44 protein-coding genes and 1 pseudogene (1 of these 45 running past the window's edge) are annotated in these 45,657 nt (G+C 70.3%); 19 read left to right on the forward strand and 26 right to left on the reverse strand.

All coding sequences use genetic code 11. From position 1 onward, the window contains the following. Positions 1–92, reverse strand: partial view of a cytochrome c oxidase subunit II gene (coxB, locus tag VF584_11050; protein HEX8210704.1) — the beginning only. It extends 970 nt beyond the left edge of the window; 92 of the gene's 1,062 nt are visible here — the first part of the coding sequence; its start codon is at positions 90–92; the stop codon falls past the left edge of the window. Positions 93–642: 550 nt separating this feature from the next. On the opposite strand from coxB, the gene VF584_11055 reads away from it, so the two are divergent. The 3 genes from VF584_11055 (at position 643) to VF584_11065 (ending at position 4,926) form a co-directional block, all read left to right on the forward strand. Further along, positions 643–2,469: an ABC transporter ATP-binding protein gene (locus tag VF584_11055; GenBank protein HEX8210705.1), complete on the forward strand. Its 1,827-nt coding sequence runs from the start codon at positions 643–645 to the stop codon at positions 2,467–2,469. Between the two features lie 329 nt (positions 2,470–2,798). Next, positions 2,799–3,515: an AAA family ATPase gene (locus VF584_11060; protein ID HEX8210706.1), complete on the forward strand. Its 717-nt coding sequence runs from the start codon at positions 2,799–2,801 to the stop codon at positions 3,513–3,515. A gap of 106 nt (positions 3,516–3,621) precedes the next feature. Beyond that, a complete protein-coding gene (locus tag VF584_11065) occupies positions 3,622–4,926 on the forward strand; it encodes a hypothetical protein (GenBank protein ID HEX8210707.1) in 1,305 nt (434 codons plus the stop codon). A 15-nt stretch (positions 4,927–4,941) separates the two neighbouring features. Here the strand turns inward: VF584_11065 and VF584_11070 are convergent, their stop codons facing one another. After that, complete coding sequence (locus VF584_11070) at positions 4,942–5,094, reverse strand: hypothetical protein (protein HEX8210708.1); 153 nt, start codon at positions 5,092–5,094, stop codon at positions 4,942–4,944. 120 nt (positions 5,095–5,214) lie between these two features. On the opposite strand from VF584_11070, the gene VF584_11075 reads away from it, so the two are divergent. Beyond that, positions 5,215–6,030 carry a helix-turn-helix domain-containing protein gene (locus VF584_11075; GenBank protein HEX8210709.1) on the forward strand — a complete coding sequence of 272 codons (816 nt, stop codon included), beginning with the start codon at positions 5,215–5,217 and terminating at the stop codon, positions 6,028–6,030. Positions 6,031–6,118: 88 nt separating this feature from the next. On the opposite strand, the gene VF584_11080 is transcribed toward VF584_11075, so the two are convergent. Next, positions 6,119–6,706, reverse strand: coding sequence for a DinB family protein (locus tag VF584_11080; GenBank protein HEX8210710.1), 588 nt, complete (start codon positions 6,704–6,706; stop codon positions 6,119–6,121). A 381-nt stretch (positions 6,707–7,087) separates the two neighbouring features. On the opposite strand from VF584_11080, the gene VF584_11085 reads away from it, so the two are divergent. The 6 genes from VF584_11085 (at position 7,088) to VF584_11110 (ending at position 11,927) form a co-directional block, all read left to right on the forward strand. Beyond that, on the forward strand, positions 7,088–7,561 hold the full coding sequence (locus VF584_11085) for a hypothetical protein (protein ID HEX8210711.1): 474 nt from the start codon (positions 7,088–7,090) through the stop codon (positions 7,559–7,561). Beyond that, positions 7,558–8,982, forward strand: coding sequence for a D-alanyl-D-alanine carboxypeptidase/D-alanyl-D-alanine-endopeptidase (dacB, locus tag VF584_11090; protein ID HEX8210712.1), 1,425 nt, complete (start codon positions 7,558–7,560; stop codon positions 8,980–8,982). Before VF584_11085 ends, dacB begins: the two co-directional genes overlap by 4 nt. A 132-nt stretch (positions 8,983–9,114) precedes the next feature. Then, positions 9,115–9,642 carry a putative metal-dependent hydrolase gene (locus VF584_11095; protein ID HEX8210713.1) on the forward strand — a complete coding sequence of 176 codons (528 nt, stop codon included), beginning with the start codon at positions 9,115–9,117 and terminating at the stop codon, positions 9,640–9,642. Positions 9,643–9,649: 7 nt separating this feature from the next. Continuing rightward, complete coding sequence (locus tag VF584_11100; GenBank protein ID HEX8210714.1) at positions 9,650–10,483, forward strand: 1,4-dihydroxy-6-naphthoate synthase; 834 nt, start codon at positions 9,650–9,652, stop codon at positions 10,481–10,483. Between the two features lie 73 nt (positions 10,484–10,556). Continuing rightward, positions 10,557–10,991, forward strand: a complete 435-nt coding sequence (locus tag VF584_11105) for an Rrf2 family transcriptional regulator (protein ID HEX8210715.1) — start codon at positions 10,557–10,559, stop codon at positions 10,989–10,991. Between the two features lie 78 nt (positions 10,992–11,069). Beyond that, positions 11,070–11,927 carry an SDR family oxidoreductase gene (locus VF584_11110; GenBank protein ID HEX8210716.1) on the forward strand — a complete coding sequence of 286 codons (858 nt, stop codon included), beginning with the start codon at positions 11,070–11,072 and terminating at the stop codon, positions 11,925–11,927. Positions 11,928–12,253: 326 nt separating this feature from the next. Here the strand turns inward: VF584_11110 and VF584_11115 are convergent, their stop codons facing one another. Together VF584_11115 and VF584_11120 are read right to left on the reverse strand one after the other, a co-directional pair. Beyond that, entirely contained in the window at positions 12,254–13,954 is a 1,701-nt protein-coding gene (locus tag VF584_11115; GenBank protein HEX8210717.1) for a DEAD/DEAH box helicase, read from the reverse strand. 408 nt (positions 13,955–14,362) lie between these two features. Then, complete coding sequence (locus VF584_11120) at positions 14,363–14,902, reverse strand: hypothetical protein (protein HEX8210718.1); 540 nt, start codon at positions 14,900–14,902, stop codon at positions 14,363–14,365. Positions 14,903–15,115: 213 nt separating this feature from the next. Between VF584_11120 and VF584_11125 the strand changes: the two genes are divergently transcribed. From VF584_11125 to VF584_11140, 4 genes are all read left to right on the forward strand, one after another. Continuing rightward, a complete protein-coding gene (locus VF584_11125; protein HEX8210719.1) occupies positions 15,116–15,286 on the forward strand; it encodes a hypothetical protein in 171 nt (56 codons plus the stop codon). Positions 15,287–15,432: 146 nt separating this feature from the next. After that, complete coding sequence (locus VF584_11130; protein HEX8210720.1) at positions 15,433–18,579, forward strand: hypothetical protein; 3,147 nt, start codon at positions 15,433–15,435, stop codon at positions 18,577–18,579. Positions 18,580–19,046: 467 nt separating this feature from the next. Further along, positions 19,047–19,652, forward strand: a complete 606-nt coding sequence (locus tag VF584_11135) for a TetR/AcrR family transcriptional regulator (protein ID HEX8210721.1) — start codon at positions 19,047–19,049, stop codon at positions 19,650–19,652. Between the two features lie 105 nt (positions 19,653–19,757). Then, positions 19,758–19,910: a hypothetical protein gene (locus VF584_11140; protein HEX8210722.1), complete on the forward strand. Its 153-nt coding sequence runs from the start codon at positions 19,758–19,760 to the stop codon at positions 19,908–19,910. An 80-nt stretch (positions 19,911–19,990) separates the two neighbouring features. Here the strand turns inward: VF584_11140 and VF584_11145 are convergent, their stop codons facing one another. From VF584_11145 to VF584_11185, 9 genes are all read right to left on the reverse strand, one after another. Beyond that, a complete protein-coding gene (locus VF584_11145; GenBank protein HEX8210723.1) occupies positions 19,991–21,796 on the reverse strand; it encodes a hypothetical protein in 1,806 nt (601 codons plus the stop codon). Then, positions 21,793–22,605 carry a hypothetical protein gene (locus tag VF584_11150; protein ID HEX8210724.1) on the reverse strand — a complete coding sequence of 271 codons (813 nt, stop codon included), beginning with the start codon at positions 22,603–22,605 and terminating at the stop codon, positions 21,793–21,795. Before VF584_11150 ends, VF584_11145 begins: the two co-directional genes overlap by 4 nt. Positions 22,606–22,732: 127 nt before the next feature. After that, positions 22,733–23,362, reverse strand: coding sequence for a penicillin-binding protein activator LpoB (locus tag VF584_11155; protein HEX8210725.1), 630 nt, complete (start codon positions 23,360–23,362; stop codon positions 22,733–22,735). A gap of 305 nt (positions 23,363–23,667) precedes the next feature. Beyond that, positions 23,668–24,150, reverse strand: coding sequence for a DUF2243 domain-containing protein (locus VF584_11160; protein HEX8210726.1), 483 nt, complete (start codon positions 24,148–24,150; stop codon positions 23,668–23,670). A gap of 2 nt (positions 24,151–24,152) precedes the next feature. Continuing rightward, a complete protein-coding gene (locus tag VF584_11165) occupies positions 24,153–25,565 on the reverse strand; it encodes an amidase (GenBank protein ID HEX8210727.1) in 1,413 nt (470 codons plus the stop codon). After that, positions 25,562–25,969 carry a hypothetical protein gene (locus tag VF584_11170; protein ID HEX8210728.1) on the reverse strand — a complete coding sequence of 136 codons (408 nt, stop codon included), beginning with the start codon at positions 25,967–25,969 and terminating at the stop codon, positions 25,562–25,564. Before VF584_11170 ends, VF584_11165 begins: the two co-directional genes overlap by 4 nt. A gap of 405 nt (positions 25,970–26,374) precedes the next feature. Then, complete coding sequence (locus tag VF584_11175; protein HEX8210729.1) at positions 26,375–28,096, reverse strand: O-antigen ligase family protein; 1,722 nt, start codon at positions 28,094–28,096, stop codon at positions 26,375–26,377. 72 nt (positions 28,097–28,168) lie between these two features. Further along, entirely contained in the window at positions 28,169–28,666 is a 498-nt protein-coding gene (locus VF584_11180) for a hypothetical protein (protein ID HEX8210730.1), read from the reverse strand. 65 nt (positions 28,667–28,731) lie between these two features. Continuing rightward, entirely contained in the window at positions 28,732–28,992 is a 261-nt protein-coding gene (locus VF584_11185; GenBank protein ID HEX8210731.1) for a hypothetical protein, read from the reverse strand. Between the two features lie 194 nt (positions 28,993–29,186). Here VF584_11185 and VF584_11190 point away from each other — a divergent pair. Together VF584_11190 and VF584_11195 are read left to right on the forward strand one after the other, a co-directional pair. Beyond that, positions 29,187–29,411, forward strand: a pseudogene (locus VF584_11190) (DUF433 domain-containing protein). Between the two features lie 85 nt (positions 29,412–29,496). After that, complete coding sequence (locus VF584_11195; protein ID HEX8210732.1) at positions 29,497–30,681, forward strand: heparan-alpha-glucosaminide N-acetyltransferase domain-containing protein; 1,185 nt, start codon at positions 29,497–29,499, stop codon at positions 30,679–30,681. Positions 30,682–30,761: 80 nt separating this feature from the next. On the opposite strand, the gene VF584_11200 is transcribed toward VF584_11195, so the two are convergent. The 6 genes from VF584_11200 to VF584_11225 all read right to left on the reverse strand — a co-directional run bounded on the left by VF584_11200 (position 30,762) and on the right by VF584_11225 (position 35,275). Then, complete coding sequence (locus tag VF584_11200) at positions 30,762–31,133, reverse strand: hypothetical protein (protein ID HEX8210733.1); 372 nt, start codon at positions 31,131–31,133, stop codon at positions 30,762–30,764. A gap of 31 nt (positions 31,134–31,164) precedes the next feature. Beyond that, complete coding sequence (locus VF584_11205) at positions 31,165–31,368, reverse strand: hypothetical protein (protein ID HEX8210734.1); 204 nt, start codon at positions 31,366–31,368, stop codon at positions 31,165–31,167. Positions 31,369–31,390: 22 nt separating this feature from the next. Continuing rightward, positions 31,391–32,068 (reverse strand): NAD(P)H-binding protein, encoded by a 678-nt coding sequence (locus VF584_11210; protein HEX8210735.1) that lies wholly within the window; start codon positions 32,066–32,068, stop codon positions 31,391–31,393. After that, positions 32,065–32,502 (reverse strand): type II toxin-antitoxin system VapC family toxin, encoded by a 438-nt coding sequence (locus VF584_11215; protein ID HEX8210736.1) that lies wholly within the window; start codon positions 32,500–32,502, stop codon positions 32,065–32,067. The genes VF584_11210 and VF584_11215 overlap by 4 nt, the downstream gene beginning before the upstream one ends. After that, the gene (locus VF584_11220; protein ID HEX8210737.1) at positions 32,495–32,791 is read right to left on the reverse strand and encodes a type II toxin-antitoxin system Phd/YefM family antitoxin; all 297 of its coding nucleotides are present in this window, start codon (positions 32,789–32,791) and stop codon (positions 32,495–32,497) included. Before VF584_11220 ends, VF584_11215 begins: the two co-directional genes overlap by 8 nt. Positions 32,792–32,857: 66 nt before the next feature. Next, positions 32,858–35,275, reverse strand: a complete 2,418-nt coding sequence (locus tag VF584_11225; GenBank protein HEX8210738.1) for a transglycosylase SLT domain-containing protein — start codon at positions 35,273–35,275, stop codon at positions 32,858–32,860. A 110-nt stretch (positions 35,276–35,385) separates the two neighbouring features. Between VF584_11225 and VF584_11230 the strand changes: the two genes are divergently transcribed. The 3 genes from VF584_11230 to VF584_11240 all read left to right on the forward strand — a co-directional run bounded on the left by VF584_11230 (position 35,386) and on the right by VF584_11240 (position 38,291). Then, entirely contained in the window at positions 35,386–35,793 is a 408-nt protein-coding gene (locus VF584_11230; protein HEX8210739.1) for a DUF1622 domain-containing protein, read from the forward strand. Positions 35,794–35,927: 134 nt separating this feature from the next. Further along, positions 35,928–36,413 carry a hypothetical protein gene (locus tag VF584_11235; GenBank protein HEX8210740.1) on the forward strand — a complete coding sequence of 162 codons (486 nt, stop codon included), beginning with the start codon at positions 35,928–35,930 and terminating at the stop codon, positions 36,411–36,413. A gap of 888 nt (positions 36,414–37,301) precedes the next feature. Continuing rightward, positions 37,302–38,291: a DUF5677 domain-containing protein gene (locus VF584_11240; GenBank protein ID HEX8210741.1), complete on the forward strand. Its 990-nt coding sequence runs from the start codon at positions 37,302–37,304 to the stop codon at positions 38,289–38,291. A 161-nt stretch (positions 38,292–38,452) separates the two neighbouring features. Here VF584_11240 and VF584_11245 read toward each other — a convergent pair whose 3' ends face one another. The 6 genes from VF584_11245 to VF584_11270 all read right to left on the reverse strand — a co-directional run bounded on the left by VF584_11245 (position 38,453) and on the right by VF584_11270 (position 45,441). Beyond that, positions 38,453–39,727, reverse strand: coding sequence for a dipeptide ABC transporter ATP-binding protein (locus VF584_11245; GenBank protein ID HEX8210742.1), 1,275 nt, complete (start codon positions 39,725–39,727; stop codon positions 38,453–38,455). Further along, positions 39,727–40,875: an ABC transporter ATP-binding protein gene (locus VF584_11250; protein ID HEX8210743.1), complete on the reverse strand. Its 1,149-nt coding sequence runs from the start codon at positions 40,873–40,875 to the stop codon at positions 39,727–39,729. Before VF584_11250 ends, VF584_11245 begins: the two co-directional genes overlap by 1 nt. Then, positions 40,860–41,471 carry a Uma2 family endonuclease gene (locus VF584_11255; GenBank protein ID HEX8210744.1) on the reverse strand — a complete coding sequence of 204 codons (612 nt, stop codon included), beginning with the start codon at positions 41,469–41,471 and terminating at the stop codon, positions 40,860–40,862. The genes VF584_11250 and VF584_11255 overlap by 16 nt, the downstream gene beginning before the upstream one ends. Before the next feature lies 1 nt (position 41,472). Further along, positions 41,473–42,633, reverse strand: coding sequence for an oligopeptide ABC transporter permease (gene opp4C, locus VF584_11260; protein HEX8210745.1), 1,161 nt, complete (start codon positions 42,631–42,633; stop codon positions 41,473–41,475). Positions 42,634–42,640: 7 nt separating this feature from the next. After that, the gene (locus tag VF584_11265) at positions 42,641–43,624 is read right to left on the reverse strand and encodes an ABC transporter permease (protein HEX8210746.1); all 984 of its coding nucleotides are present in this window, start codon (positions 43,622–43,624) and stop codon (positions 42,641–42,643) included. Between the two features lie 83 nt (positions 43,625–43,707). After that, complete coding sequence (locus tag VF584_11270; protein HEX8210747.1) at positions 43,708–45,441, reverse strand: ABC transporter substrate-binding protein; 1,734 nt, start codon at positions 45,439–45,441, stop codon at positions 43,708–43,710. Positions 45,442–45,657: the final 216 nt, after the last annotated feature.

Here is a 45,657-nt window from a genome sequence, read left to right on the forward strand (position 1 = left end):
TCTTCCCCGCACCCGGCCAGCAGGGTGAGGAGCGCGAGCCCGAAGGCCGGCTTCCACGGGGAGTACCCGGAGCTTTTCGCTCGTGACTTCATGGACGGTGGAGTCTCGGTGGTCGGATACGGCGTTCGCCCCCGGGGCGCGGGCACCTTCCCCGGCGGGCGTAATTGCGGCGCGCCCGCGCCGGAAAACGGCATTATAGCCGGGGGGCATGCGAGCCGCTAGGCCCGCCTTTTCCCCCCGCGCACACGGCCGCGCGGAACCGAAATCCTGTTTCGGCAGCGTGAATGTAGCGCGCCCTTGCGCCCTCGTCTGTAGGGAAGCGCCCGACAGGGTGTGGGGAACGGGGCCCCACGCGGGCCCCTCCCCCCGACCCCCTCCCCCGCCCGCGGGGGCGCAGGGCGGGGCGCGATTCATCGCGCCCGCCGCCTGCGCGTCACGATCCACGCCCCACGCACCAACCCGGTAGGGGCCGCCCCACGTGGCCGCCCGTGCCCTGCCCCGCGCCGCCCGCCGCCGCCCACCCCGTTCCCCGCCCTTGCCACGGTCGTTACACTTCCCTCCATGGCACCACCACTCACAATGAACGGCTCGCGGCGCGCACGCGGCGGGGCCCCTCCAAGCTGGGCAGACCGGCGGCGCGCCATGCGCAACCTGCCGCCCTTTCTGCGCATGGTGTGGGAGACGCACCGCGGCTACACGGCGGCGATCGTGGTGCTGCGGCTGCTGCGCGCGTTCGTGCCGCTCGCCAGCCTCTGGATCGGCAAGCTGATCATCGACACCGTGGTGCGCTCGGCGGAGTCGGGGAGGCCGGAGTGGCGCGCGGTGGCCACGCTGGTGGCGATCGAGCTGGGGGTGGTGACGCTCGGCGAGCTGCTGGCGCGCGCCGGGGCGCTCCTGGAATCGCTCCTGGGAGACCTCTTCTCCAACCGCATGAGCGTGCGGCTCATGGAGCACGCCGCCCTGCTGGACCTGCAGCACTTCGAGGACCCCACCTTCTACGACCGCCTGGAGCGCGCGCGCCGCCACACCGTGGGCCGCATCGCCCTCCTGAGCCAGCTCCTGGGGCTGGCGCAGAATACGCTGACGCTGGTCACCCTGATCGGAACGCTGCTGGCGTTCTCGCCACTGCTCTTCGTGCTGCTGGTGGCCGCGGTGCTCCCGTCGTTCCTGGGGGAGACGCACTTCGCGGCGCTGGGCTACTCGCTCCTCTTTTCCTGGACCCCTGAGCGGCGCAAGCTGGACTACTACCGGCTCATCGCCGCGTCGGACAAAACGGCCAAGGAGGTGAAGCTCTTCGGCCTGTCGCGCTACCTGATCGACCAGTACCGCGCGCTGGCGGACGACTTCTACCTCGCCAACCGCTCGCTGGCGATCCGGCGCGGGGTGGTGGGGATGGCGCTGTCGCTGGTCTCCACACTGGGCTACTATGCGGCGTACGCCACCATCATCTACCGCGTGGTGCTGGGCCGCCTCACCATCGGCGACCTGACGCTGCTGGGCGGGACCTTTTCGCACTCCCGCACGCTGATCCAGGGGATGCTCCTTTCGACCTCGGAGCTGTACGAGCAGGCGCTCTTTCTGGAGGACCTCTTCGTCTTCCTGGGGATGCGCCCGAGCATCGCGGCCCCCGTGCAGCCGGCGCCCTTTCCGCGTCCGATCCGTGACGGGTTCGAGTTCCGCGACGTCTGGTTCAGGTACCCGCAAGCATCGGAGAACGGCGAACGCGCGGGCGAGAATGGAGACGACGAGGCCGGCTGGGTGCTGCGCGGGATCTCGTTCCGGGTGGCGCCGGGGGAAAAGCTCGCGCTGGTGGGGGAGAACGGCGCGGGAAAGACGACGCTCACCAAGCTGATCACCCGCCTGTACGATCCCACGCGCGGCGAGATCCTGCTGGACGGCCTTCCGCTGCGCGACTACGATCCGGCGGAGCTGCACGCCAACGTGGGTGTCATCTTTCAGGACTTCGTGCGTTACGACATGGCCGCCGAGGAGAACATCGCCGTCGGGCGCATCGCGCTGCTGGAGGCGGACCCGGAGGGATCGCGCGGCGCCATCGAGGACGCGGCGCATCGCTCGCTGGCCGCGGAGGTGATCGAGGCGCTCCCCGAGCGCTACCGCACGATGCTGGGCCGCCGCTTCGAGGGCGGGGTGGACCTGAGCGGCGGCCAGTGGCAAAAGGTGGCGCTCGGCCGCGCCTACATGCGCGACGCCCAACTCCTGATCCTGGACGAGCCCACCGCCGCACTCGACGCGCGCGCCGAGTTCATCGTCTTCGAACGGTTCGCGGAGTTGACGGAGGGCAAGATGGCCATCCTCATCTCCCACCGCTTTTCCACCGTCCGCATGGCCGACCGCATTCTGGTTCTGGAGCACGGCCGCGTCCTGGAGGAGGGCACGCACGACTCTCTGGTCGCGGGCGGGGGGCGGTATGCGGAGCTGTTTGCGCTGCAGGCAGCGGGCTACCGGTGAGAAAAAGTGCGTGAGTGCGTTAGAAATTTGTCATCCTGAAGGAGCCGCTTCGCCGTCGTCGGAAGCCGGCGCCAAAGATGGGCGGCGACTAAAGGGATCCAGCCGGCGAGGCAAGGGGACGGCGCAATGGAACAATGCCGCGGCCGCATAGTAGATCCTTAGCTCGGCGCAAGGACGCGGACTGGGCAGAGGCTACGCGCCGTCAGATTCCGGTTTGACATAAATGGCGGGGATCGTTCGTCACTAGCGAACTAACGCACTACCCCCCGACCTCCGCCCCCACTCCGTCGCCCATGCCCCTGCCCTACCTACGACTGGAACGCGAATGGGTGCCGTCCTTCGACGTGTATCCGTTCAGCCTTCCCGCCGTGCGCGGGCTGAATACGATGCCCCTTCACCCGGCGGTCACCTTTCTCGCCGGGGAGAACGGATCGGGAAAGAGCACGCTGCTGGAGGCGGCGGCGATCGCGCTGGGGCTGAACGCGGAGGGCGGAGGGCGCAACATCCGCTTCGTAACGCGCCCTTCGCACTCGGTGCTCCACGGGTACCTGGACCTGGGGCTGGCGGGGCGCAGGCCGCCCGACGGATTCTTTTTGAGAGCGGAGAGCTTCTTCAACCTCGCCACCGAGGTGGAGCGGCTCGACCGGGCCAAAGCGTTCGGCGGCGCGCTCGCAAAGGCGTACGGAGGCCGACCACTCCACGAGATGTCGCATGGCGAGGCGTTCCTCGCGCTCTTTGAGAACCGGATGAGCCGTCCCGGCGTATACTTCCTCGACGAGCCCGAGGCCGCCCTCTCGCCCGCCCGGCAGCTCTCCCTGCTGGGGCTCGTCCACCGCATGGTGGCGCGCGGATCGCAGCTCATCATCGCCACCCACTCGCCCCTCCTCCTCGCCTATCCGAACGCCTGGATCTACGCGCTGGGAGCGGAAGGAATCGTGCGCACGCCGTACGAGCGGACGGAGGCGTACCGGGTGACGAGCGAGTTCCTGGCCCACCGCGGCCGTGTGCTCGATGCGCTTCTTGCCGCGCCGGACCCGCAATCTTAATCATCGCTCGGTTCGGAACCCTGTTCCGCGGAGCGATTCCTTCTTACTTTCTGGCCGGAAACACCGCAGCACGCGGGCCGTTTTCGATTTCCTACCCCCGGAGCCCATGATGAAGCTCTCGCCTCCACGCTCCACGCGCGCGCGCACCGCCCGCTGCTACGTCCCGACCGTTCCGCTCACGCGGCGCGGAAACGGGGCGGAAGGGGCCGAGATCCTCCAGGAGATTTCCGGCGAGCTGGGGGTGCTGCTGTGGGCCACGCTGCGCGACGTGATGCTCTACCTGGGCGCGCCGGCGGCGGAGCGGGGCTCCCTCTACCCGGCGGACGCGGGCGAGTGCCGCCGGGCGGAGATCAGGGGGTGCGGGGCGGACCCGGCGCTGTGGGCGCCCCTGCTGGTGGTGGCGGAGATGATGGAGGCGCCGGAGGAGGCGAGCCGGGCGCGGGTGGCGCACGCCTGCCGCGCCCTCGCGCGCTGGGCGGAGGGGGAGGCGCCCGCCACCCGGCTGGCGTTCTCGCAGGCGGCGGCGCTGGCCCGCCCAGGCGATCCGCGGCTCGCCCTCGCCACCGCGCGCCTGGCCCGCGACGCCGCGGACCACGCCCGCGCGGAGACGTGGTTCCGCCGCGCCGTGAAGCTGGCGCGCGGCAAGGATTGGGAGTCCTACATCCGCGCCTTCCTGGGGCTGGGCGTCATGTACTACCGGGGCGGCAACTACCCGGCGGCCAGTGTGGTCGCCGGGCGCGCGTTGCGGGCCGCGCGCCGGCGCCGCCTGCGTGAAATGGAGGGCGAGGCCCACCACGACCTGATGCTGATCGCCGGCGAGGGCAACCGGCCGGCGCTCGTGTACACGCACGCCCGGGCGGCGCTGGAGGCGTTCGGACCCCAGCACCGCCGCCTTCCCTTCCTGGCGCACGACGTGGCCTGCGCCTGGTGCGACGAAGGAAGGTTCGACCTGGCGCTCCCCGTCTTCGAGCGCCTCCTGGCCAGCTTCCCCAATCCGGCGGAGCGCGTGCGGGTGCTGGCCAACGCGACGCGCGCCGCGGGCGGGGCGCGCGCGCGGGAGAGGTACGAGGAGTACCGGGAGTCCGTCGTCACCCTGCTCCGCCAGACGCCGGGCGCCGCGCCGTCCGAAGCCGAGCTGATGCTCCTGGTGGCGCGCGCCGACAACTCGATGGGGGAGTGGCGCAGGGCGGAGGAAGCCGCCCTGCAGTCCATCGAGCTCGCCACGCGGCGCGGGGAGAACCAGAACCGGCTCCTGGCGGAGGCGCAGCACCAGATCGCCATCATGCGCCAGGCGGGCGCCGCCTCGGCCGCACGCCGGCACACCGTTTCCGAACACGCGGACCGCCTCGCGGGGGAGCTGACCCGTACGCTCGAGCTGCGCGTGACCGCGACCGCCGGGGTAGGCGCGTAACGCGGACCCGCGCCGTCAGTTGCCGCTGCCGAACATCCCTCCCCCGGAGGTCTGGTAGCGGGGGGGCTCCGGACGCGGCGTGGCGTCGGGCCCGGTGATGCTGTCGGAGCCGCAGGCGGACAGCAGGCAGATGATGCAGGCGAGTGAAAGGATGCGCACGATCTTCATCGTTCGGCTCCGGTGTGGAATGGGGTATGGACGGGAAGTTCGCGGAAAGGTGCGCCCGTATGTGGCGGCAGGTCAAGACGCGTCGTAAAACCTACCCTACCGGGACAGCAGATGCAGACGGTGATCCGACCGGTGTTCCTGCTCCACGAGGACCCGGATCTGAAGTCGCGATTGTGCGGCGTGCTGAGCGACGCCGAAGAGCTGGTGCGGGTGCCGGATTGGGATTCGCTGCGCGCCTCGCTGCGCCGCGCGCCCGCCACCGCCATCAGCGTGGTGGACCCGCAACACGCCCCCCCCGGGGAGCTGCGCGTGTTGCTGCAGGAGTTCCCCTCGGCCACCGTGCTCGCGGTGGTGAGCCCCGCCCTGGGCCGCGGCGACACGCTGCGCGAGCTCTTTGCGTGGGGGGTGGCGGACGTGATCGTGCGGGGGCGCGAGGACACCATCCCCGCTCTGGCCCGCCGCGTGGACGGGGTGCGGGCGCGCACGGTGCACCGCCTGCTGGAGCGCGCCCTTCCCCGCACCGTCCCCAGCCGCTCGCGCGCGCTGCTGGCCGCGGCGGCGGAGACGGTTGCGGCGGGGGGACTGGCGGCGGAGCTGGCGGCGGCGCTGGGGGTCAACGAGCGCACCGTCCTCCGCTGGTGCGAGCGCGCCGACCTCCCGCCGCCGCGCCGGCTGCTCGCGTGGCTGCGCCTGCTGCTGGCCGCCGAGATGCTGGACGACCCGGGGCGCACCGTGGGCGCCATCGCCGATGTGAGCGGGTACGCCAGCGCGGTGAGCCTCAAAGCGGCGTTCCGGCAGTTCGTGGGGATGACGCCCCGCGACGCGCGCGACCGGGGCGCGTTCGACACGGTGGCCGCCGGCTTCGCGGGCGAGCTCTTCCGGCTGCGCGAGGCGGCGCGGGAGCAGGGGCGGCCGGAGAAGACCTGGCTGAACTGACAGGGGGTGCTGGGCCCGGCGCGCGGTGGGATGGTGCGCACGGGGGTGATGCAGGGCCGCACCGGGGAAGGTGCGGCCCGTTGCCTTTTCAGGCGCGGGGAAAGGCGGGGTCGTCGCGCAGGGCGCGGATCTGGGTGAGGTGGCGGCGCTCGTGGGCCAGGATCAGCGCGAAGGCGTCGCCCAGGGTCAGGCGCAGCAGGCGGCTGGCGGGGGAGGCGACCCGCGCGCGCGCCAGACTGATGCCGCCGGCGCGGTGCAGGCGCTCCTCCAGGCCCCCGTGCGTGGCGAGGTAGCCGTCCACTTCCGCGCGCCAATCGTGCGCGTGTTCCGTGGGGCGGAAGACGGCGGGGGTCTTGAGGCGCCGCTTCACCGGCGGCTCCATCATCTTCACCATGAAGCCGCCCAGCAGGCCGGGCTTGTACCCGCCGAACCCGGTGTGGCCCCGCGTGCGCGCTTCGGTAATCGACTGGTCGATTGCTTCGAGGTAGCGGGCGTTGAGGGTGCGCAGGTGGCAGGCGACTTCGCCCAGGGACCAGCCGCCCGCCTCCGGGCGCCAGGCGAGCTGCGCGTCCGAGAGGCCGTCCAGGAGCTCCGCGGCGTCGCGGTGCACCGCCTCCAGCTCCCGCCCGAATCGGGCCAGATCGGACGAAGGATACGCAACGGTCGCGGTCTGCATGGGTCCTCTCCCGAAAGGGGTGTGCGGTGGGCTTGCGGGGATGGTTGCATGATAGTCGGGCGGAGGGGATGTGACAATATTGACGGGGTTGGAAGCGGGGGCGAGGGCGGGCAGACACGCAGGTCTGCCCCTACGTATCCGTGCGTGGGGCGCAGGGGCGGTGAGGGGGCGGGCACGGGCAGCCACGTGGGGCGGCCCCTACGGGTGTCGGGTTAACCGAGGGGGGCGTTGAACCGCGGGCATACCGGGAGGCGACAGAGTTCGTCGTGGCGCCGGCGGGCGGCGGGGAGGGGGATCGGGTGGTGGCACGCGCGTTGCTCCCCTGCACGGGTTCCGCGGCGCGCCGCCGCACGTCACGTTCGAGCGAACCCAGACCCTTCGATGGCCTTGCACCTCTTCTCCACCCCCGTGCAGTGCACCAACTGCAACACGGTGGTGGATGACCCCACGCTGGAGCGCTGCCCCAACTGCGGCAACCTCCTCAAGGAGCGCCGCGCGCCCCGCCGCCTCGCAGGGCTGGAGGAGCGCTACGGCAGCATCCGGATCCTGCTGGGGGTGCTCCGCTTCCTCGCGGTGATCATCCTGGTGGTCGGCGGCGTGGCCTTCTTCGGCGCGCTGGGCGGCAACCGGGCAGACGGAATGGAGGGGGTCGGCATCCTCCTCTCCAGCGTGCTGGGCGCGGTGGCGATGTTCTCCATCGCCGCCTTCTTCGAGCTCACCATGGACATCGAGGAGAACACGCGGGCCTCGTTCAGGCTCCAGCAGCAGATGCTGGAGGAGCTCCAGCAGGCGGGGCGCGGCGCCGCACCCACGGTGGAACCCGCGGGCCCGGAAGGGCAGACGGCCGCACGATGACGCGGGTGAGGATGTGGGCCGCGGCCATCGCCGCGGCCATCGGCGGCGCGGCGGCCAGCGTGGGCGCGGCGGGAACGCAGGGCGCGGCGGGGCCCCTCCAGGCCCAGGCCGATGCCGCCGTCCCCAACAAGAGCGAGTGGACCATCATGGCCTACTCGCTGGACCGCAACCAGACGCTGTTCGCCATCAACGCGGAGCAGCCCAAGGTGCCCGCGTCCAACAACAAGGTCTTCTCCGCCATCTGGGCGCTGGGGGTGCTGGGGCCGGACTACCGCTTTCCCACCGACCTGCTGATCAACGGCAACATCCAGAACGGCGTGCTGCAGGGCGACGTCATCATCCGCGGCTCGGGCGATCCCGGCTTCGGCTATCCGTCGTACGAAAAGGACAACATCGACCCGCTGCGCACCATGGCGCGGCGCCTCAAGTCGCTGGGGATCAACCAGGTGACGGGGAGCGTCATCGGCGACGCGACGATCCACGACCGGCAGAACTACGGTCCCGCGTGGCCCGTGGATACGGGGATGGGCGCCGCCCACTACGCGCCCACGGTGAGCGGTCTCCCCTACCAGCGCAACATGCTGTGGGTGGAGCCGAACGGGCAGGGGCCGAACGGCTTCGTGCTGCACCCGGACGTCCCGGAGATTCCCGTGGTGTGGCAGAGCCGCGGCGGGCGCGGCTACGCGGTGCGCAGGCCGGAGCAGGACACGGTGCGGCTGCGCGGCGGCATCGGGCGGCCGGGGACGCGCTTCCCGGTGGGCGCGTTCGAGCCGGCGCTGCTCGCCCCCGCCGCGCTGCGCCAGGCGATGCGCGAGGCGGGCATCCAGGTGAACGGCGCGGTCAAGCTCCAGCGCACGCCGCGCGGGGCGAAGCTGGCGCACCGCCACCTCTCGCTGACGGTGGCCGACATGGTGCCGCAGCTCAACCAGCACTCGGACAACTTCTTCGCCGAGCACTTCTGGAAGGCCGCGGTGGCGAAGGCGACGGGCCAGGGGAGCTACACGCGGGGCGGCGCGGCGTCGGCCAACTTCTTCCACCGCAGCGCCGGGGTGCCGTACGGGCAGCTCTGGCAGGCGGATGGGTCGGGGCTCTCGGCCAACAACCGCACCAGCGCCAACGCGATGGTGATGACGCTGAAGTTCGCGGACAGGGCGCCGTACTCGCGGGTGTTCCACGAGTCGCTGGCCGTCGCCGGCGACCCGCGCGGCACCATGAAGCGGATGTTCGTGGGGACGCCGGCCGCGGGGAACCTGCACGCCAAGACGGGCTACATCCGCCAGGTGCGCTCGCTCTCGGGGTACGTGAAGACGGCGAGCGGCGAGCGCGTGGCATTCGCCTTCATCTACAACGGCCGCAACACGTCCGGGGCCCGGGGCGTGCAGACCAACCTGGGGAACCTGCTGGCGTCGTATCGAAGGTAGCTGGTCTCAATCGCACGTGGGGAACCGGGGTCCGGCGCGGGTTGGCCGGGCCCCAATCGTTTGCGCCACGCACCGGCCGCGGGGTAGCTTGTGCGCCGTTTCCAGCGACACCCCCGGCCATGAGGAGGCGGCATGGAGCAGACCGACCCGCGGTTCCCCATCGGCAAGTTCCTGCTGGAGGGCGAGGTCACGCTCGAGCGGCGGCGCGAGTGGATCGCGCGCATCGCGGCGGCGCCGGCACGGTTCCGCGCGGCGGTGGCGGCGCTGGGCCCCGAGCACCTGGACACCCCCTACCGCGACGGCGGGTGGACGGTGCGGCAGCTCGTGCACCACCTTCCGGACAGCCACATGAACGCGTACGTGCGCTTCAAGCTGGCCCTTACGGAAGACAACCCGGCCATCAAGACGTACGACGAGGCGCTCTGGGCGAACCTTCCCGACACGCGCGACACGCCCCCCGAGGTGTCGCTGGCGCTGCTGGACGCGCTGCACCTGCGCTGGGTGACCCTCCTCGGCGCGATAGAGGGCGCGGAGTGGCGCCGCACCCTCAAGCACCCGGAGTGGGGGGACATGCCGCTGGAATCGGTGCTGGCGCTGTACGCCTGGCACGGGGATCATCACACCGCGCACCTGGCGGCGCTGCGCGGGCGGCTGGGGTAACCGCGGGATGAACGACGTGCTGACGCTGGGATATTCGCCGTGCCCGAACGACACCTTCATCTTCGACGCGCTCGTGCATGGGCGGATCGAGGTGGATGGGTTGACGTTCGAGGAGCGGCTGGAAGACGTGGAGACGCTGAACCGGCTGGCGGCGGAGGCGGCGCTCGACGTCACCAAGATCTCGTACGGCGCGATCCCGGGGCTGCTGCGCGACTACGTGCTGCTGCGCAGCGGCGGGGCGCTGGGGCGCGGGTGCGGGCCGCTCGTCGTCGCGCGCCGCGGGATGGATGCGGCGGAGCTGGCGGGGGCGCGCATCGCCATCCCCGGCCGCAACACGACGGCCAACCTCCTCCTCCGCCTCTTTGCGCCCGACGCGGCGCCGGGGGTGGAGCGCGTGTACAGCGACATCATGCCCGCCGTCGCGCGCGGCGAGTTTGATGCGGGGCTCATCATCCACGAGTCGCGCTTCACCTATCCGCGGCACGGGCTGGTGCGCGTGGTGGACCTGGGCGAGTGGTGGGAATCGATGACCGGCCTTCCGATTCCCCTCGGCGGCATCCTCGCGCGCCGCTCGCTGGGCGAGGACGCGATCCGCGCGGTGGAGGACGGCATCCGCCGCTCGGTGGAGTTCGCGTTCGCCGATCCCGAGGCGTCGCGCCCGTACGTGCGTGCCCACGCGCAGGAGATGGACGCCGCGGTGACGCAGCAGCACATCGACCTGTACGTGAACCGCTTCTCGGTTGACGTGGAGGAGGAGGGCGCGCGCGCCATCGAGGCCCTCTTTGCGCGCGCCCGTGCGGCCGGGGTGATCGATGCGGAGGTGCCATCGCCCTTCCTCTGAGCCGTTCGCGGCGTGCGGGGGTTGACCGCGATCATTAGTGTTACTATGATAGATACACAACACGGAGGCGCAGATGAACAGCCGATTCGCCGTCGCGGTCCACATCCTGACGCTGATCGCCCGCAGCGAGGGGAAGCCGGTCACCTCGGACTACATCGCGGGGAGCGTGAACACGAACCCGTCGCTGGTGCGGCGGCTCCTTTCGCAGATGACGCGGGCGGGGCTGACCACGTCGCAGATGGGCGCGGGCGGGGGCGCGCTGCTGGCCCGCCCCGCGGATCAGATCACGCTGCGCGACGTGTACCGCGCGGTGGACGAGGGCGAGCTCTTCGGCCTCCACCGCGAGCAGCCGAACGCGCGCTGCCCCGTCGGCCGCAACATCCAGCCGATGCTGGAGGCGCGCTTCGATGCCGCCAGGCAGGCGCTGGAGTCGGAGCTGGACGGCACCACCATCGCTGACACCGCCGCGGAGATCGGCACGCGTGAGGAGCAGGGCGCGGCCCGCTGAATTCTTCGCGCGCCAGGATGTGTACTAGTCATGGATACACAACAACCACAACTCGCCCTTTCACGGGCAGGAGCCAACATGATCGCAGTCACCGGAGCCACCGGCCACCTCGGCCGCCTCGTCATCGAAAACCTGCTGGAGCGCGGCGTCGCGGCCGGCGAGATCGTCGCGCTGGCGCGCAGCCCGGAGAAGGCGCGGGACCTCGCCGCGCGCGGCGTGCAGGTGCGCGCGGCGGACTACACGCAGCCGGGCACCTTGTACGCGGCGCTGCAGGGCGTGGAAAAGCTGCTCCTCGTTTCGGGGAGCGAGCTGGGACAGCGCGCGGCCCAGCATCGCAACGTGGTGGATGCGGCTCGCAACGCGGGCGTCGGGCTGCTGGCGTACACCAGCATCCTGAACGCGGACACCAGCGGGATGCAGCTCGCCGCCGAGCACAGGGCGTCGGAGGAGATCATCCGCGCTTCGGGGATCCCGTTCGTCCTCCTGCGCAACGGCTGGTACCTGGAGAACTACACGGGCAACCTCGCCTCGACGCTGGAGCACGGTGCCCTTCTCGGCAGCGCCGACGAGGGCCGGGTCAGCGCGGCCTCCCGTGCGGACTACGCCGCCGCGGCCGCGGAGGTGCTCACCGGCAGCGGCCATGAGAACCAGACGTACGAGCTCGGCGGCGACGCCTTCACGCTCCCGGAGCTGGCTGAGACCATCTCGCGCGAGAGCGGCAGGCCCGTCGAGTACAAAAACCTCCCCGAAGAAGCGTTCGCCGGAGTGCTGGCCAGCTTCGGCCTGCCGGAGCCGTTCGCCCGCATGCTGGCCGATTCCGACCGCGGCATCGCGCGCGGCGAGCTGTCCACCGACCGCGACGACCTCCGCCGCCTGATCGGCCGCGCCCCGACTACCCCCAGCGACGCAGTGGCCGCCGCGCTATCCACTTCCTGAACGGAGCGCCACACAGTACCTGCCGTATGCGGATCTCTGGCGCGGAGTGAAGGAAACGGGCTCCGGGCCGCAACGTGATCCAGCCCGTGTTCGGTCGGCTGTACGTGGTGAGCGGCGGGGCGGAAACCGGTTGCGGAACATTGGCGACATCGGCGCTGGTGGCAAAGCCCGTCTCCTTCACTCCGCGCCACAGCCCGTCTGATCCACGGGTTCCGTGTGAGCGCTCCGTTCAGGAAGTGGGGGTGTGCGAAAAGGAGAGAGGCGCGGGGAAACTTTCCCCGCGCCTCTCTCTCTGCCTCTCTGCGCCTCCGCGTGAGACCAGCCGTTCAGTCGTGCGAGCGGCGGATGGAGACGGGGCGGCCCTTGATGGCGGCGCGCGACATGGTGCGGATCACGTGATCGGCGTGCTCCTCTGCCACCTCCACCAGCGTGAACTGGTCCGCGATCTCGATGGACCCGATCCCCTCGGCCGGGATCTTGGCCTCGCCGACGATGGCGCCCACGATGTCGCCCGGGCGGATGCCGCGGCGCCGCCCCACGCCGATGAAGAGGCGCGTCATGTCCGCGCGCGGGCGGCGGCCGCGCGGGGGGCCGTCGCGGCCCGGACCCTCGAAGGCGTCGCGCCGGCCGCGGGGGCCGCGAGAGTCGTCGTGCGGGCGCTGGGGGCGGTTCTCCCACTGCGGGATCTCCACCTCGTTCTCCGGCTCCTCGCCGCGCGTGGCGTCGGCCGCCAGCTTGGCCGCGGCGGCGGCGATGTCCAGCGGATCGTAGCCATCATCTGCCAGCGACGCCACGATCTCGCCGTAGCCGTCGAACTCGTCCTCCTCGATCGTCTCGCGGATGGCGGAGCGGAGCAGCTCCACGCGCCGCGCGCGCAGGTCGGCGACGGTGGGGACGCGGGCGACCTCGATGGGCCGGCCCACCACCCGCTCGATCCCGCGCAGCAGCCCCTGCTCGCGCGGCTGCACCAGGGTAATGGCCGTCCCCTCGCGCCCGGCGCGGCCCGTGCGCCCGATGCGGTGGACGTACACCTCGGGGGTCTGCGGGATGTCGTAGTTGATGACGTGGCTCACGTGCTCCACGTCCAGCCCGCGCGCCGCCACGTCGGTGGCGATCAGCAGGTCCGCCGTCCCCTCGCGGAAGCGCTTCATCACGCGGTCGCGCTGCGCCTGGTTGAGGCCGCCGTGCAGCGCCTCCGGGCGGTAGCCGCGCACCGAGAGCGCCTCGTTCAGCTCGTCCACCTCGTTGCGGGTGCGGCAGAAGAGGATCGCCGAGGTGGGCGCCTCCAGGTCGAGCACGCGGGCCAGCGCCTCCAGCTTATAGGGACGCGGCACCACGTACGCCGCCTGCCTCACCAGCGGCGTCTCCATCTTGGCCGCGCGCACGGTCACACGCACGGGGTCGGTCATGTGGCGCGCGGCGAGCTGCGCGATGCGGGGCGGGAAGGTGGCGGAGAAGAGCGCCGTCTGCCGTCCCGCGGGGGTCTCGGTGAGGATCGTCTCGATGTCCTCGATGAACCCCATGTCCAGCATCTCGTCCGCCTCGTCCAGCACCACGTAGCCGACGGCGGAAAGGTCCAGCGAGCCGCGGCGGATGTGGTCCAGGATGCGCCCCGGCGTGCCGACCACGACGTTGACGCCGCGGCGCAGCTCGCGGAGCTGGCGGTCGATGGGCTGGCCGCCGTACACGGCGAGTACACTTACGCCGCGCTTGGCGCCGTAGCGGTGCGTGGCCTCGGCCACCTGCACGGCCAGCTCGCGCGTGGGCGCCAGCACCAGCGCCTGCACTCCGCGCAGATTCGCGTCGATGCGCTGGACGAGCGGCAGGGCGAACGCGGCGGTCTTGCCGGTGCCGGTGGCGGCCTGCCCCAGCACGTCCCGCCCGGCCAGGAGGGTCGGGATCGCCTCCACCTGGATGGGGGTAGGCTCTTCGTATCCCAAGGCTTCAAGCGTCGCCAGCACGTCGGGCTCCAGCCCGAGCTCGGTGAAGAGCGGTGCGGCGGGCGCTTCGATGTTCGTATCGGTCAACGTACGGTCTCCTGCAATCGGCGGTTTTCGTTCACAATCGTTGAATCTCGCGGAAATGGCGGCGCGGGGCAACGGAAGTGGGTTCGTGCGGGGCGCCTCCGTCGCGCGCCGGGGGATGAATCCCCCGGCTGGAACGACGGGAATGCGGCTGAAGCCGGCTCGAGAACCGCGACATCCCCCCACACCCCTGTCATCCCACACCCTGTCATCGTGAGCGACGCGCCGCTCGGGCTTTGCCCGTGTTCAGGGCTGTGGCGCGCGCGTGCCGAGGGGCTCGTCGTTTCCCGCTGGCCTCTTGTCTCGCCGGCTAGGTCCTTCGGTCGCCGCAGAAGTGCGGTGGTGCGCCGCTGAGGTTGCAAGGGCGGCTTCCTCAGGATGACAACCGCGAGGCCAACGCACTCACGCACTTCAGTACCCGTACGCGCCCACGTCCGGCTCGCGGGCGAAGGCGCGAAAGGCTTCGTCGGGGTCGGAGTGCGCTTCCAGGAGGCCGCGGACGCGGCGGAAGGAGAGGCGCAGCATCCGCTCGCGAAGCATGTCGTCGGTCGGGGTGGGGGGCTGGATCAGCCATCCCGGCGTGTACTTGTCCGTCGTGGGCTGCGAGGGGGAGTTGTCGAGGCCCTCCTCGGGGGGCGCCACGCCCAGGCCGCTGCGCACCAGCTCGAAGGCCAGCATGGGGTCGAGTCCCTCTTCCACGGCGATGTCGTACATCATGTCGGCCAGCTCGGGCGACATGCCGACGGCGCGCGCGTCGCCCATCAGCTCGGCGCGGCGGCGCACGCCGTCGGGCGAATCGGAGGGCTCGCCGCTCCCCAGCAGGGCGCTCTCGCTCCCGAAAAAGGTGTCCTCCGCCCGCCGGCGGCGGCGGCGCTCGCGGTAGGCCTCCAGCACGTGCCCCGCGTGCGTCTCTTTGTCCATCTCCTCCGCCGGTCCTTGCGGCTCCGTCACGTCTCCTCCCGGTGATCCGTTGTTCAGTACGGGACCGCCCGCGCCCGCCGGCCCACCCCGCGCGCAAGGGACGGACCACGGGGGAACAGAGAGTGCATTACGAAAGGAAGTGCCAAGTGCCAAGTGCCAAGTGCCAAGTGAACGGCGGTTCAGCACTCAGGACTCAGGACTTAGCACTTCCCCTCCGAAATCCGAACCCACACTGAGCTCCGCATGGCCGAAATCCGGGTAGAACGCACGCGCAAACTTGGAAAATGGCCCTGGTTCGTGGGGCTGCTGGTGCTGGCGCTCGCCATCTGGGCGCTCGCGGAGATCCTGGGCGAGGACGACGGCGGCGACGTGGTGGAGCAGCTCGATACCGGGGCCGCGACGGGACCGCGCTGAGGCACAACTTTCTGCGGGTGCGCGGGGTACGGTAGATGCATTGCACAACGTACAGGCGCGGAACCCTGGCGGCGCGGCAAGTTGCCGCGCTCCCGCCGCGCATGCACGACGGTCGTCCCCCCCATGGCCGGGTAGAGGAGATCCCCATGTCCGTTCCATTCCGACGCGCCACGCGCTGGGCCGTTGCCCTCTGCGTGGGCGCGGTATCCGCGGCGGCGTACGCCACACCCGCGTCCGCGCAGTACTTCGGGCGCAACCAGGTGCAGTACCGCGAGTTCGACTTCCGCATCCTGCGGACGACGCACTTCGACGTGTACTTCTACCCGGAAGAGGAAGTCGCAGCCCGCAACGCCGCCCGTCACGTGGAGCGGTGGTACTCGCGGCTGTCGCGCATCCTGGACTACGAGTTCGAGAACCGCCAGCCGCTGATCCTGTTCGCCAGCGCCCCGCACTTCCAGCAGAACGCCATCACCGGCAACCTGGGCGAGGGTACGGGCGGCGTGACGGAGGTGTTCAAGCAGCGCATCATCCAGCCCTTCGGCGGCACCGTCCAGGAGACGGACCACGTGCTGGGGCACGAGCTGGTGCACGCCTTCCAGTACGACATCACCGGCGCGGGGCGAGCCGGGGCCGGGCTGGAGCAGGCGGCGCAGCGGCTCAACAACCCCCTCTGGTTCACCGAGGGGATGGCCGAGTACCTGTCCGTGGGCCCGGTGGACCCGCACACCGCCATGTGGCTGCGCGACGCGGCGCTCACCGGGAACGTCCCCACGCTTAGGCAGCTAACCTACGACCCGCAGTTCTTCCCCTACCGGTGGGGGCAGGCGCTCTGGTCGTACATCGGCGGGCGCTGGGGCGACGCGGCGGTGGGGCAGATCCTGAAGCAGGTGGGCCAGGGGGTGCCGTACGACGAGGCGTTCGAGCGCATCCTGAACGCCGACCTGGAGACGATCGTCGAAGACTGGCAGACCTCCATCCGCCGCACCTACCTGCCGCTGCTCACCAACCGGCGCGAGGCGCGCGAAGAGGCGCGTCCGCTGATCACGCAGCGCGGCAAGGGCGGGCGGTACAACGTGGGCCCCGCGCTCTCGCCGGACGGGCGCCAGGTCGTCTTCCTTTCCGACCTGGACGGGCTGGACGTGGAGCTCTTCCTGGCCAACGCGGAGACGGGCGCCATCGTGCGGCGCCTGGTGAAGGGGCCGGCGTTCGACGCGCACTTCAGCTCGCTGCGCTTCATCAACTCGGCCGGGGCGTGGGCGCCGGACAACCGCCGCTTCGTCCTCTCCGCCCAGCGGACGGGGAGCGACGTGCTGGTGACGCTGGACACGCGCAACGCCAACATCATCAGGGAGTACCGCATCCCCGGGGTCAGCGAGATCTCGTCGCCCACCTGGTCGGCGGACGGCAACACCATCGCCTTCTCAGGGAACAAGGGCGGGATCACGGACATCTGGGCGGTGGACGTGCGAAGCGGGCAGGCGCGGCAGCTGACGAACGACCTGTACGGCGACCTGCAGCCCGCCTTCTCGCCGGACGGGCGCACGATCGCCTTCGCCACGGAGCGCGGGGTGGCGCTGGACTCGCTGCGTTACCAGCGTGACGTGCGCGTGGGGCTGCTGGACGTGGCCACCGGGGCGGTGCGGATCGCGCCGGCGCAGGACCGCAGCAAGAACATCAACCCCCAGTGGTCGCGGGACGGCGGGGCGATCTACTTCATCTCGGACCGTACGGGGATTCCCAACGTGTACCGGGTGGAGCTCGCCGCCGGGCGGCTTACGCAGGTGACCAACCTGTTCACCGGCGTGAGCGGCGTGACGGCGCTGTCGCCCGCGCTGAGCTCGGCGACGCAGGCGGACCGGGTGGTCTTCTCGGCGTACGAGCGCAGCAACTTCAACCTGTACTCCATCGCCAACCCCACGGAGCTGGCGGGCACGGAGCCGCAGGTGCCGCAGATGGCGAGCGGGGTGCTGCTGCCGGCGCTCCTTCCGCCCTCGCCGCGGCCCACGGAGCCGGCGTTCAACCGGGTGTCAGCGACCATCAACGACGTCGCCACGGGCCTCCCGACCGAAGCCGAGGTGGCGCAGTACGCGGTAGTGCAGTACCGCCCGCGCCTGTCGCTGGACTACCTGGGCCAGCCGCAGGTGGGCGTCTCCGGGAGCTCCGGGGTCGGCGGGCAGCGCGGCGGGCTGTACGGCGGCATCGGCGGCATCTTCAGCGACGTGCTGGCGCGCCACACCATATACGCCACCATCCAGGCGCAGGGGCGCATCGAGGAGATCGGCGGGAGCGCGGCGTACATCAACCGCGAGCACCGCTGGAACCTGGGCATCGCGGCGCAGCGCATTCCGTACGTGGCCGGCGGATACCGCCAGGGCGTCGACCAGTCGACGGGTCAGCTCGTGACGCAGCGGATCACGTACCGCCTCTTCGACACCAACGTCAGCGGGATCGCGCAGTACCCGTTCTCGCAGGTGCAGCGGCTGGAGTTCTCGGCCGGGGCGCGGCGGATCGCGCAGGACCTGCGGACGGAGGAGTTCAGCTCGGGCGGCGCGTTCAACGAGGAGCTGGAGTCGCTCCCCGGCTACAACCTGGGCGAGGGGTCGGCGGCGCTGGTGTACGACAACTCGCTCTTCGGCTACACCTCGCCCTTTGCGGGGATGCGGTACCGGTTCGAGGTGGCGCCCACCATCGGGACGCTCCGCTTCACGCAGATCACCACGGACTTCCGGAAGTACTTCTTCCTCCGCCCGCTGACCTTTGCGGTGCGCGGCTGGCACTTCGGCCGCTACGGGCGCGACGAGTCGCGGCTCAGCCCCATCTACGCGGGCTATCCGCAGATCATGCGCGGCTACGCGCAGGGGAGCGTCACCAATGCCTGCATCGACCAGCTCAACGCGGGGGTCCCGCAGACGAGCGCGGTGGAGTGCCGGGCGCTTGAGCAGCTGCGCGGGAGCCGGTTCGCCGTCGCCAACGCGGAGCTGCGCTTCCCGCTGATCCGCCAGGTGGTGGTGGGCGGCGGGTTCGGGCTGCCGCCGATCGAGGGGATCGCCTTCTTCGACGCCGGCACTTCGTACGGCGACGTGCTTTCGGTGAACAACGAGGTGCTGGAGACGCGCCCCAACTTCCGGCGCGGCCCCGCCCCCGGCACGAACGATCGCGGCCTCTTTACCAGCGCCGGTGTGGGCGCGCGCGTGAACCTCTTCGGGTACGCGGTGCTGGAGGGTGTGTACGTGAACGCGCTGGACCGCCCGACCGGGTGGCACTGGCAGTTTTCGCTGCAGCCGGGGTTCTAAGGGAGAGTGCCTGGTGGTGAGTGCTGAGTCCTAAGTGCTGAGTGCTGAGTGGGATGAGCGAGAGGGCCGGGAGATTTTTCCTGGCCCTCTCGCGTTTGCGTGGATGGTTCCGTGTGGCCGCCATCGCCGGGGGATGAATCCCCCGGCTGGAACGAGGGAAGGCGGCTGAAGCCGGCTCAAGAAACGCGGCATCGGATCCGGAGTCCGCGGAGGCGGACTTCGTGTGTTCCGGCGGCGAGTTCATTCGCTCCTGGATGCGGGCCTCCGCGCATGCACAGGGCACGGGCAGCCACGTGGGGCGGCCCCTACGGGATCTGTGCGCGAGGAGAAGGCGAGGTGGGGGCGAGGGCGGGCGCGAAGGTCGGGAGGCGGAGCAGAGCCGGACGCGGGCGCGATGAATCGCGCCCGGACGAAGTCACCCGGTGCAAACCTTTCGCACCTCTGGCCGGGTGCGTAACTTTCCGCGTATGAGCGACCGCCCACTTCCCGAGAACCGCGAAGCACGCCGACGCGCGATCCTGGAGTCGGCGGTGCGCGTGTTCGCGGAGAACGGATTCTTTGCAGCGCGGATTCGCGACATCGCGGCAGGCGCCGGGGTGGCGGAGGGGACCATCTACCTGTACTTCGACGGCAAGGACGACCTCCTCCTCACCGCGTTCCGCGACAAGGTGGCGGAGTTCTGCGCGTCGGTGCGCGACGTGCTCTCCTCTTCGCTGCCGTTCCAGGAGAGGCTTTCCAGGTTCGTGGCGCACCAGTTCGAGAGCATCGAGGCCGATCCGCCGCTGGCGACCGTGCTCCTGCTGGAGAGCCGGCAGTCGAGCAAGTTCTACGGAGGGGCGGTGCGCGACGTGCTCCGCTCGTATGCGCAGGCCATCGACGAGCTGCTGGCGAGCGGGCAGCACTCCGGCGAGCTGCGGCCGGACGCGGACGTGCCCCTCGCCCGGCGGATGCTGATCGGCGCGCTGGAGGAGATCGAGCTGGAGTGGCTGCTGGGCGACCGCACGCGCCCGCTGGTGGCGATGGCGCCGCGCGTGGCCGCCACCTTCTTCCGCGGCCTCGCCACCGTCGGCTGACCCGCCGCGGGTTCTGGACATCCGGGCGAGGGGGCGATAGAATACGCCGTCGCTTCAACAGGGAACCAATCGCGGACCCCGTCCGCGCAGCGAAACGAGCGAGCCATGGCCGATCTGAACGTCCGCACGGAAGCCCAGCCGGTGGTCGAGGACGACTACACGATGGTGGAAGTGGTCCTCTGGGTCCTGGGGATCCTGATGATCCCGCTGGTCCCCATCATCATGGTGGCGTTCCTTACCCCGTTCAGCGGGATGTAAACGGAGCGCGGCTCCGTACCGAAAGGCCCCGGCTCGCGATTGCGAGCCGGGGCCTTTTTGCCGTCCGAGGTCCTGCGCGACTACTCGGGACGCGGACGGGGGGTGGCGCCGGGCACACTCACCTCGCCCGGCGCGCGGGTGGGGCCGAAGCTCGGCACGCGCGCGGCGGGGATCGCGGCGGGACGATCCGCCTCGCGGCGCGTGGAAGGGCGGACCGCAGGCTGCTCGCGCGCGGGCTTGTCGCGCGGCCGCACTTCGACGGTGGGAACGGAGGGCTCGCCCATCAGCGGCGCGAGATCCTCGGCGGTGGCGACGGGGCCGGCGTGCGCGAGCCGCTCGTAGTCGCCGCTTTCCGCGCCCCACACGCGCCGGTGGACGATGCGCGTGGCGCCCGCCTCCAGCGACACGCGCCCCAGGTCCAGCGTCTGCGCGACGCTGCCGTCGGCGGCGAGCACCTGGATCTTGACGTCGTGCTCGCCCGGGGGAAGGGTGAGGCGCGCCACCGAGATGCGGTCCGGGAGGAGCGACCAGCTTCGCGTGTCCGCGCGCTCCATCACGTTGCCGGCCAGGTTCACGGCGCGCGCGGCCAGCCAGCCGAGCGCCTCGCTCTCCTTGTTCCCCTTCTTCTCCGCCTCGCGCGCCGCCAGGTACTTGGCGACCCCGCGCGTCACCATGCGCGCCACCATCGCGGGGCGCTGCGCATCCCACCGCCGCGTCACCGCCGACGAAAGGTCGGATGCGGCGATGGGGACGCCGGCCGTGTCGCCGTCCAGCACCAGGCGCAGGGCGGAGGGGGCGCACGCCTCCAGCCGCGGAACGGCCCACGCCAGCTTGAGGATGTGCGCGCCGTCCAGCGCGTCCGCGAGCAGGAAGCGCTCGTCCCAGGTGGAGCCCCAGCGCGACTTCTCCGCCAGGTTCGACAGGAGGTGCGCCGCCACCCGCGCGGTGGACTGAGTGACGCGAGCCGCGTCGCCGCTCTGCAGCGCTTCCACCTCGTCCGGCGGGATGGGGACGTGGATGTCCGCGGCACCGCGGTGCGCCACCCATCCCTCCTCCACCAGCACCACGAGCTCCGCGTCGTTCGTCCCGCCGTTCAGCGCCGGACCGGCCACCTTGTAGCGCGCCGCGGCCGATTCTGCCACCTCGCGCACGCCGGCGGCGCGGGCCGCGCGGTACAGCTCGATCCCGAGCGTTGCCGGCGGCGCGGCGTCGGAGCAGGCGTCATAGCCGCGCTCCGCCTGCCGGTAGGAGACCAGCGCGTCGCGCCGCTCCCCCGCCCCGTCGTACACCAGCCCGGTGAGGTACTGCACGAAGCCCTCGCCCACGCACGGCTCCTTGCTTCCCTGGCGGATGCGCTCCAGGTAGGCGTTGGCCTTGCGCGCCTCCACCAGCGTCCCCTCACCTCCACCGAGCGCCAGGTAATTCAGCATCCGGTAGTACGGGATCATCGCCATCTCGGCGGGGGGCGGGGTGTACGCCGCGATGGCGTCGTTCACCAGCACCATCGCCGCCTGCCGCGAGAGGGAGCGGGTGAAGCGGCGCTCCGCCTCTTCCTCGGCCCACTGGAAGGCGGCGTTGCTCTCCTCCCACTTCCCCGCGTGGTGCAGCACCACGCCGAGCTGCAGGTGGCGGAGGAGCTCGTCGCGCGGGGCGACCTTGCTGCGCTCGTGCAGCATCTCGAGCGCGGAGTCGGCGCGCCCCTCCATCAGGTAGTGGCGGAGCCAGGCGTCCGTCTCGCCCAGCGTGGAGCTGAGGAGCGGAGAGTTGGCGGGGAGCGCCTCGGGTGCGGGACGGGCGGGGTAACGCGCCCCACCGGCGCACCCGGCGACCGCCGCCGCCACGAGGGCGGCGGCAATCGCGCGCAGGGCGGCGGGGAAGGTTCTCATCGTCCGCCGCGCTGCAGGACGATGATGCGCTGCTGCGCCGTGATGGCCGCCTGGTACAGGTGCGCGTACGCGTCGCCGTGCGCGCGGATCTTCTCCAGCTCCAGCTGGTGAAGAAAGAGCTGGTAGCGGATGGTGGCCTCGTAGGGCCGCAGCTGCTTGTCCAGCGCCCGCGCGATGCGCAGCGTCGTCTCCGGGTTGCCGGCGTCGATCACGTCGGCGCGATCGTAGCGGTCCAGCGCCGCGCGGAAGTCGCCGCGCGCCGCGAAGTCGTCGCCTTCGCGGAGGAGCGCGACCGCGCGGGCACGCGAGCGCCCGGCCTGCGAGGCGTCGGCGGCATTGGCCACCAGCCGCACGCCCTCGGGCTCCTGATAGGCGATGGAGCGCACGCGTCCCTCTTCCAGCGTCACGTACGCCACCGGCGCCACGCGGTCCGCGGGAAGGTGGGCTTCATTGCGGGCGACGAGGGTCGTGGTGCGCCCATCGCCGCGCGTCTCCCAGGCGGCGGCGCCGCTGCGGGTGGCGGCCAGCACCTGCGCCTGCGTCATCCCCAGCGCCAGCTCGCCGCGGGCGATGGCCTCGCAGGTGGCGCCGCCGCACGACGCCAGGGCGGAGGCCTCGTTGCGGTTGCGCTCTTCGGCCAGGCGGGCGCGCTCGGACTCGCCCTCGGCGCGGGCGCGCTCCACCGTCTCGTCGGCGCGCGAAGGGACGATGGCGCCGTTGGCCTGGATGGGGCGGACCGGCTGCATGCGCGGCCCGCACGCGGCGGCCGCCGTGAGCAGCGCCAGCGCCGCCATATTGACGTGCTTCATGTTGTCGTGCTCCTGCAGGGGTAGGGAGAGTGGTTCGGTCGTCGGCCTCGGCTCTTTGAGTGCGTGAGTGCGTTAGTGCGTTGGTGTTGAAGCGCACTCACGCACTCACGCACTGACGCACGTCCCTTCACAGGCCGAACCGCGACCGCTCCACGTACTTCTTGATCTTGTGCTGCCCGGTCCACTCCTTGGCGTTGGTCTCCAGGTTGACCAGCGTCATGTCGATCTGGTACAGCACCACGCGCCGCCCGCCCTCGCGGTCCTCTACCGACTCGATGTCGCCCTGCAGCATGTAGTTGGCGCCGCGCTCGATGCCCATGCGCGCGCGGGTGTCGGCAGCGGCGTTCTGCTGCTGGTCCTCGCGCTCGGCGCGCACCTCGCCGCGCTCGTCGGCGCTGGCCACCACCTGCACCTGTCCGCTCCCCAGGTACGCCCGCTCCAGGTCGCGCACGAACCCGTTGACCGGGATGTGCTCCATGCTGCGGTTGCGAACGGCGCCCACGATGATGGTGGGGCGGCGGCCGCCGTGGGCGCGCGCGTACTCCGTCATCCAGCTCTCACCCGCGCGCGGCTGGAAGGTCTCGCGGATGATGGCGTCGGCGGCCTGCCGGCTGTCGACGTCGTTCCAGCGGCCGGAGAGGTCGATCTGCTGGTCGGGGCTGATGCGGGTCACCTGCTTGCCGCACCCGCCGGACACGACGACGAGGCCGGCCAGGGCGAGGGCAGCGCGGCGGAGGGCGCGTGCTTGGGTCTTCATGGGATCTCCCAAAACGGGTTGCTGCGGAGGAAGGATAGCGTGCTGCGACGTCAGCCGGAAACGCATCTGGCGTACCGGAAACGGCCTGATTCGGATGTGAATATAGCGAAAAGAGTTACGTTGCGCGGCCCCCGGCGGGGCGGTTCGGCGTGTCATCGCGGGAGGACAGGGGGGAGGACAGGGCCCCCACCCCCCGGCCCCCTCCCCCGCACGCGGGGGAGCGTGGGGGAGGGGGAGAACTGCCTGTCCTGCGCCGGCGCCTCGTAGGGGCGCGATTTATCGCGCCCGTGGCTGGCGGCGCTCCGTCAGCGGCGGAGGAGGGGGTCGCGGCGGGGGCGGGACGTCAGCCAGCCGACGAGGATCATCCCCACGCCGCCGACCGCCAGGAAAATCCAGTCGTAGAGCGGGACGTGGGCGGGGAGGTCGCGGACGTGGTGGAGGTTGAGGAGGTGATGGTCGATCAGCCCTTCCACCAGGTTGAAGAGGCCCCAGCCCAGCAGGAGCTGCCCCGTGAGCGCCCGCGGTCCGGGGAGCGGATGCCCCTGCCGCGCGTGCGACCAGAGCATCACGATCCCCGCCATCGCCGCCAGCCAGGTGCCGGCGTGGAAGAGGCCGTCCCACACCATGTTCTGCTTCATGGCCTCCATGGTGTCCGGCCGCAGCACGGACGAGCCCATGTTGTGCCACTGCAGGATCTGGTGGAGGACGATGCCGTCCACGAAGCCACCCATACCCACGCCGATGACGACCCCGCTGCGGGTCCGCGGCCCGTGCCTGACCAGCGCCATGCTCAGAAACCCGCCGGCCGGCGCGTGTGCCAGTCCGTGTGGCGCTGGTACTCGGCGGCCACGGCGATCACCTTCGCCTCGTCCCAGGCGCGCCCCGTGAGGGAGAGCGAGGTGGGAAGGTTGTCGCGGCCGAAGCCGTTGGGGATGGCGATCCCCGGGAGGCCCAGGAGGTTGGAGGCGGCAGAGATCGGCTCGCCGCCGCCCGATGCGTCGGTATACGCCTCGCTGAACTTCTTCCCCACCGGGTACGAGACGGTGCCGCGCGTGGGGTGCGCCAGGGCGTCGAAGCCGCGCTCGGCGAAGAAGCGGTCCATCGCCTCAGCGGCCGGGGTGCGAATGCGCAGGGCGCGCAGGTAGTCCTTGGCGAACACCACCTGGCCGGGATAGCCGCCCAGCCGGTCCTCCGGCGCGGTCAGCTCGTGCACGCGGCCGCTCTCCACCAGCTCTTCGAAGATGCTCGCCGCCTCCGCCTCGATGATCAGCGACGCGGCGGCGCCGTACGGGAACTGCGGCAGCGTGACGTCGCGCACCACCTCCGCGAACTGCGCCATCCGCTCCACCGACGCCTCGAAGTTGCGCCGCACCTCCGGCTGCGAGCCCTCCGCCAGCCCCTTCAGCACACCGATGCGCGGGCGGCGGGTGGAGCGGGTCGTGGTGTGGCGGTACGGGCGGTCGGCCGACGCGTCGTCGCGCGGATCGGGCCCGGCGATCGCCTGTAGGATGACGCCGGCGTCCTCGGCGGTGCGGCACATCGGCCCGATCTTGTCCATCGTCCACGACAGCGCCATCGCCCCCGCGCGGCTCACGCGGCCGTAGGTGGGGCGCAGGCCGGTGATGCCGCAGAAGGCCGCGGGGGTGATGATGGAGCCCCACGTCTCCGACCCGATCGCAAAAGGGACGAGCCCCGCCGCCACCGCCGCGCCGGGCCCGCTGGACGAGCCGCCGCTCCAGAAATCGGTGTTCCAGGGCGTGCGGCCGGGGCCGGTGAAGGATGCGTTCGCCTGCTCGTATCCCATCCCGCCCGCCAGCTCCACCGACGCCAGCTTCGCCACCAGCACCGCGCCCGCCGCCTTGAGCCGCGCGACGACGGTTGCGTCCTCCTCGAACCGCTGCTCGCGGTACGGCTGCGCGCCCCAGGTGGTGGGGTAGCCCGCCGCCGCGATCAGGTCCTTGGCGCCGTACGGGATGCCGTGCAGCGGCCCGCGGTAGCGCCCGGCGTTGATCTCCGCGCGGGCGGCGCGCGCCTCCGCCAGAGCGCGCTCCCGGGTGAGCGTGACGACGGCGCCCAGCCGCGGCCCCAGCGACTCCAGCCGCTGCAGGGCGGCCTCGGCGAGCTCCACCGGGTCCAGCCGCCGGTCGCGCACGTGCGCGGCGAGGCGGGTGAGCGGCTGGTAGAAGACGGCGTCCGGGATCATCGCCCACCCCCGCGGTGCGCGCGGAACACCGTCGACGGTTCGGTGGAGATCGGCAGGCGGAAGTCGTGCAGCGTCTTGGCCACGCGCAGGTTCCCTTCGATCCCCTTCCTCACCTCTTCCCACTGCTCGCCGCTGAGCCGGTCGCGGTACTTCACGCGCAGCACCTCCATCAGCTCCTCGGCCATGGGGTCGCGCTGCTGCTCGTTCTGCCTCTGCGGCGGCGCCGAGGGTGCCACGGGCGTCGCTCCCGCCGTGGCCGTGCGGGCGGCGGGCGCGGGAGCCGTGGCGGGCTCCGGCTGCCCGCCCGCACACGCCGCAATCGGCGCGATCACGGGGACGAGGGCCACTGTGGCCGCGGCCTTTGCGAAGCCGCGCCGGGACAGTTTCTGCGGATCGGATGACATGCGTGCGCGTGTACGAGGTCGTGGCTGACGGGGGGTCGATGCAATGTGGGGCGCGGGGGACGATCCGGCGAGGGGGGCCCTCACCCCCGGCTCGTTACACTCGCCTGCCCCCGTGCACCACAGATCCTGGTAGGGGCGCGATTCATCGCGCCCACCCTGTCCCCCACCTCGACCGCCGCCCCATCACACCGATCCGGTAGGGGCAGACCTGCGTGTCTGCCCTCCCTCCGCGTGCCTCGACCCCCGCCCCCCGAACCGAAACCCGTAGGGGCCGCCCCACGTGGCTGCCCGTGCCCTGCCCCGCGACGCGCCTAGAAGTACCGATCGAATGCCCGCCAGCGCCCCTCCCCCAGGTAGTTTTGGGGGAGGGGCCGCGAGGTGACGAGCGGGGGAGGGGGCTCCGCCCTACTCGCACCGCCTCGCCTGCGCCGCCGCCGCATCCGCATGCGGAAACAGCTCGTGCGCGGCCTCGGCGTGCTGGCAGCGGAGCTCGCGGGTGCGGCGGCCGCTGTAGGACCGCGCCAGGCGGAGGTGGATGCGGTAGCTCCCGGGGTCCAGGCGCGAGGCCTGCTCCATCACGCGCGCCTCGCCGCTGCCGGCGTACAGGTGCATGGCGGCGGTCTGCGCCGCGCTCTTGACGGCGAACCCGCCGATCCCCACCAGGAGCACCAGCACGCCCAGAACGCGCACCCCACCCCCCGCCTCGAAGCCCCACCGCCCCTCCTCCCCCGCAGTCAAGGCACCCAGCGCGGCCCAGATCAGCAGCGAGGGAAGCGCGAGGAGGAGCACGGCGTCGAAGGCGCCCACCACCAGCGTCGCGACCAGCGTGGATGCGAGGGCGAGGGCGACGAGCCCCTCGTCGGCGTCGCGGGCGGTGCGCATGCGGCGCCAGGCGGTGCCGGCCAGCCCCGCCATCGCGAGCACCAGCAGCGCGAAGGCGGGGAGGCCGCGCTCGGCCAGGAGCGCCACCCAGTCGCTGCTGGGCCAGGGGTTGGAGGTCATCCCACCCTCATTCGGGTCCATCGAGGGGTCGCGGCGCTTCGCGAAGCCGGGGTACTCCACCGGCCAGTTGCCGGGCCCCACGCCCAGCACCGGGTGCGCCGCGGCCATGCGCAGCGTGTTGCCGTACTGGATCAGCCGTCCGCGCCCGCTTCCCTCCTGGTAGTTGACCACGCCGCGCGCCGTCTCGCCGTACGGATCGTCGCTGTTCCAGCGCAGCTTGTTGGGAACCATGAGCGCCACCGCCACGCCCCCGCCCGCAAAGAGGAGGAGCATAACGAGCCGCAGCCAGCTGCGTCCGTCGCGGCGCACGGGGCGCACGATGAGCCAGCCGAGCACCAGCGTCGCGAGCCCCGCCCCCACCCCCAGCCAGGCCGCGCGCGAACGGGTGAGGACCAGCACCGCCGCCAGCGCCGCGAACCCCACTGCACCCAGCGCGACCCCGGGTCCGCGCCACGCCCGCAGCGCGCAGAGCGCCAGGATGGGGAGCCCGAATGCGCAGAGGTGCGCCACGAAGTTGCGGTTCCCAAGCGTCCCGCCCGGCGCGCGGTTGACACTGAAGACGTCCAGCCGCACCCCGTACGTCTGCGCGAGCGAGGTGAGCGCGCCCAGCGTCACCGCGATCCCGATCGCCACCAGGAGGGGGCGTGCCAGCCCGGCCCTCCCCAGCGAGCGCGCGGCCCAGAACACCACGATCCCGGACGCGCTCACCCCCAGCGCCCGCATCCCCGCCCACGGGTTCTGCGCCAGCGCCGCGGAGGCGGCGCCGAGCACCAGGTAGCCCGCCAGCAGCAGGTCCACGCGCCCCAGCGACACGCGCCTCGCGGCGCCCAGGCAGAGGATCCCCGCGATCAACGCGGTCAGGTGCAGCACCAGCTCCTTGGGGACGAAGAAGCGGTCCAGCTCGAACACCTTGTACGTGGCCGCCGCCAGCACCACGGCAAGCGCGCCAGCCTGGAGCACGCGCAGAGCCAGCCGCTGCGACCCGCTGGGCTGCGCCGGATAGACGTAGGTGTCGTCGCCTGTGTGCTCGTAGACGGGGATTCGGCGTGCGTAGAGCGACATGGCCGGGGCGTGGAGGCTGGTGACGTCGGGGAGCGGAAGAGTATGCCACGCCGCTGCTTCCATCGCAATCCAAAAGCACGAAGCCCCGCGCTCCGAACCGGAAGGCGGGGCTCGTCCTGGCGGCGCTCGGGAGTGTCAGTGGCCTCCGCCCCAGCTCCCCATCCACAGCCCGGTGAGGAAGACGAGGCCGCCGCCCAGCAGCACCTGAACCACCGTCTTACCCAACGGCGACTTCATGAAGCGGTAGCGGATGTACGCGATCGCGACGAGCTCCACCGCGACCACGACGTACGCCATCGTGAGCGCCAGCTCGAGTGACGACAGCAGAAAGGGGAGCGTGTGCAGCGTCCCGCCGACGATGGTGGCGGCGCCGGTGATGGCGCCGCGCATCCACGGATGGCCGCGCCCGGTCGTGTGCCCGTCATCGGAGAGCGCCTCGGCCAGCCCCATGCTGATGCCCGCGCCGATCGACGCCGCCATCCCCACGATGAAGGCTTCGCGCGGGCTCCCCGTGAGCGCCGCCGCCGCGAAGAGCGGGGCCAGCGTGGATACGGAGCCGTCCATCAGGCCCAGGAGCGCGGGCTGGACCACCTGCAGGACGAAGCGCGAATCGGCTTCCCGCGTGGCGTTCATCGGAAAATCGTGGTGGGATGGGTGTGATGGCGCTCCGCTTCCGGAACGCGGTAGGAGCGGCCGGCTCAGGCGCCGCCGCACCCCCGGATGGCCTGCCGCAGGCTGGACTCCACCATCGCGCAGCCGATGTGCGCGGGAGCGCGGGTGATGGTGATGGCGAGCGTCCCGGCCTCTTCGTCCCAGCGGTATTCCGCCTCCACGTTGTGGTACGCCACGAGCCCGCTGGCGCCCTTCGGCGCGGGGAAACCCATGCTCTTGGCCTGCTGGATCAGGCAGTCGTACACCTCGCGCGTAACACCGCTGAAGCTCATCGTCGGGCAGGACATCCGCATCTCCCTGGGTCGGTTGCAAGTGCTCGCTCGCCACCCTCCGCGCAAGTGAAGTGCCGCCGGTGGCTCATTGGTACAGGGCAGCGCCCGCTCCGCGTCAACATCCGAACGACCTTCGATCGGCCTCTAGCCAGGCCGCAAAGGCTGCGTTACGGTGCGAGCGCGCACCGTACTCCTGATAGGAGCGAAGCATGCCGGGCAGCAGCGTCATCCACAGCGATCCGGAAATTCTTGGCGGCACGCCCGTGTTCGCCGGCACGCGCGTGCCGCTGAAGAACCTCACCGACTAACTGAGCGCGGGTCACCCGCTCGATGAATTCCTCGATGACTTTCCCGGCGTGACGCGCGAGCAGGCCGTGGCTGCACTGGAAGAGGCAACGGAAGCATTGATCGAGCGCGGAGGGACTGTTGGATGAGTGCATGACTCCCGGAGGTATTTGACCTTACCCGTCCAGGCGCCGATAATAGTCCCTTCCCGCCCCCGCTCCTCCGTGAGGGACCATGTCCGAGACGCTCGCCCCGCCCGTCGCCGCGCCCGCACCCACCCCTGCACCCGTCTCCGGCCCCTCCGCGCCGGGGCGGCTCCAATCGCTGGACGTCTTCCGGGGGATTACGGTGGCGGGGATGCTCCTGGTGAACAACCCGGGGACGTGGAGCGCGATCTATCCGCCGCTTGCGCACGCGGAGTGGCACGGGTGGACGCCCACCGACCTGATCTTCCCCTTCTTCCTCTTCATCGTCGGCGTGGCGATGGCGTTCTCGCTGCTCCCGGCGGCGGAGCGGGGGACGCCGCGCGGCGAGCTGATGAGGAAGTCACTGGTGCGCGGGATCAAGCTGTTTGGGCTGGGGCTCCTGCTGGCGGCCTTTCCCTTCTACAACCTGGACCTGGCGCACCTGCGCATCCCCGGCGTCCTGCAGCGGATCGGGGTGGCGTTCGTGGCGGCGTCGGCGCTGGTGCTCTTTCTCAAGCCGCGCGCGCAGGCCTGGGCGACGGCCGCGCTCCTGCTGGGGTACTGGGCGGCGATGCGCCTGATCCCCGTCCCCGGCTACGGGGCGGGCGACCTGGGCAAGGACGGCAACTTCGCGGCGTACGTGGACCGGGCCATCATCGGCACCGACCACATGTGGAAGTCGGCGAAGACGTGGGACCCTGAAGGGATCTTCAGCACCCTGCCCGCCATCGCCACGGTGATGCTGGGGGTATTCGCGGGGCGATGGCTGCGCTCCGCCCGCCCGCCGGCCGAGAAGGCGACGGGGATGTTCTTTGCGGGGAACGTGGCGCTGGTGGCGGGGCTGATCTGGCACGCCGCCTTCCCCATCAACAAGAACCTGTGGACCAGCTCGTACGTGGTCTTCACGGCGGGGATGGCGCTGAACTTCCTGGCGATGTGCTACTGGACGGTGGACGTGCGCGGCTACCAGCGGTGGGCGCGCCCCTTTCTGGTCTTCGGCGTGAACGCCATCGCCGCCTTCTTCCTGTCGGGCATCATGGCGCGCATTCTCGGCCTGGTGAAGCTCCCCGCCACCCCCGAGCCGGTCGCGCTGAAGACATGGATCTTCGACAACGCCTTCGCCTCCTGGCTCTCCCCCGTCAACGCCTCGCTCGCCTTCGCCCTCTGCTTCGTCCTCTTCTGGATCGGCGTGATGGAGGTGCTTTACAGGCGGCGGATCTTCTTCAAGGTTTGAGGGGAAAGTGCTAAGTGCTAAGTGCCAGGTCCTGAGCTGCTATCACTTAGCACCCAGGACTTGGCACTTAGCACTTCCGTTTACCGCCGCCCAACCCCGGGCGGAATCGTAATCGTCACCCGCTGGCCGGGGCGGACCTGCATCTCGAAGCTGGTCGCGGTCTGCTGGTTGCCGATGGGGTCGGCGACGAAGCGGAGGGTGCGCCCCTGCCCCACCGCGGTCGCGGGGATGCGCAGGTTGGCGGTGGCGGTGGCGCTCACCATCCCCAGTCGGGTGCGGCTGCTGCTCCCCGCCTGCACCACGTAGATGGTCATGTCGAACCAGGCCCGGTTCTCCACGCGCAGGGTGGCGCCCTGGTTGCCCGGAGCGACGCTCCCGGGCTGCCGGGACGAGGCACACCCCGCCGCCAGCAGGAGGAGCGCGAGAACGGAGAACGAACGACGAGTACGCATGGGCCTCATTCCAGTAAGAGGACTCCCGCGGCTATCTGCCGGGATACGGGAGCATCGGGACCTGCCAGCGGCGGAAGAGCGCCAGCCCAACCATCACCAGCAGGAGAAGGGCGAACAGGATCATCGTTCCGTACAGGCACCCGGTGACCCCGCAGCCGCCGGGCGGCGTGCGGTTCGGCCCGGGCTCGGGTGGAAGCCGGACGATGCCGTCCGGGAGGTCGTCGTTTTGCCGCAAGCGTGTGCCGGGTTGCGAGGGTTCAGCGGCCGAGCCGCTCGATCTGGTCTGACTCCACGACGACGGTGCCGCGCACCCCTTCCTTCGCCAGCCGCACCAGCGCCGCGGCCACCGTCGCCGCGTGGATCGCGCGGTACTTCCGCAATCTAGCCCGCAGCAAGGGTGAGAGGAGCGGCGCCACCTTCTGCGCCAGCGCCTCCGCCGGGCGCCTCTCCGCGCGCGTCCCCAGGAGGAGCGAGGGCCGAAGCAGCGCCACCCCCGCGAAGGGAAACCCCGCGATCGCCGCCTCCGTCTCCCCCTTTACGCGATTGTAGAAGACGCGCGACCCCGCATCCGCCCCCGCCGCGGAGACCAGGAGAAAGTGGCGCGAGCCCGCCCCCGACGCCACTCGCGCGGCGTGCACGGGAATGTCGTGGTCCACGCGCCGGAACGCCTCCTGTGACCCCGCGGCGCGGATGGTGGTTCCCAGGCAGCAGAACACGTCCGCCCCGCCGAACGCCGGCGCCTGCCCGTCCAGCAGCCGCTCCACATCTCCAGTGTGTTCGTCCAGCCTGGCGTGCGCCCGCCCACTCGCCCGCCGTCCCAGAACCGTCACTCGCCCATACTCCGAATCGCCCAGCAGCAGATCCAGGCAGTGCCCGCCCACCAGCCCCGTCGCCCCCAGCAGGACGGCGGCGCGCGGGGAACGGGGAGCACTCATGGCGACGCGTCGAGAACGGCGAGCAAACCTTGCTCGCCGTAGCTGATGATGCTCCTGTCACGAGTGACTAGCGTCGCACCCAGATCTCGCGCGGTCGCGATCAGGATGCGGTCCGCCGGATCGCCGTGCACGGTCCCAGGAAGAGAACTGCTGTCGAGTGCTACCTCGGGCGAGAGTTCCGCCAGTCGCACGCCAGGGACACCAAGCGCGCGCCGCACCCAGTCCTGTATCCCACGGGAAAGCGTGAGCCGCCCTTTCGCCTCGAGCATCCCAACTTCCCACACTGAGATCGCGGACACCCAGACCCGCCCGTCGGTCTGCGCCCGTTCCACAGCATCCAGCACCGTAGATGGAACCTCGTCCGTGCGCCCTTCCATCACCCAGATCCAAACGTGGGTATCGAGGAGAAGCGGAGCGGCGGGCATGTCAGGCATCCGCGTCCCACTCCTCGTCGATCGGAGAGATGAGATCCCCGTACGCCGTGACGCTCCCGGCCAGGTATCCGACCATGGATACGGGGGATTCTTCAAACGGAACGAGCTTGGCTACAGGGCGTCCGTACCGTGTGATTACCACTTCCCCGCGTTCCTGCCTCACCTGTTCGATAAGCTGCAGACAGTGCGTTTTGAAGTCTCCCGCGGGCACCCAACCGGCCTCATTCGCGGCGTAGGGCGGTGCAATCTCGCGGACACTCTGGCGCGGACGCTTCTTCGGCTCGTACATACCGCCTCCTTGTCGACCAACAATATACGACCAACAGTTCTGCCGAACAAGCTTAATGACGCCAGCTCACTCGCCGTACAGCCCGCGGTAGAGCGCGATGTTGCGGGTGAGGATCTTCACGTAATCGCGCGTCTCCTCGAAGGGGATGCGCTCGGTGAACAGCTCCGGGTCGCGCGCCTCGGGGAAGCGCCGCCAGCGCGCCACACGCCCCGGCCCCGCGTTGTACGCCGAGAAGACGTACGGGAGGTTGCGGTCGTAAGCGCGGATCTGCGCCGCCAGGTAGCGGATGCCCAGGTGGACGTTGATTTCCGGGTTGTAGAGCATCTCCGTGTCCCACCCGCGGATCCCCGCGCCGGCGGCCAGGCCGCGCCCCGTGCCCGGCATCACCTGCATCAGGCCGAGCGCGCCGACGGGCGAGCGCGCCCGCGCCCTGAAGACCGACTCCTGCCGCGTGAGCGCCGCCACCAGGAACGGATCCAGCCCGCGCTCGCGCGACTCCGCCTCGATGATCGGGCGGTACTGGAGGGGATAGAGGATGCGCAGGAGGCGCGCATTCGGCTTCTCGCCCTTCGCCTCCAGCGCCCGCGCGATCCGCACCCCGTGCACCGTCCATCCGCGCGCCGCCAGCGCCTCCCCCAGGGCGTAGCGCGTGGGGACGTCCTCGGGGGCGGAGCGCACCACGCGATCGACCTCCGCGTCCGCATCGGTGTGCATCCCGGCCTCGCGGAGGAGGTCGGCGGCGGAGAGGGCGTCGGCCATGCGCGTGGCGAGGTCGCGGTTGACCGGGGGGGCCGGGTCGAGCGCGGCGGGCCAGTATGGCGTGTTCAGCCGCCGCGCGGCGAGCACCGTGTAGTACGAGACCGGGGCGCGGGTGCGGAGCTCGGCCCAGCGCTCCCGCGCGCCGGCGGCGTTCCCGGCGGCCTGGTGCGCGCGCCCCGCCCAGTACGTCGCCTGCGCCCACCCCTCCGTCTCGCGGGTGTGCGCGCGCAGGCCGTCCCACAGCCGCGCCGCTCCGGCCGCATCGCCGCCCAGGAGCGCCGCGCCGCCCACGCGCATGGACGCCAGCGCCGCGCGCGGGCTCGATGGATGCCGCTCCATCACCTGCCGGTAGGCCGCGAGCGCCGCGGCGTCGCGGCCGGCATCGTCGTCCAGGTCGGCCATCAGATAGAGACCGTCGGCGGCCTCGGGCGCGTTCGGGAAGCGGGACGCCAGCTCGGCGAACGCGGCGCGCGCGCTCCCCGGCGCACCGCGCAGCCGCGCGCGCCCGAGGAAGTACAGCGCCAGCGGCCCGGTAGGCGCCGCGGCGCGCGTGATGGGAACCAGCGCCGTGGCGGCGTCGGCGTAGCGGCCCGCGGCGAAGAGCGCTCGGCCCATTCGAAGCTGCACCGCGTCGCGCTCGGCCGGGATGCCCGCGCCGGCCGCGAGCCAGGCGCGGAACTGGCCCGCCGCCCGGTCCGGTGCGCCGCGCCCCAGCCAGGTCTCCGCGAGCGCCATCCGGTCCGCGGGCGTGAGGCCGCCGATCCGCTCGATCCCCTCGCCCGCCTCACCCGCGCCCGCGCTGGTGGGCGCCGCCGCCAGCGCCGCGCGGAAGTCCTGGCGCGCGGCATCCGCATCGCCGGCGGCGGCGGCGGCGCGGCCGGCGGCGGCGCGGATCGCGGCCCGGTCCGGCTCCGAGCCCGCCTGCGCTCCAAGCGCGAGCACCCGTTCGCGCCCCGACCGCGGATCGCGCGCACGGATGTACGCCTCCACCACCGCGCCCGCCGCGCGCCCGGACGGCACCTGGGCCGCCGAAGAGACGAAGCGCCGCACGCGCGCCGTGTCTCCCGCGGGGGCGAGCGCTTCCGCGGCCAGGAGCGCCGCCCACCCCGCCGCGGCGGAGGAGCCGGGCCCCATCCGCCCCAGCGCCGCCACCCCTTCCTCCGCCCGCCCCGCGCGAAGCAGCACGAGTCCGTGCCGCAGCTCCGCGACGGTGCGTTCGGCCTGCGGCGCGCCTCGCGCGGGGTGGGCGCGCAAGTAGCGCTCGTAGGCGTCGGCCGCCTCTGCCCAGCGGCGCTGATCCTCGCGCGCGCGGCCCAGCAGGTACCACCCGTCGCCGCCGCCGGCAGAGTCCAGCCACGGCTTGCCGTCCAGCAGCGAGCGAACCGCGCCCCATGCGCCCCATGCGGCGTTGGCGCGCGCCGCCACCAGCACGAGCTCCGGGTCCGAGTCCGCCTTCACCAGCTCCCGCAGCCGCCGCGACGCCCGCCAGTGGCGCCCCTCGCGCAGCAGCCGGAGGACGTCGGCGGGAAGATCGACGCCGTACGCCGCCGCGGCTTCGGCGGGGGTCGGCGCGCTCTGGATGGGTCCGCGTGCCGCCGTCACCTGGGCTGCCGCCTCGGTCGTCTCGGTGCGCGGGTCCCGCCCGGTCAGCCGCGTGGCCGCCCAGATCAGCGGGAGCACGAGGAGCATCGCTGCGGCGAGGATGTAGCTCTGGCGACGGTTCATTCGAAAGGGACGACGGGTGACGGCACGCGCAAATTCGCTCGGGTGCGAGGCTTGCGAATCACGTGCCCTCACGGGGAGCGGCGGGTTCCATGGGTGCCAGCGGAGGAGCGATGGAGCACGAAGGAGCGTTCGGCGCCGCCGAGCAGTTCGTGCAGAACGGGGTGGAGTGGCTGCGCCTCGGCGTGGAGTCGATCGGCGCGCTGGTGATCGCGGCGGGGATCGTCGCGGCCATCGTCAGGGCCGCGAACCTCTGGCGCAGGGGCGCGCCGCGCGCATACACGGCCCTGCGGCTGACGCTGGCGCACTACCTGGCCGTCGCGCTCGAGTTCCAGCTCGCCGCCGACATCCTCTCCACCGCCGTCGCGCCCACCTGGGAGCGGATTGGGAAGCTGGCCGCCGTCGCCGTCATCCGCACGGGCCTCAACTACTTCCTCGCCAAGGAGATGGCGGCAGAGGAAGCGCACCTCCAGCGCCGCGCGGCGGACGGAACGCCGGAGGAGCTGCGGACGACGCCGTGAGGGGCCGGCAGGCCCCCTCCCCCCGACCCCCTCCCCCGCCTGCGGGGGCGCAGGGCGGGTGAGGGGGAGAACTGCATGTGGTGGACGGCTAATCTGGACTGGTGGGCGCGTTTGACTTACATCCGGAGGCGATCATGTGGCGCAGGATGCTTTGCGGGGTGCTGATGGCGGGGGCCTCAGCCGGGTGCGCGAAGGGGGAAGGCGCAGATCCCGGCGCGCAGAGGGCTGAAGCTGCCCCTTCCCAGCCGAGCGCGCTCGACAGCGCAGTCGTGCGGCTCAGCAACGGGACGCAGACCGATCGCGATTTTGCGGCGCTGGAACAGGCTGCCCTTCGCGGCGACTATCAGGCGCAACGGAACCTTGCGTGGTGGCTGTCCGACTCGACCACACCCGGGCACAGCCCACGCGTCGGGCGGAACCAGTTACTCGCCTGTGCATGGCGCATGGTCATCCTGCGCTCCGGATCAATGAGCGTCGATCGCAGCGACGCCGCCAACATGGAGATTGACTGCGGGCAAAGGCTCTCGTTAGCAGAACTCAGCGCCGCGACGGCGCAGGCTGAGCGCCTTTATGAGCGGATTTACCCCTCGCGTGAGGGTGGCGGTGTGCAGGGCCCGTAAAAACGCCGCCGAGGCGGCGCGCTGTCAGAATGCAGGAGACGAAGAGCGCGTCGACCCGATAAGCGTTCAATCGGGCCGGCGCGTTTCTGCTGGCCGCGCGAGATAGGCGCGCAATTCATCGCGCCCACGCCCGCACTGCACCGCCGCCGCCCCCTTTAAAACGTCAGGCGCCGCACCACCTCTCGCGCACCGCGTCGGTACACGGTAAGACATACTAGCTCGCCCTCAGGGTCGCGCACTTCCCACCAGCGCGTGCGGTTGCGCTTGCAGTACGTGAATGCTGGGCGCACAACAGACGACCCCTGCTCGGACGCTTGTGGCTCTTGCACATCCATCTTCCACCTCCAACTCTCTTGACCCTCGGCGCCCGGCAGGGCTAGCTTGGTTCATTGGGCGGCCTTTAGGTCGGTCCGTTTTCAAGGCTGGCCGAATCTTCTTAGCGGGAGAGCGGACAGCCTTTTCTCTTGCCCTGCTGGATACAATTTAGTATCCATAGGCGAGGATGTCAACCAACACGTATCCAGGCGAATGGATTTCAAAGAAGCTAGTTCACGGCTGACGACTTGCCACAACCTCGCGGATCTCGCCAGTGAAACAGGAATGTCGGAAGCCACCATCCGCCGTGCGCGACTGGAGCCCGGCAGTTCTGCCTACCGCTCACCACCACCGCAGTGGAGGGATGCGATCATCCGCTTGGCGGAGCAACGGATTGAACAGCTACGCGAGTTGGTTGCGGCCCTTCAAGCGCGACCCTGACCGACAACTGCTAACCCGGTGCACCTTTCCGAAACGAAAGACCCCAGCCGGTCCTAAGAGGTAAGTGACGAAAACCGTTCGAGATCTCGGCGACTTCCGCGCGGTTAAGTCTCTCCCACTAAAGAGCCAATTATGGATGAATCAAATTCCCACCGGGACCAAGTTACGACGTTCGAGATCGCTGGAGGGATCGGCCAAGCTGATATGTTTGCACGTGCTCACCCGGCTTCGCTCGAGGGCCCAGGCAAAGCCTGGGACCTGGCCAAAACAGTGATTGATCACGGTGGGTTCATGTTGTTGACAGTTAATGACATCAGCGCGGAGCACACCATCCGCGATTCTGTGATGGCCGCTCTCCTCAGAAGAACTCTGATCACAGCGGAGGGTGTACGCCTGCTAATCGCCAACGGCTTGGAGGAGTCCGCTTTTGCTTTAATGCGAACCCTAGTCGAACTAAAACTGAACGCTAAGCTCCTCAGGTCTGACCCGTCCGACAACCTCGCCCACCGTCTCGCGGCTTACCACTTCCTTCATGGAATGCGTCAACAGCAGCGTGTTTTGGACAATGCAGACACGCGTGCCATGTTGAAGCGAGGCACTGCAAACGATTTCGACTGGACCATCAATACTGCAAAGCGTCTCCGAGCCTTCTTCGAATCCGAGAACTTTGACAACGTGCGTGAGGCGTCGAAAACTCACCAGCACTGGCATGGGAAAAAGAATATTGAGGAGGCATTTGAGTGTGTTGGTAGCATATCAGACTACCTTCAAATATACAGCTTATTCTCGCCATTTGTTCACGCCGCTAATCCGGAAGCCGACTTTGCAGACGTGATTGACGGGAAGCCGGCTTTGAAACCTTTGGTACAGCGTGACCCATCCATGACAATTCACCTACTGGGGGGCCTTGTTCTCACCACTCTGGAGATCTTAAGACTATTCATCGACAGCAAAGAGGGTGCGAAGTACGACGACACCGTGAAAGTGACGGATTCCGCGACGGGTGAATCATTTATGATCAGTGGGATTTCCGCATTAGAGTTCGAAGCGGCGACGCTGTTCGAACCCTTCTTCAATCGAAAGGCAGAATCTCGAACCTCCTCGAGTGGTACCAGCGAATGAGCCTGAGCATAGGCGACTGTTTCTATTCACTCGCGGCGGAGGTTGTGTGCAGGATAGACTGTTTAGTTGCTGAATGATGCGGCAACACTGGTAATGTGAACAAGGAAGGGGCGCGGCTCGTCGGAGAGCCTCACCCCTTCCTTGTTTTACCCATACATCAACTATTGCAGAATCGGCAATCCGCCCCCGCCGTCGCTCCCCGCGCCGAGCGGGACCTTGATGCAGGCCGCGAAGTGCCCGCCGCCCTTGTCCGCCAGCGGGGGGACGATCTTGGCGCAGTCGGCGTCCTTGAGCGGGTGCGGGCAGCGCGGATGGAACGGGCACCCCGACGGCGGGTTGGCCGGCGAGGGGACGTCCCCCTGCAGCACCACGCGCTCCCGCTTGATCCGCGGGTCGGGGATCGGCACGGCGGAGAGGAGCGCACGCGTGTACGGCATCAGCGGGTTCTTGTAGAGCTGGCGTGAGTCCGCCAGCTCCACGATGCGCCCCAGGTACATCACCGCCACGCGGTCGGAGATGTGCTCCACCACCGACAGGTCGTGCGCGATGAAGATGTAGGTGAGCCCCAGCTCCCGCTGCAGGTCCTGCAGCAGGTTGATCACCTGCGCCTGCACCGACACGTCGAGCGCGGACACGGGTTCGTCGCACACGATCAGGTCCGGCTCCACCGCCAGCGCCCGCGCGATGCCGATGCGCTGCCGCTGCCCGCCCGAGAACTCGTGCGGATAGCGGACGGAGTGCTCCGGGCGCAGCCCCACCACGCGCAGCAGCTCGGCGATGCGGTCGTTGGCCTTCTGCCCCTTGGCGATCCCGTGGATCCCCAGCACCTCGCGGATCGTCTCCGCGATGGTCATGCGCGGGTTCAGCGACGAGAAGGGGTCCTGGAACACGATCTGGACGCGGCGGCGCATCCGGCGCAGGTCGCCCTTGTCCATCGTGAAGATGTCGTTCCCCTCGAAGTGCGCGCTCCCGGCGCTCGGCTCGATCAGGCGCAGGATGCTGCGCCCCATCGTGCTCTTGCCGCACCCCGACTCGCCCACCACCCCCAGCGTCTCGCCGCGCCGCAGCGCGAACGACACGCCGTCCACCGCCTTCACGTCGCCCACGTGGCGGTTGAAGAAGCCCTTGTGGATGGGGAAGTACTTCTTGAGCCCGCGCACCACCAGGAGCGCGTCCGGCGGCGGCTCCATGTCGTCCGGCGTGGAGCCGCGCAGATCGCTGTCGCCCTTGGCGGGGGGAAGCACCTCGCGCCCCGGCGGCTCCGGGATGCGTGCCACCTGCGCGCGCTCCTCGGCGCCCGCGCCCGCCGGGCCGCGCTCGATCCCCTCGCCCACCAGCCCCTCTGCCCCGGCGTTCGGCTGCGAGCCGCCGCTGCGCTGGCCGTCGCCGGCGCCCTGGCCGCCGGCGGGCGTCGGCCCTTCGGGTGTCGCCGGCATCAGATGCCCTCCGCGGTCCTGGCGTCCACGTCGTCCGGCGACCCGGCCACCGACGCCACGGGGCCGGTGGCGGAGACCGCGCCCGCCGGAGTGAAGCCGCCGCCCGCGCGCCGCACCTCTTCGCGCTGCTCGGGGTGCTCCACGAGCCAGCACTTGTTCTTGCGTCCCGGGCCGATCTCGAACAGGGGTGGCTCCTCGTGCAGTGTCTTGTCCCAGTGGTACGGGCAGCGGTCGTAGAAGCGGCACCCGGCGGGCCAGTTGGTGGGCGACGGCACCACGCCGGGGATCACCGCCAGCCGCTCCACCTGTTCGCCCAGCTTGGGCATGGAGCGCAGCAGCCCCTCGGTGTACGGGTTCTGCGGGTTGTGGAAGACGTCGTCCACCGAGCCCTCCTCGAACACCTGCCCGGCGTACATCACGATCACGCGGTCGCACGTCTCGGCCACCACGCCCAGGTCGTGGGTGATCAGGATGATGCTCATCCCCAGCTCCGACTTGAGCTTGTTGATGAGCTCCAGGATCTGCGCCTGGATCGTCACGTCGAGCGCGGTCGTCGGCTCGTCGGCAATCAGCAGCTTGGGGGTGCACGAGAGCGCCATGGCGATCATCACGCGCTGCCGCATCCCGCCGGAAAGCTGGTGCGGGTACTCGTCCACGCGCTGGTGCGGAATGGGGATCCCCACCAGCTCCAGCATCTCGATGGCCCGCGTGCGCCCCTGCTTCTTGTTGAGCCCCTGGTGCAGCCGCAGCGACTCCACGATCTGGTCGCCCACGGTGAACACGGGGTTCAGCGAGGTCATCGGCTCCTGGAAGATCATCGCGATGTCGTTGCCGCGGATCTGCCGCATCCGCTTCTCCGACGCGCGCGCGATGTCCTCCATCTCCCCGTCCTGCCCGCGGAAGAGGATGCGCGACTCCGGCTGGATCTTCCCCGGCGGCTCCGGGATCAGCCGCATCACGGAGAGCGAGGTCACGGACTTGCCGCTCCCCGACTCCCCCACGATCCCCAGCGTCTCGCCCGGGTTGACGTGGAACGACACGCCGTCCACCGCGCGCGCCACTCCCGCGTCGGTCTTGAAGTAGGTCCGCAGGTTCTCCACCTGCAGGATCGGCCCCGCCCCGCCCCCGTTCGTCAAATCAGCCCCCATTCCTTTTCGAGGACCCACCATTCGTCTAGGAGCGGCTCGCTCCGCAGCCATGCCGGGTCGATCCACATCCCTTCCATGACCTCGCTTCGTATCCGCCCGTCCTCGTCGGGTAGGACAACGTCGTACCCACCCGGCCCCAGACGGTACACCTCGAGCTTGTTGCGCAACGGGTCGACGATCCAGTACTCGCCCACTCCACCCGCTTCGTACTCGTAGAATTTCTCGCCCCGGTCTCGACCCCGGCTATCCGGGCTGATGACCTCCACGATGAGGTCGGCGGGGCCATCCAGGTACGTCTTTTTGATGCGGCCGAGGTTCTCCGTGCGTACGAAAAGCACGTCCGGCTCGCGCGCCCCCGCCTCCGGCCCGGCCCGCATGTAGAACGGCGCATGCACCACCCGGCCCAACCGCCGCCTCTTCGCGAACAGGTTGAGCAGCGTTGTGAGGAAGACGGTGATCTCCGCGTGCCGGTCCGTTGCGGGGCTCATCTCCACGATCTCGCCGTTGACCCACTCCACGCGGGCATCCTCATCCACCGTCGCGAGGAACTCCTCGAACGAGATGGTTTCGGCGGAAGGAGCGAGGCGCGCAGCCATGTCACGTCCTCAGCCGCGGGTCCAGCGCGTCGCGCAGGCCGTCGCCCAGGAGGTTGAAGGCGATCACGGTGAGCACGATGGCGATGCCGGGGAAGGTGGCGATCCACCACGCGTCGATCAGCGCGTCGCGGCCGTCGGCCACCATGTTCCCCCAGCTCGGCGTGGGCGGCTGCACGCCCAGGCCCAGGAAGGAGAGCGACGCCTCCGTCAGGATCGTCTGGCCGATGCCGAGGGTGGCGGAGACGATGACGGGGGCCATGGTGTTGGGGATCACGTGGCGCGAGATGATGCGCCAGTCGCCCATCCCCAGCGCGCGCGCGGCCTGCACGAACTCGCGCTCGCGCAGGCTGAGCACCTCCCCGCGCACCAGTCGCGCGGTCCCCATCCACCCCGTGAGCCCCAGCACCACCACCACCAGCCAGATGGAGGGCGAGAAGAGTGCGATCACCACGATCAGGAGCACCAGGCGCGGGAACGACAGCATCATGTCGGTCAGGCGCATCAGGATGGTGTCCACGTAGCCGCCGAAGTAGCCGGCCAGCGCCCCCACCAGCGTCCCCAGCGTCACCGAGATCCCCACCGCGATGAACCCGATGGTGAGCGAGATGCGGGATCCGTACAGCACGCGGGAGAAGATGTCGCGCCCGAACTTGTCGGTCCCCATCAGGTGCTCGCCCGAGGGCGGCAGGTTGCGCATGAGCACGATGTCGCCCTGCGCGGCCGGGTCGTACGGCGCCACCAGCGGGGTCACCAGGGTGATGACGTACAGCAGGATCATCACCGCGAGCCCCGCCATGGCCAGGCGGTTCTTCTTGAAGTGCCGCGAGGCGATGGACCACTGGCTGTCGCCGCGCGGCTTCGCCACGCCTGACTGCCTGCGCCGCACCCCGCGTACGGTGTAGTACGCCAGCGCGATCGCCATCACGGCCATCGTTGCCGCCGCCAGGTACAGGTCGGCGGTGATGCGCCCGCCGCGCCCCATTCCCCACAGCCGCTCGCGCGACAGGAAGAAGAGCGCGAGGACGAAGCCCCAGGCCAGCATGGCCAGCACGATGCCGGTCCACGCGGCGCCGCCGGGGCGCACGCTGGCGCCACCCATGCCCGCGGCCGTCCCCGGAAGCGGCTCCGGGGGCGAAGACTCTACGTTGGGAGAAGCTCGCATCGCCGCCTTAATCCGTACGGATGCGGGGGTCGACCACCGCGTATAGGACGTCCGAGAGCAGGTTGCCCGCCACCACGATGGCGGCGATCACGAACGACGTGGCCATCACCATCGGGTAGTCGCGCTGGAGGATGGCGTCGACGATCGCCCGCCCCATCCCCGGCCACCCGAAGATCGTCTCCACCAGCACCGCGCCGCTGAGCAGGAAGGGCAGGTACAGCCCCAGCAGCGTGATGATGGGAATCAGCGCGTTCCGCAGCGCGTGCTTGAACACCACCGTCCGTTCGCTCAAGCCCTTCGCCCGCGCGGTGCGGATGAAGTCCTGGTGGATCACCTCCAGCATGGAGCCGCGCATGTACCGCGCGACGCCCGCCGCCGACCCGATCCCCAGCGCCGTGGCGGGGAGGATAAGGTGCATGATGCGGTCGCTCACCTTGCCGCCGAAGCTCAGGTAGTCGTACTCCACCCCCGTCATGCCTGACGCGGGGAACTGGATGGGCCACCCGGCCGTGTTCGCCTTGAGCGAGAAGATCAGGATCAGCATCAGGGCGAACCAGAACGACGGCATCGAATAGAAGAAGAGCGCCAGGAAGGTGAGCACGTTGTCGGCGATGGAGTACTGCCGCACGGCCTGCACGATCCCGATCAGCATCCCCACCGCGAAGATCACCACCAGCGAGATTAGGGTGAGCTGCACCGTGTTCCACAGCACCTCCGGCAGGATCTCGCCGATGGGCCGCATCTGCCCGAACGAGTAGCCGAAGTCGCCGCGGATGAACGACCAGAGCCACTTGAAGTACTGGATGTGGAGCGGCTGGTCGAGCCCCAGGTTGCGCCTCATCTGCTCGATGACCTCGGGGGCCACGTTGGGCGAGAAGAAACGCGCCGTGGGGTCCCCGGGCGCCAGGTGCACCACGAAGAAGATCAGCGTCAGGATCCCCAGCAGCAGGGGGATGGCGCCCAGGATGCGGCGCAGCAGGTATCCGATCATTCAGTGCCCGGGGTGGGTCGTTAGTGCCAAGTGCTGAGTCCTGAGTCCTGAGTCCTAAGTCCTAAGTCCTAAGTGCCTGGTGCCTAGTTGCGGGCGCTGTCTTTGGGCGGCTCGGCGGCGGTCATGCTGGGGGCGCCGCGGCCCTGGCGCGCCCGCGGAATCCACCACTCCCAGGCGTTCTGGTACGCGCCAAAGGTGTCGATGTGGATGCCGCGCAGGCGGTCGCTCACGGCGTCCACCTGATCGTAGAAATAGAGCCAGGTGTACGGCTGTTCCTGCACGATTCGCTCCGCGGCGGCGCGCCACAGCGGGTTGGCCTTTTCGGGGGTGGGCTGCTCCTTCGCCTGGCGCATCAGGCGCTGCCCCACGGTGTCCCGGTACGACACGATGTTGAGCTGCGCATCCGCGGCGAAGAGCGGGGTGAGGTCCGGGTTCAGGTTCACCCCCCAGCCGCCCAGCACCGCCTCGTAGTCCTTTTCGATCTGGCGGTCCATGAAGGTGTTGAACTCCTGCTGCTGGAGCCGCGCGTCCACCCCCAGCGCCTTCCACTGCTGCTGAAGCACGAGCCCCACGTCTGCCCGGCGCTGGTTTCCCGTGTTGATCAGCATCGTGAAGCGGAAGGGCTTCCCATCCTTGTCCAGCACGCCGTCGCCGTCCGTGTCCTTCCAACCGCGCGCTGCCAGGATGCGCCGCGCCCCCGCCGAATCGTAGGCCAGCGGGCGCATCCGCTGCCGGTCGTACACGTCCTTGAAGATGGGCGGGTACGGCCCTCCCGAAGGCTCCGTGAACTCGCCGAGCTGCAGCGAGCGGATGATGCGCGGCACGTCGATCGCCATCCCCAGCGCGCGCCGCACCTGCGGGTCACGGAAGGCCTCCACCTTTTCCGGGTTGTAGGCCACGAACTCCCAGAAGCGCCTCGCCTCGCGCTCGAAACGCAGGTTCGGTGCCCTTTGCCGCAGCCCCGGAATGCGGTCGGTCGCCAGCCCGCGCACCATGTCCACGTTCCCCGTCTGCAGCTCCACCAGCCGCGTCGTCATCTCCGGCACCACGCGGATGACGATGGACTGCAGGCGCGGCGCGGGGCGGAAGTGCGGGTTGGGTACGAAGGTGATGCGCTCCCCCGGCTTCCAATCGCCGATGCGGAAGGGGCCGCTCACCACCAGCTTCGTGGGATCGTTGAGCGAGGGATGCGTGCGGAGCCCCGCCGGACCCGCCGCCTCGAACTGGTGGCGCGGCGCGATGGTCATCGCCGACGCGAAGTGCATCTCGGGCGAGCGGCGCTCGAAGTAGAAGACCACCGTGGAGTCGTTCTCCGCCTTCGCCGAGTCCACGGCCGCCACGTCTTCCTGGCGCGGCGAGGCGACGCGGGTGTCCTTGAGCATCCGGTACGTCCACACCACGTCGTGCGCGGTGATCGGCTTCCCGTCTGACCAGCGCAGCGCCGAGCGCATCCGGTAGCGGAGCGAGGCGGAATCCGGCGTGGCGTATTCCCAGTGCCACGCCATCGCCATCGGCGACTCCTCGGAGAGCAGGTACTCGAGCCGCCCGTTGCGCCAGGCGCTGCGGGTGAGGCCCATGTACATGATGTCCACGATGTCCGAGTCGAGCGACGACTGCCACACCAGGGGCATGGGCCGCTCCATGTCGTTGGCCTCGGCCAGCACCGCCGTCCCACCGGGCTCCGGCCGCGCCGCGTCGTTGCCGGTCAGCGGCGGACGCAGCTCCTCCGGAGGCCCCTCATCGCCGCCGCAGGCCGCCAGCACCACCGCGACCAGGAGCGCCACCGCCCCGCCGTTCTTCATCCGCATGAAGGTCATCTTTCGTGGGGTCGGGAGGTACGCTTGGTTCTGGTTTTCGAGACGAGCCCTGGTGCTGACCCCCTTTTAGTGCCAAGTCCTAAGTGCCAAGTCCTGAGTAACAGCACTCCGCACTTAGCACTTAGCACTTAGCACTTAGCACTTAGCACTTAGCACTTAGCACTTAGCACTTAGCACTTAGCACTTAGCACTTAGCACTTAGCACTTAGCACTTAG

This window comes from Longimicrobium sp. (genome assembly GCA_036389135.1).
Lineage (GTDB): Bacteria > Gemmatimonadota > Gemmatimonadetes > Longimicrobiales > Longimicrobiaceae > Longimicrobium.

Bases quoted from the DNA above. Each gene is read 5' to 3' on its own strand.
- VF584_11055 (HEX8210705.1), top strand. From the start codon at position 643: ATGCGCAACCTGCCGCCCTTTCTGCGCATGGTGTGGGAGACGCACCGC.
- VF584_11065 (HEX8210707.1), top strand. From the start codon at position 3,622: ATGATGAAGCTCTCGCCTCCACGCTCCACGCGCGCGCGCACCGCCCGC.
- VF584_11070 (HEX8210708.1), bottom strand. From the start codon at position 5,094: ATGAAGATCGTGCGCATCCTTTCACTCGCCTGCATCATCTGCCTGCTG.
- VF584_11080 (HEX8210710.1), bottom strand. From the start codon at position 6,706: ATGCAGACCGCGACCGTTGCGTATCCTTCGTCCGATCTGGCCCGATTC.
- VF584_11085 (HEX8210711.1), top strand. From the start codon at position 7,088: ATGGCCTTGCACCTCTTCTCCACCCCCGTGCAGTGCACCAACTGCAAC.
- dacB (HEX8210712.1), top strand. From the start codon at position 7,558: ATGACGCGGGTGAGGATGTGGGCCGCGGCCATCGCCGCGGCCATCGGC.
- VF584_11095 (HEX8210713.1), top strand. From the start codon at position 9,115: ATGGAGCAGACCGACCCGCGGTTCCCCATCGGCAAGTTCCTGCTGGAG.
- VF584_11100 (HEX8210714.1), top strand. From the start codon at position 9,650: ATGAACGACGTGCTGACGCTGGGATATTCGCCGTGCCCGAACGACACC.
- VF584_11105 (HEX8210715.1), top strand. From the start codon at position 10,557: ATGAACAGCCGATTCGCCGTCGCGGTCCACATCCTGACGCTGATCGCC.
- VF584_11110 (HEX8210716.1), top strand. From the start codon at position 11,070: ATGATCGCAGTCACCGGAGCCACCGGCCACCTCGGCCGCCTCGTCATC.
- VF584_11125 (HEX8210719.1), top strand. From the start codon at position 15,116: ATGGCCGAAATCCGGGTAGAACGCACGCGCAAACTTGGAAAATGGCCC.
- VF584_11130 (HEX8210720.1), top strand. From the start codon at position 15,433: ATGTCCGTTCCATTCCGACGCGCCACGCGCTGGGCCGTTGCCCTCTGC.
- VF584_11135 (HEX8210721.1), top strand. From the start codon at position 19,047: ATGAGCGACCGCCCACTTCCCGAGAACCGCGAAGCACGCCGACGCGCG.
- VF584_11140 (HEX8210722.1), top strand. From the start codon at position 19,758: ATGGCCGATCTGAACGTCCGCACGGAAGCCCAGCCGGTGGTCGAGGAC.
- VF584_11145 (HEX8210723.1), bottom strand. From the start codon at position 21,796: ATGAGAACCTTCCCCGCCGCCCTGCGCGCGATTGCCGCCGCCCTCGTG.
- VF584_11150 (HEX8210724.1), bottom strand. From the start codon at position 22,605: ATGAAGCACGTCAATATGGCGGCGCTGGCGCTGCTCACGGCGGCCGCC.
- VF584_11155 (HEX8210725.1), bottom strand. From the start codon at position 23,362: ATGAAGACCCAAGCACGCGCCCTCCGCCGCGCTGCCCTCGCCCTGGCC.
- VF584_11160 (HEX8210726.1), bottom strand. From the start codon at position 24,150: ATGGCGCTGGTCAGGCACGGGCCGCGGACCCGCAGCGGGGTCGTCATC.
- VF584_11165 (HEX8210727.1), bottom strand. From the start codon at position 25,565: ATGATCCCGGACGCCGTCTTCTACCAGCCGCTCACCCGCCTCGCCGCG.
- VF584_11170 (HEX8210728.1), bottom strand. From the start codon at position 25,969: ATGTCATCCGATCCGCAGAAACTGTCCCGGCGCGGCTTCGCAAAGGCC.
- VF584_11175 (HEX8210729.1), bottom strand. From the start codon at position 28,096: ATGGAAGCAGCGGCGTGGCATACTCTTCCGCTCCCCGACGTCACCAGC.
- VF584_11180 (HEX8210730.1), bottom strand. From the start codon at position 28,666: ATGAACGCCACGCGGGAAGCCGATTCGCGCTTCGTCCTGCAGGTGGTC.
- VF584_11185 (HEX8210731.1), bottom strand. From the start codon at position 28,992: ATGTCCTGCCCGACGATGAGCTTCAGCGGTGTTACGCGCGAGGTGTAC.
- VF584_11195 (HEX8210732.1), top strand. From the start codon at position 29,497: ATGTCCGAGACGCTCGCCCCGCCCGTCGCCGCGCCCGCACCCACCCCT.
- VF584_11200 (HEX8210733.1), bottom strand. From the start codon at position 31,133: ATGCGTACTCGTCGTTCGTTCTCCGTTCTCGCGCTCCTCCTGCTGGCG.
- VF584_11210 (HEX8210735.1), bottom strand. From the start codon at position 32,068: ATGAGTGCTCCCCGTTCCCCGCGCGCCGCCGTCCTGCTGGGGGCGACG.
- VF584_11215 (HEX8210736.1), bottom strand. From the start codon at position 32,502: ATGCCTGACATGCCCGCCGCTCCGCTTCTCCTCGATACCCACGTTTGG.
- VF584_11220 (HEX8210737.1), bottom strand. From the start codon at position 32,791: ATGTACGAGCCGAAGAAGCGTCCGCGCCAGAGTGTCCGCGAGATTGCA.
- VF584_11225 (HEX8210738.1), bottom strand. From the start codon at position 35,275: ATGAACCGTCGCCAGAGCTACATCCTCGCCGCAGCGATGCTCCTCGTG.
- VF584_11230 (HEX8210739.1), top strand. From the start codon at position 35,386: ATGGAGCACGAAGGAGCGTTCGGCGCCGCCGAGCAGTTCGTGCAGAAC.
- VF584_11235 (HEX8210740.1), top strand. From the start codon at position 35,928: ATGTGGCGCAGGATGCTTTGCGGGGTGCTGATGGCGGGGGCCTCAGCC.
- VF584_11240 (HEX8210741.1), top strand. From the start codon at position 37,302: ATGGATGAATCAAATTCCCACCGGGACCAAGTTACGACGTTCGAGATC.
- VF584_11245 (HEX8210742.1), bottom strand. From the start codon at position 39,727: ATGCCGGCGACACCCGAAGGGCCGACGCCCGCCGGCGGCCAGGGCGCC.
- VF584_11250 (HEX8210743.1), bottom strand. From the start codon at position 40,875: ATGGGGGCTGATTTGACGAACGGGGGCGGGGCGGGGCCGATCCTGCAG.
- VF584_11255 (HEX8210744.1), bottom strand. From the start codon at position 41,471: ATGGCTGCGCGCCTCGCTCCTTCCGCCGAAACCATCTCGTTCGAGGAG.
- opp4C (HEX8210745.1), bottom strand. From the start codon at position 42,633: ATGCGAGCTTCTCCCAACGTAGAGTCTTCGCCCCCGGAGCCGCTTCCG.
- VF584_11265 (HEX8210746.1), bottom strand. From the start codon at position 43,624: ATGATCGGATACCTGCTGCGCCGCATCCTGGGCGCCATCCCCCTGCTG.
- VF584_11270 (HEX8210747.1), bottom strand. From the start codon at position 45,441: ATGACCTTCATGCGGATGAAGAACGGCGGGGCGGTGGCGCTCCTGGTC.